The organism is Mycobacterium sp. (assembly GCF_047975165.1).
In the GTDB taxonomy this organism is placed as follows: Bacteria; Actinomycetota; Actinomycetes; order Mycobacteriales; family Mycobacteriaceae; genus Mycobacterium.
Map to the genome: position 1 here is coordinate 1 of NZ_JBKECZ010000031.1, position 51,681 is coordinate 51,681.

General features: G+C 66.4%; 41 protein-coding genes, 2 tRNA genes and 2 pseudogenes. 40 read left to right on the top strand and 5 right to left on the bottom strand.

What is annotated here, in order from left to right; all coding sequences use genetic code 11:
* The 6 genes and pseudogenes from ACK5M9_RS02390 to ACK5M9_RS02415 all read left to right on the top strand — a co-directional run.
* Positions 1-323 (top strand): annotated as a pseudogene (locus ACK5M9_RS02390) (HNH endonuclease signature motif containing protein); the annotation flags it as partial.
* A 513-nt stretch (positions 324-836) separates the two neighbouring features.
* Positions 837-1,352, top strand: coding sequence for a single-stranded DNA-binding protein (locus ACK5M9_RS02395; protein ID WP_416891608.1), 516 nt, complete (start codon positions 837-839; stop codon positions 1,350-1,352).
* A gap of 68 nt (positions 1,353-1,420) precedes the next feature.
* A complete protein-coding gene (ettA, locus tag ACK5M9_RS02400) occupies positions 1,421-3,097 on the top strand; it encodes an energy-dependent translational throttle protein EttA (RefSeq protein WP_416891609.1) in 1,677 nt (558 codons plus the stop codon).
* A gap of 92 nt (positions 3,098-3,189) precedes the next feature.
* Positions 3,190-8,067 (top strand): NAD-glutamate dehydrogenase, encoded by a 4,878-nt coding sequence (locus tag ACK5M9_RS02405; protein ID WP_416891610.1) that lies wholly within the window; start codon positions 3,190-3,192, stop codon positions 8,065-8,067.
* Positions 8,064-8,480, top strand: a complete 417-nt coding sequence (locus ACK5M9_RS02410) for an acyl-CoA thioesterase (protein ID WP_416891611.1) — start codon at positions 8,064-8,066, stop codon at positions 8,478-8,480. Before ACK5M9_RS02405 ends, ACK5M9_RS02410 begins: the two co-directional genes overlap by 4 nt.
* The gene (locus ACK5M9_RS02415) at positions 8,465-9,148 is read left to right on the top strand and encodes a hypothetical protein (protein ID WP_416891612.1); all 684 of its coding nucleotides are present in this window, start codon (positions 8,465-8,467) and stop codon (positions 9,146-9,148) included. The genes ACK5M9_RS02410 and ACK5M9_RS02415 overlap by 16 nt, the downstream gene beginning before the upstream one ends.
* A gap of 39 nt (positions 9,149-9,187) precedes the next feature.
* On the opposite strand, the gene ACK5M9_RS02420 is transcribed toward ACK5M9_RS02415, so the two are convergent.
* Positions 9,188-9,583 carry a globin gene (locus ACK5M9_RS02420; RefSeq protein ID WP_416891613.1) on the bottom strand — a complete coding sequence of 132 codons (396 nt, stop codon included), beginning with the start codon at positions 9,581-9,583 and terminating at the stop codon, positions 9,188-9,190.
* A 132-nt stretch (positions 9,584-9,715) separates the two neighbouring features.
* Between ACK5M9_RS02420 and ACK5M9_RS02425 the strand changes: the two genes are divergently transcribed.
* Positions 9,716-10,372, top strand: coding sequence for an HNH endonuclease (locus ACK5M9_RS02425; protein ID WP_416891614.1), 657 nt, complete (start codon positions 9,716-9,718; stop codon positions 10,370-10,372).
* Positions 10,373-10,548: 176 nt separating this feature from the next.
* Here ACK5M9_RS02425 and pepN read toward each other — a convergent pair whose 3' ends face one another.
* Positions 10,549-13,164: an aminopeptidase N gene (gene pepN / locus ACK5M9_RS02430; protein WP_416891615.1), complete on the bottom strand. Its 2,616-nt coding sequence runs from the start codon at positions 13,162-13,164 to the stop codon at positions 10,549-10,551.
* 202 nt (positions 13,165-13,366) lie between these two features.
* Here pepN and ACK5M9_RS02435 point away from each other — a divergent pair, with 202 nt between their 5' ends.
* From ACK5M9_RS02435 to ACK5M9_RS02445, 3 genes are read left to right on the top strand one after another with little or no spacing between them, the layout of a single operon-like run.
* Positions 13,367-14,008, top strand: a complete 642-nt coding sequence (locus ACK5M9_RS02435; RefSeq protein WP_416891644.1) for a DsbA family oxidoreductase — start codon at positions 13,367-13,369, stop codon at positions 14,006-14,008.
* A gap of 42 nt (positions 14,009-14,050) precedes the next feature.
* The gene (locus ACK5M9_RS02440) at positions 14,051-14,530 is read left to right on the top strand and encodes a ribose-5-phosphate isomerase (RefSeq protein ID WP_416891616.1); all 480 of its coding nucleotides are present in this window, start codon (positions 14,051-14,053) and stop codon (positions 14,528-14,530) included.
* A gap of 9 nt (positions 14,531-14,539) precedes the next feature.
* On the top strand, positions 14,540-15,370 hold the full coding sequence (locus ACK5M9_RS02445; RefSeq protein WP_416891617.1) for an Fpg/Nei family DNA glycosylase: 831 nt from the start codon (positions 14,540-14,542) through the stop codon (positions 15,368-15,370).
* Here ACK5M9_RS02445 and ACK5M9_RS02450 read toward each other — a convergent pair.
* Both ACK5M9_RS02450 and ACK5M9_RS02455 read right to left on the bottom strand, forming a co-directional pair.
* Positions 15,334-16,545 carry a serine hydrolase domain-containing protein gene (locus ACK5M9_RS02450; RefSeq protein ID WP_416891618.1) on the bottom strand — a complete coding sequence of 404 codons (1,212 nt, stop codon included), beginning with the start codon at positions 16,543-16,545 and terminating at the stop codon, positions 15,334-15,336. The two genes, ACK5M9_RS02445 and ACK5M9_RS02450, sit on opposite strands and share 37 nt — an antisense overlap.
* Before the next feature lie 34 nt (positions 16,546-16,579).
* Positions 16,580-16,650, bottom strand: a tRNA-Gly gene (locus tag ACK5M9_RS02455).
* Positions 16,651-16,808: 158 nt separating this feature from the next.
* On the opposite strand from ACK5M9_RS02455, the gene ACK5M9_RS02460 reads away from it, so the two are divergent.
* From ACK5M9_RS02460 to proB, 22 genes and pseudogenes are all read left to right on the top strand, one after another.
* A tRNA-Pro gene (locus ACK5M9_RS02460) sits at positions 16,809-16,882 on the top strand.
* Between the two features lie 54 nt (positions 16,883-16,936).
* The gene (gene tig, locus ACK5M9_RS02465; RefSeq protein ID WP_416891619.1) at positions 16,937-18,397 is read left to right on the top strand and encodes a trigger factor; all 1,461 of its coding nucleotides are present in this window, start codon (positions 16,937-16,939) and stop codon (positions 18,395-18,397) included.
* Between the two features lie 107 nt (positions 18,398-18,504).
* Positions 18,505-19,092 (top strand): ATP-dependent CLP protease proteolytic subunit ClpP1, encoded by a 588-nt coding sequence (clpP1, locus tag ACK5M9_RS02470; RefSeq protein ID WP_416891645.1) that lies wholly within the window; start codon positions 18,505-18,507, stop codon positions 19,090-19,092.
* Positions 19,089-19,733, top strand: coding sequence for an ATP-dependent CLP protease proteolytic subunit ClpP2 (gene clpP2 / locus ACK5M9_RS02475; RefSeq protein WP_416891620.1), 645 nt, complete (start codon positions 19,089-19,091; stop codon positions 19,731-19,733). Before clpP1 ends, clpP2 begins: the two co-directional genes overlap by 4 nt.
* 115 nt (positions 19,734-19,848) lie before the next feature.
* On the top strand, positions 19,849-20,670 hold the full coding sequence (locus ACK5M9_RS02480; RefSeq protein WP_416891621.1) for a phthiotriol/phenolphthiotriol dimycocerosates methyltransferase: 822 nt from the start codon (positions 19,849-19,851) through the stop codon (positions 20,668-20,670).
* Between the two features lie 223 nt (positions 20,671-20,893).
* Positions 20,894-22,174: pseudogene (clpX, locus tag ACK5M9_RS02485) on the top strand (ATP-dependent Clp protease ATP-binding subunit ClpX).
* Between the two features lie 364 nt (positions 22,175-22,538).
* Positions 22,539-24,485, top strand: a complete 1,947-nt coding sequence (locus ACK5M9_RS02490) for a 2-oxoacid:acceptor oxidoreductase subunit alpha (RefSeq protein WP_416891622.1) — start codon at positions 22,539-22,541, stop codon at positions 24,483-24,485.
* A gap of 49 nt (positions 24,486-24,534) precedes the next feature.
* Entirely contained in the window at positions 24,535-25,644 is a 1,110-nt protein-coding gene (locus ACK5M9_RS02495; protein ID WP_416891623.1) for a 2-oxoacid:ferredoxin oxidoreductase subunit beta, read from the top strand.
* A 9-nt stretch (positions 25,645-25,653) separates the two neighbouring features.
* Positions 25,654-26,256, top strand: a complete 603-nt coding sequence (gene mobA / locus ACK5M9_RS02500; RefSeq protein ID WP_416891624.1) for a molybdenum cofactor guanylyltransferase — start codon at positions 25,654-25,656, stop codon at positions 26,254-26,256.
* A gap of 382 nt (positions 26,257-26,638) precedes the next feature.
* A complete protein-coding gene (locus tag ACK5M9_RS02505; protein WP_416891625.1) occupies positions 26,639-27,340 on the top strand; it encodes a transglycosylase family protein in 702 nt (233 codons plus the stop codon).
* Between the two features lie 169 nt (positions 27,341-27,509).
* Positions 27,510-28,778, top strand: coding sequence for a saccharopine dehydrogenase family protein (locus tag ACK5M9_RS02510; protein ID WP_416891626.1), 1,269 nt, complete (start codon positions 27,510-27,512; stop codon positions 28,776-28,778).
* Between the two features lie 108 nt (positions 28,779-28,886).
* Positions 28,887-29,480 (top strand): DUF937 domain-containing protein, encoded by a 594-nt coding sequence (locus ACK5M9_RS02515; protein ID WP_416891627.1) that lies wholly within the window; start codon positions 28,887-28,889, stop codon positions 29,478-29,480.
* A gap of 81 nt (positions 29,481-29,561) precedes the next feature.
* Complete coding sequence (locus ACK5M9_RS02520; protein ID WP_416891628.1) at positions 29,562-30,143, top strand: LysM peptidoglycan-binding domain-containing protein; 582 nt, start codon at positions 29,562-29,564, stop codon at positions 30,141-30,143.
* Between the two features lie 152 nt (positions 30,144-30,295).
* Positions 30,296-32,899: a valine--tRNA ligase gene (locus ACK5M9_RS02525; RefSeq protein ID WP_416891646.1), complete on the top strand. Its 2,604-nt coding sequence runs from the start codon at positions 30,296-30,298 to the stop codon at positions 32,897-32,899.
* Positions 32,900-32,907: 8 nt separating this feature from the next.
* A complete protein-coding gene (gene folC / locus ACK5M9_RS02530) occupies positions 32,908-34,353 on the top strand; it encodes a bifunctional tetrahydrofolate synthase/dihydrofolate synthase (RefSeq protein ID WP_416891629.1) in 1,446 nt (481 codons plus the stop codon).
* Between the two features lie 50 nt (positions 34,354-34,403).
* Complete coding sequence (locus ACK5M9_RS02535; RefSeq protein ID WP_416891647.1) at positions 34,404-34,742, top strand: DUF4233 domain-containing protein; 339 nt, start codon at positions 34,404-34,406, stop codon at positions 34,740-34,742.
* Positions 34,739-35,149: a nucleoside-diphosphate kinase gene (gene ndk / locus ACK5M9_RS02540; protein ID WP_416891630.1), complete on the top strand. Its 411-nt coding sequence runs from the start codon at positions 34,739-34,741 to the stop codon at positions 35,147-35,149. Before ACK5M9_RS02535 ends, ndk begins: the two co-directional genes overlap by 4 nt.
* Positions 35,150-35,468: 319 nt before the next feature.
* Positions 35,469-38,528 (top strand): Rne/Rng family ribonuclease, encoded by a 3,060-nt coding sequence (locus ACK5M9_RS02545; protein WP_416891631.1) that lies wholly within the window; start codon positions 35,469-35,471, stop codon positions 38,526-38,528.
* Positions 38,529-38,737: 209 nt separating this feature from the next.
* Positions 38,738-39,049, top strand: a complete 312-nt coding sequence (gene rplU / locus ACK5M9_RS02550) for a 50S ribosomal protein L21 (protein ID WP_416891632.1) — start codon at positions 38,738-38,740, stop codon at positions 39,047-39,049.
* A gap of 15 nt (positions 39,050-39,064) precedes the next feature.
* A complete protein-coding gene (gene rpmA, locus ACK5M9_RS02555) occupies positions 39,065-39,331 on the top strand; it encodes a 50S ribosomal protein L27 (RefSeq protein WP_416891633.1) in 267 nt (88 codons plus the stop codon).
* Between the two features lie 57 nt (positions 39,332-39,388).
* Positions 39,389-40,843 (top strand): GTPase ObgE, encoded by a 1,455-nt coding sequence (gene obgE, locus ACK5M9_RS02560; protein WP_416891634.1) that lies wholly within the window; start codon positions 39,389-39,391, stop codon positions 40,841-40,843.
* Positions 40,840-41,946, top strand: a complete 1,107-nt coding sequence (gene proB, locus ACK5M9_RS02565; protein ID WP_416891635.1) for a glutamate 5-kinase — start codon at positions 40,840-40,842, stop codon at positions 41,944-41,946. Before obgE ends, proB begins: the two co-directional genes overlap by 4 nt.
* A 2-nt stretch (positions 41,947-41,948) precedes the next feature.
* Here proB and ACK5M9_RS02570 read toward each other — a convergent pair whose 3' ends face one another.
* A complete protein-coding gene (locus ACK5M9_RS02570) occupies positions 41,949-42,593 on the bottom strand; it encodes a TetR/AcrR family transcriptional regulator (protein WP_416891636.1) in 645 nt (214 codons plus the stop codon).
* 80 nt (positions 42,594-42,673) lie between these two features.
* Here ACK5M9_RS02570 and trxA point away from each other — a divergent pair, with 80 nt between their 5' ends.
* The 8 genes from trxA to ACK5M9_RS02610 all read left to right on the top strand — a co-directional run.
* Positions 42,674-43,045 carry a thioredoxin gene (gene trxA, locus ACK5M9_RS02575; protein ID WP_416891637.1) on the top strand — a complete coding sequence of 124 codons (372 nt, stop codon included), beginning with the start codon at positions 42,674-42,676 and terminating at the stop codon, positions 43,043-43,045.
* A gap of 72 nt (positions 43,046-43,117) precedes the next feature.
* Positions 43,118-43,348: a FitA-like ribbon-helix-helix domain-containing protein gene (locus ACK5M9_RS02580; RefSeq protein WP_416891638.1), complete on the top strand. Its 231-nt coding sequence runs from the start codon at positions 43,118-43,120 to the stop codon at positions 43,346-43,348.
* Between the two features lie 10 nt (positions 43,349-43,358).
* Positions 43,359-43,763, top strand: coding sequence for a type II toxin-antitoxin system VapC family toxin (locus tag ACK5M9_RS02585; protein WP_416891639.1), 405 nt, complete (start codon positions 43,359-43,361; stop codon positions 43,761-43,763).
* A gap of 185 nt (positions 43,764-43,948) precedes the next feature.
* A complete protein-coding gene (locus tag ACK5M9_RS02590; RefSeq protein WP_416891640.1) occupies positions 43,949-46,009 on the top strand; it encodes an NAD(+) synthase in 2,061 nt (686 codons plus the stop codon).
* 96 nt (positions 46,010-46,105) lie between these two features.
* Positions 46,106-48,301, top strand: a complete 2,196-nt coding sequence (locus ACK5M9_RS02595) for an adenylate/guanylate cyclase domain-containing protein (protein WP_416891648.1) — start codon at positions 46,106-46,108, stop codon at positions 48,299-48,301.
* Positions 48,298-49,716 (top strand): mechanosensitive ion channel domain-containing protein, encoded by a 1,419-nt coding sequence (locus tag ACK5M9_RS02600; protein WP_416891641.1) that lies wholly within the window; start codon positions 48,298-48,300, stop codon positions 49,714-49,716. The genes ACK5M9_RS02595 and ACK5M9_RS02600 overlap by 4 nt, the downstream gene beginning before the upstream one ends.
* A 31-nt stretch (positions 49,717-49,747) precedes the next feature.
* Positions 49,748-51,028, top strand: coding sequence for a glutamate-5-semialdehyde dehydrogenase (locus ACK5M9_RS02605; RefSeq protein WP_416891642.1), 1,281 nt, complete (start codon positions 49,748-49,750; stop codon positions 51,026-51,028).
* Positions 51,029-51,055: 27 nt separating this feature from the next.
* Positions 51,056-51,681: AAA family ATPase (locus tag ACK5M9_RS02610; protein ID WP_416891643.1), on the top strand; the 626-nt coding region annotated here is incomplete at its 3' end.

A 51,681-nucleotide genomic window follows, 5' to 3' on the forward strand; every position in this document is an offset into this window, starting at 1 on the left:
ACGAAAAACCCAAAGCGCTCTACCACACCAAACGCTTCGCCTCAGAATTCCAACGCCTGGTCCTGCACGCCGGCGAACGCGGCTGCACCAAACCCGGCTGCGACACCCCCGCCGCCCACTGCGAAGTCCACCACGTCACCGGCTGGACCAAAACCAGGCGCACCGACATCAACGACCTCACCCTGGCCTGCGGCCCCCACAACCGCCTGGCAGAAAACGGCTGGACCACCCGAAAAAACAGTCGCGGCCACACCGAATGGATCCCACCCCCACACCTCGACACCGACCAACCCAGAGTCAACAACTTCCACCACCCCGAACGACACTTCACCCGCCGGCAAGCCGAGGAAACAGGGGAAGACGAGGACGGGCCGACCGGGGCAGCCGAGGCCGAGCAGACCGGGCAGGCCAGGCAGACCAGGCAGACCGGGAACGCCGGGAACGGCGGGGAAGCAGGAGTGGCGGGGGCGGCTGCGGACGGCCGGGCCGATCAGGCGGACCGGGCAGACCGGACCGACTCGACCGACCGGCGCGATCGGGACCGGGACCGCTGAACAGTAGCCGTCGTAGCCGTCGAAGCAGGCCAAGCGGCCGACACGGGCCAAGCTAGACGTCTCGGGTGCGGCTTTGCCTGAATCCGGGCCCCATTTCCGAGGGGATATTTCGACGGTCCGCCGTTATCCACAGTTCCGACTTTCTGCAGAGCTTTGGGAAGGCGGCGCGTTCGGACGCTCGAACTGTCGGCACCAGCGTGCTGAATGGGCATTGCAAGCGGGCGTGACCTACCGGGCGTCGACGAAAGCGCCATCGCGTCCGCAAGAAGGGATGTCGAGCCAATGTTCGAAACACCGTTGACCATCGTCGGTCACGTCGTCAACCAGCCGGTGCGCCGGCGAGTCGGCAACGAGGAGGTCATCAACTTCCGGGTGGCCAGCAATTCACGCCGGCGGACCGAGGACGGCGGGTGGGAATCGGGAAACTCGTTGTTCATCACGGTGAACTGCTGGGGCAGGCTGGTCACCGGGGTGGGCGCCGCACTGGGGAAAGGGGCGCCGGTGATCGCGGTGGGCCACGTCTACACCAGCGAGTACGAAGACCGCGACGGCAATCGCCGATCATCCACCGAGATGCGTGCGACCTCGGTCGGGCCGGACCTGGCCCGCACTATCGTGCGCATCGAGAAGCCGAGCTACACCGGCCCGGCTGTGGTGGAAGCGGAGGTCGCGACCGCACAATCGGCCGGGCAAGCAGGTTGCGAGGTCGATCCGGCGGGCGTCGATCCGGCGGAGGTCGATCCCGAGCCCAAGGCCGACTCCGGCGCCGACAGCAGCGCACTACCACTGTCGGTCTAGCGCTATCGGCCGGTGCATAGGATGGGCCGCGGGAATTTTTCCGTAGACCAGAAGGGCAATACCGCGGCATGGCTGAGTTCATCTACACGATGAAGAAGGTCCGCAAGGCGCACGGCGACAAGGTCGTCCTTGACGACGTCACGCTGAGTTTCTTCCCCGGCGCGAAAATCGGCGTTGTCGGTCCGAACGGGGCCGGAAAGTCGAGCGTCTTGCGGATCATGGCCGGGTTGGACAAGCCGAACAATGGCGATGCTTTCCTGGCCAACAACGCGACGGTCGGCATCCTGCTGCAGGAGCCGCCGCTCAACGAGGACAAAACCGTTCGGGGCAACGTCGAAGAAGGGCTGGGCGAAATCAAGGTCAAGCTCGATCGCTTCAACGAAGTCGCCGAGCTGATGGCCACCGACTACTCCGACGAACTGATGGACGAAATGGGCCGGCTGCAAGAGGAATTGGACCACGCCGACGCGTGGGACCTCGACTCCCAGCTGGAGCAGGCGATGGACGCGCTGCGCTGCCCGCCGCCGGACGAACCGGTCACCAACCTGTCCGGTGGCGAGCGCCGCAGAGTCGCGTTGTGCAAGCTGCTGCTGTCCAAGCCTGACCTGTTGCTGCTCGACGAGCCCACCAACCATCTGGATGCCGAAAGTGTGCAGTGGCTGGAGCAGCACCTTGCCAGCTACGCCGGGGCAATCCTGGCGGTCACCCACGACCGCTATTTTCTGGACAACGTCGCCGAATGGATCCTCGAGCTCGACCGCGGCCGCGCGTACCCCTACGAAGGCAACTACTCGACCTACCTGGAGAAGAAGGCCGAACGTATTGCGGTGCAGGGTCGGAAGGACGCGAAGTTGCAGAAGCGGCTTCAGGACGAGTTGGCCTGGGTCCGCTCGGGCGCCAAAGCCCGCCAGGCCAAGAGCAAGGCGAGGTTGCAGCGTTACGAGGAGATGGCTGCCGAGGCGGAGAAGTCCCGCAAGCTGGATTTCGAAGAGATACAGATCCCGGTCGGACCCCGGCTGGGATCTGTCGTGGTCGAGGTTGAGCACCTCGACAAGGGCTTCGAGGGTCGGGTTCTGATCAAGGATCTGTCCTTCACATTGCCTCGCAACGGCATCGTCGGTGTCATCGGCCCGAACGGTGTCGGCAAGACCACCTTGTTCAAGACGATCGTCGGTCTCGAGGACCCGGACAGCGGCACTGTCAAGGTGGGCGAGACAGTCAAGTTGAGCTATGTCGACCAGACCCGGGCCGGGATCGACCCGAAGAAGACTGTGTGGCAAGTCGTATCCGACGGCTTGGACTACATCCAGGTTGGCCAGGCTGAAGTGCCGTCGCGGGCCTACGTTTCGGCGTTCGGCTTCAAGGGGCCCGACCAGCAGAAACCCTCGGGCGTGCTGTCCGGCGGTGAACGCAACCGGCTGAACCTTGCACTCACCCTCAAGCAGGGCGGCAACCTGATCCTGCTCGACGAACCGACCAACGACCTCGATGTCGAGACGCTGAGCTCGCTGGAAAACGCGCTGGTGAACTTCCCCGGATGCGCCGTGGTGATCTCCCACGACCGCTGGTTCCTCGACCGCACCTGCACACACATCCTCGCCTGGGAGGGGGACGCCGACAGCGAGGCCAATTGGTTCTGGTTCGAAGGCAACTTCGGCGCCTACGAGGAGAACAAGGTGGAACGGCTAGGCGCCGACGCGGCTCGTCCGCATCGGGTGACCCATCGCAAGCTGACACGGGACTAGTGTCAGTACCGCACCACGACGATGCGGCCGGTTCGGCCGAGGAGAAGTGGAGCCAGAGGAGCTAGTCCCGTCACGAGTTGGGAGCATTCGGTATGGCGATCGATCCCGGAGCCCGAGAAGTTGTCCCGGCATGGACCAGGTTCCGCGAGGGCGCGGCCGTTCCAGACTGGGTGATCAAAACCTACGAGGACAGTTTCCGAGCGTCGCAGGAAGACGGTTCACCGGCTGCGCCGGGCGTCGCGTTGGTGACGCCGGCGATGGTGGCCGCGCACTGTCGTCTTGGTGAGCATCTTCCGCCCGGGGAGAGTCGTGTCGAGGTCTACGAGGCGGACGACCCGGCGGGATTCGGGCCGGCGCTGCAGGTGGTCACCGAGCACGGCGGCATGCTGATGGATTCGGTGACGGTCCTGCTGCACAGGTTGGGGGTGTTCTACACCGCCACTATGACGCCGGTGTTCGAGGTGCACCGCACCCCGTCGGGTGACCTGCGCAGCGTTGCACACAAAGCGGACAAGGGTTCCCCGTTTGCCGGCGAGGCTTGGATACACGTCCAACTTTCCCCGTCGGCGAATCAAACAGCCCTTGCCGAGGTGGAACGGCTGCTGCCGAAGGTATTGGCTGATGTCCAGCGGGTCGGGGTCGACGCAACGGCGATGTTCACGGCCCTGGGTGATTTGGCGACCACGATCGACGATGATCCCGAGGGTAGGTTTTCCGCACCGGATCGCCGCGAGGTAGCCGCACTACTGCGCTGGCTTGGTGAGGGGAACTTCCTGCTGCTGGGTTACCAGCCGTGCCGGGTGCAGAACGGTTTGGTGCTCGGCGACGGAACGAGCGGCCTCGGTGTGCTTCGTGCTCGGGCGGGCTCCCGGCCCCGGCTCACCGACGATGACAAGATGCTTGTCCTGGCCCAGGCGGCGGTCGGCAGCTACCTGCGCTACGGCGCCTATCCCTATGCGATCGCCATCCGGGAAAACGTTGGCAACGAAGTGAGGGAACACCGTTTCGTCGGGCTGTTCACCGTTGCCGCGATGAACGCCGATGTCCTGGAGATCCCGATGATCTCACAGCGGGTTCGCGACGCATTGACCCTGGCCAGCAGCGACCCGAGCCACCCCGGCCAGCTACTGCTTGACGTCATCCAGACGGTTCCGCGGCCCGAACTGTTCACGTTGAGCCCCGACCGGCTGCTGAATATGGCCAAGGCCGTGGTCGACATGGGTTCGCAGCGACGCGCGTTGCTGTTCTTGCGTGCCGACCGCCTGCAGTTCTTCGTCTCATGCCTGGTCTACGTGCCCCGCGACCGCTACACCACGGCGGTGCGTCGCAAGATCGAAGACATCCTGGTCCGCGAATTCGGTGGCACGCGACTGGAGTTTACCGCCCGGGTCAGTGAATCACCGTGGGCATTAATGCATTTCATGGTTCGACTGCCCGGGGACAGCATGACACGCGAAGCCGGCTCGCAGTCGGATCCGGTCGACGTTTCCGAAGGCAACCGCCTTCGTATCCAGGCGCTACTCAGCGAGGCTGCGCGCACGTGGTCCGATCGGCTGACCACCGCTGCCGCGGCCACCTCTGCGGCTACCGCCGCGGCCACACCACCGGCAACTGTGGTGAATTCCACCGACGCCGAGCACTACGGGGCCGCGTTCCCCGAGGCCTACAAGCAGTCCGTCACTCCGGACGGCGCCATCGCCGACATCGCCGTCATCAACGAGTTGTCGGACGATTCGGTCAAATTGGTGTTCACTGACATCGACGATCAGGGGCTTGCGCAACTGACCTGGTTCCTGGGGGGCCGCAGCGCCTCGCTGAGCGAGTTGCTGCCGATGCTGCAGAGCATGGGTGTGGTGGTGCTCGAAGAGCGGCCGTTCACCGTCACCCGGCCCGACGGACTGCCGGTGTGGATTTACCAGTTCAAGATTTCCCGGCACCCCACCATTCCGCTGGCGGAGACGGAAGCCGAACGGGAGGCGGCCGCGCAGCGGTTTGCGGACTCGGTCACCGCGATCTGGCACGGCCATGTCGAGATCGACAGGTTCAACGAGCTGGTGATGCGTGCCGGGTTGACCTGGCAGCAGGTGGTGCTGGTGCGGGCCTACGCGAAATACCTTCGGCAGGCGAACTTTCCCTACAGCCAGCCCTACATTGAATCCGTGCTCAACGAGCACGCGTCGACCGTGGCGTCGCTGGTGGCCTTGTTCGAGGCGATGTTCGATCCGGCGGCAGTTCAGTCGGGGGGCAGCAGCCGTGCACAAGCCGCGGCCGCGTCCGTCGCCGCTGACATCGATGCTTTGGTGAGCCTTGACACCGACCGCATTCTGCGTGCGTTCGCCTCTCTGGTTCAGGCGACGTTGCGCACCAATTATTTTGTGACGCAGGCGAGTTCGGCCCGCAGTCGGGACGTGCTGGCCCTCAAGCTCGACGCGAATCTCATCGACGAGCTGCCGCTGCCGCGCCCCAAATTCGAGATCTTCGTCTACTCGCCCAGGGTCGAGGGCGTGCACTTGCGGTTCGGCCCGGTGGCTCGGGGCGGCCTGCGCTGGTCGGACCGCCGGGATGACTTCCGGACGGAAATCCTCGGCCTGGTCAAGGCGCAAGCGGTGAAGAACGCGGTCATCGTTCCGGTCGGGGCGAAAGGCGGGTTCGTCCTGAAGCGTCCCCCGCTGCCGACCGGGGATGCCGCCGCCGACCGCGACGCCAACCGGGCCGAGGGGGTCGCCTGCTATCAGCTCTTCGTATCCGGCCTGCTCGATGTCACCGACAACGTCGACCAACTCACCGGCGCGGTCATCCCGCCACGGGAGATGGTGCGGCGCGACGGCGACGACGCATACCTGGTGGTGGCAGCCGACAAGGGCACCGCCACCTTCTCCGACATCGCCAACGAGGTCGCGAAGTCCTACGGATTCTGGCTCGGTGACGCCTTCGCATCCGGCGGTTCGGTCGGCTACGACCACAAGGCCATGGGAATCACCGCCCGCGGCGCCTGGGAGGCGGTCAAACGACACTTCCGTGAAATGGGAGTGGACACCCAGAGCGAGGAGTTCACCGTCGTCGGCGTCGGTGACATGAGCGGCGACGTGTTCGGCAACGGCATGCTGCTCAGCAAGCACATCAGGCTGATCGCGGCTTTCGACCACCGTCACGTCTTCCTGGACCCGAGCCCGGATGCCGCCGCATCCTGGGCAGAGCGCCGCAGGATGTTCGACCTCCCCAGATCGAGCTGGGACGACTACGACAAGTCGCTGATCAGCGAAGGCGGCGGGGTATACAGCCGCGACCAGAAGACCATTCCGGTCAGCTCGCAGATCCGCGCGGCGCTGGGTATCGACGGCGACGTGACTGAACTGGCACCGCCCAACCTGATGCGGGCAATTCTGCAGGCGCCGGTGGATCTGCTGTTCAACGGCGGTATCGGAACCTATATCAAGGCGGAGTCGGAATCGGACGCCGACGTCGGCGACCGTACCAATGACGCGCTTCGGGTCAACGGAAATCAGGTGCGCGCCAAGGTGATCGGCGAAGGCGGCAACCTGGGCGTGACGGCATTGGGCCGGATCGAGTTCGACCTGTCCGGTGGCCGGATCAACACCGACGCGATGGATAACTCCGCCGGTGTGGACTGTTCCGACCACGAGGTGAACATCAAGATTCTGATCGACTCGCTGGTCACCGCGGGCAAGGTCAAGCCCGAGGAGCGCGCCGCGCTGCTCGAGTCGATGACCGACGAGGTTGCCCACTTGGTGCTGGCCGACAATGAGGACCAAAACGATCTGATGGGCACCAGCCGGGCCAACACGGCCAGTCTGCTCCCGGTGCACGCCGATCAGATCAGGTACCTGGCGGCCGAGCGCGGGGTCAACCGTGAGCTGGAGGCGCTGCCGTCGGAGAAGGAGATCGCCCGGCGAACCGAGGTCGGCATCGGTCTGACGTCCCCGGAACTGGCGACGCTGATGGCGCACGTCAAGCTGGCCCTCAAAGACGACGTGCTGGCCACGGACCTACCCGACCAGGACGTGTTCGCGACGCGGCTGCCCGAGTACTTCCCGAAACCGCTGCGGGATCGGTTCACCCCGGAGATCCGTGCTCATCAACTGCGGCGCGAGATCGTCACCACCATGCTGATCAACGATCTGGTCGACACCGCGGGAATCACCTATGTCTTCCGGATCACCGAAGATGCCGGCGTCACCGGTGTTGACGCGGTGCGCAGCTATGCGGCGATCGACGCCATTTTCGGGGTCGGGGACGTGTGGCGCCGCATCCGCTCCGGCAATCTCGCGGTGGCGGTGTCGGATCGCATGACGTTGGATACCCGTCGGCTGGTCGACCGCGCGGGCCGCTGGCTGCTCAATTACCGCCCCCAACCGCTGGCGGTCGGCGCCGAGATCAACCGGTTCGCGGAGAACGTCAAGGCGATGACCCCGCGTATGTCGGAATGGCTGCGTGGAGGCGACAAAGTCATCGTGGAAAAAGAAGCCGCAAAGCTCGTCGGGCTGGGGGTCGACCCCGAGTTGGCCTACCGGGTTGCGGTCGGTCTCTACCTCTACAGTCTGCTGGATGTCATCGACATCGCCGACATAACCGAGATGGACCCGGCCGAGGTCGCCGACACCTACTTCGCGTTGATGGACTATCTGGGTACCGATGCGCTGATGCGGGCGGTCTCGGAGTTGCCGCGGACCGACCGCTGGCAGTCGTTGGCGCGGTTGGCTATTCGCGACGACATTTACGCGTCGTTGCGTTCGCTGTGTTTCGATGTGCTGTCCGTCGGAGAACCCGATGAGAGCGGTGAGGAGAAGATCGCCGAGTGGGAGCAGCTCAGTGCGTCGCGGGTGGAGCGGGCGCACCGAACACTGTGTGAGATCCGGGAGAGCGACGCGAGCGACCTTGCGACATTGTCGGTGGCCGCACGGCAGATTCGCCGCATGACGCGGACCAGTGGGCGGGGAGCCTCGGGGTGAGCGTCGGGTACGTCGCGGCCGTACCGGTGCGGTGGTCGGACATCGACATGTATCAACATGTCAACCACGCCACCATGGTGACAATCCTGGAGGAGTCGCGAGTCCCATTCCTGCGGGAGCCGTTCGGCACGAACATTGCCACGATCGGCCTGCTGATCGCCGATGTCCGGGTCACCTACAAGGATCAGCTCCGCCTGGTCGATTCGCCGCTGCAGGTGACGATTTGGACCAAGCGACTGCGCGCGGTGGACTTCACGCTGGGCTATGAGGTGCGGTCGGTCGCCGCGGCGCCGGAGAGCAAGCCGGCTGTCATCGCCGAGTCGCAGCTCGCCGCGGTCCATATCGAGGAACAGCGGTTGGTGCGTCTGACACCCGATCACCGGGAGTACCTGCAGCAATGGCTTCGGGGTTAGCGCAGGAACCCGAGCGCGGGCTGTGGCTGGGCCCGCAGCGGTTGGACCTGCACCGCGCGGACCTGACCACATTCGTCGAGCATGCGTTGCGTCTCGACGATTCCGCGGTGATCCGGATTCGGGCCGGCTCGGCGGGGTTGGTGAGGGTTTGGGCGGCAACGGGTTTCGACGTGCTGGCCGGCCGTGTCGTGGCCGGCAGGGTACGGCCCGGGGATCTCTCGGTTGCCGCGGACGGTTTGGCGCGCGGTCTGGCAGTTGCGGATGACTCGGGCTATGTGGATCCCGGCTTTGCGATGGACTCGGCGTGGCGCGGTGGGCTGCCGCCCGAGTCCGGTTTCGAGCACCTGGACGACGTTCCCGCGCGGGTCATCCGTGAGCTGGCCCAGCGGGGCGCGCAACTGGTCAGGGAGCACAGCGGCTCGCACGGCCCACCCGCGTCGCTGCTCGACCAGGAGATCGTCGAAGTCCGCTCCGGAGACATCGCCGCCGGTCTGCCGATGCGTTGTGTGTTCGCGTTGACGGCGATGGGTTTCCTGCCCTCGGGGCGTGAACCGATCGACGACGGCGAATGCGTGCGGGTCCGCGTCTCGGCGGGCTGGCTGCGCCTGGATGCGCGATTCGGCTCGGTGTATCGGCATCGCGGGCACGCCGCACTGCTGCTGGGCTGAGGGTGTGCAGTGGGGGGCGGGGGACGAGCTGTGCGGTTCTCAGAGCGGCGAGTTGACCAGGGCGTTGGCCGCCATGTCGAGGTACTGGAGCAACTCGCGTCGGTGCTCGTCGTCGAGGGTTCGCGAATCGACCGAAGCGATTGCGGTGTGCATGCAGCGTAGCCAGGCGTCACGTTCGATCGGTGTAATCCGGAACGGTATGTGCCGCATGCGCAGGCGGGGATGTCCGCGGCGTTCGGAGTAGGTCCGCGGCCCGCCCCAGTACTGTTCCAGGAACATCCGCAGCCGGTCTTCGGCGCCGGTCAGATCCTCTTCGGGATACAGCGGTCGCAGGATCTCGTCGTCGGCAACCTGCTCGTAGAAGCGCGAGACGATTGCGTCGAAGGTCTGCGCGCCGCCGACAGCGTCGTAGAAAGACTCTGGTGTTTGATCCATCGCTATCTATTGTGGGCCACCGTCGAGTCGGGCCCGGAGGGTGTCGCGCGGCCGGCTTCACCGAAACGGCGCCACTGGGGCGATTCGCGTGCGTTCCGCAGCAGTTCATGGTGGACTGTCGGCGGAGGTTTCATGGCGCAGCGCAACCAACGCCGCGCCCACCGCAACGTGGGTGGTGGTGCGGCCGACCGGTCGGGGCAAACCGCTGCGGCCTGCCTGCGAAGTGTCAGTGGCGAAACCCCGCCGGCAAGTCGCGCCGAGAACGCGGGGATGTGGGCCAGGTGCCGGGTGCTGCTGTTGAATTCCACCTACGAACCGCTGACCGCCCTGCCAGTGCGGCGCGCCATCGTCATGGTGATTTGCGGCAAGGCCGACGTGGTACACGACGACCCGGCCGGCCCGGTCGTCCACTCCGCGACCCGGTCCGTCGCGGTGCCGTCGGTGATCCGGCTGCGGTCCTATGTCCGGGTGCCCTACCGGGCCCGGGTTCCGATGACACGGGCCGCGCTCATGCAGCGGGACCGGTTCCGTTGCGCCTATTGCGGTGCCGGGGCCGACACCGTCGACCACGTGGTGCCCCGTAGCCGCGGTGGCGGGCATTCCTGGGAGAACTGTGTCGCCTGCTGCTCGACGTGCAATCACCGCAAGGGAGACAAACTACTGTCGGAACTCGGGTGGTCGCTGCGGCGTGCGCCACTGCCGCCGACCGGCCGGCACTGGCGCTTGCTGTCGATGGTCAAAGAACCGCATCCGGCGTGGGTGCCATATCTCGACGAGGGTGCGGCCTGACGCGGGAAGGCTCAGGCGCCGCCGTGGGCCTGAACCTTCCCACGCCGAACGTGACTCCACAGTCCCGTTGGGCGGCGAGGGTGACTGTGGAGTCACGTTCGGCGGGGTGGCGTTGGGGTGGGGGGCGTGGTGGTGTGGCGGTGTGGTGGTGTGGTGGTGGGCGGCGCCGCACCCACCTACGAGCCGGCGTCGAAGTCGCGTGCCCGCAATGACCGCTTGATCCCGGCCTGGCCCTCCAGCACCAGGCGGCGCAGCGCCGGGGGGACGTCCGGGCCGGCGAGGAACTCGTCGGCGGCCGCGATGGCGTCCGCGGTGATGTCCCAGTAGGGATACAGGCCGATCACCACCGATTGTGCGACTTCGCTGGACCGCCGAGCCCACACTCCCGGGATCGCCTCGAAGTAGCGTGCGGTGAACGGCTTGAGCAATTCGGCCTGGCCCGCGGCGCCGATCCCGGCAATCATGGCCCTGCTCAGGGCATTGGCCAGGGTGTCGTCCTGGACGACGGTGGTGAACGCGGCCTGCTTGACCTCGATCTGCGGTCGCGCTGCGGACGCCTGCGCACCGTGCCGCTCGCCCGCTGCTGTGCGGTCGCGCCGCACCTCGGTGTCGATACGCGGTGTGCCCGGGCCGTCGGCATCGATTGCGCCGGCAGCGGCAAGGGCGATGACCACTCGCCAGCGCAGGTCGGTGTCGACTTGCAGCCCGTTCAGGCTCAACTCGGCAGGGTCACCGTCGAGCAGCGTCGACAGCGTATCGACGTGTCGCGGCGACAATACCGACGTGCAGAACGCGTTGATGAAGGCAAGCTGATGGTCGGACCCGGGCTCCGCGCCGCGGGCCAGTTCCAGCAGCCGGTCGGCAAGGTGCGGCCAGCCGTGCTCGTGTGCCCAGGCCGGCTCGGAATAGCTGCCCACCGCGGTCTGTGCCTGCAGCAGCAGCCGCTGCAACACCGTTACTTCGGTTTCGCCCCCGATACCACCGCACACCAGCGTGACGAAGTCGCGGGCGCGCAGCTCGGCCTCCCGGGTCATCTCCCACGCGGCCGACCACACCAGCGACCGGGGCAGCGGCTCGGCGATCTCGGCGATGCGACTCAACGCGGTCCGCAGCGACTCCTGATCCAGACGCAGTGAGCAGTAGGTCAGGTCGTCGTCGTTGACCAGCACCAGCTTTCCCCGGGGAACACCGACAAGGGCAGGAACATCGGTGCTCGGGCCTTCGATGTCGAGCTCCTCGCGGTGGACCCGGATCAGCTTTCCCGGGCCACCCGGATCATCGGGGTCGTCGTCGTAGACGCCGACAGCCACCCGGTGAACCCGGGTTTCACCCGCGCCGGGTGCGGCTCCGGTCTGCGTCACCGCGAACCGGGTGAACCGGCTGCGGCCCTCGGCATCCGCTTCGACGTCGAAGTCCGGACGCAGCGTGTTGAGCCCGGTGGTCTTGAGCCACTGCCGGCCCCAGTCCGAGAGGTCACGGCCGGATGCCTGCTCCAGCGCGCCCAGCAGGTCGTCGAAGGTGGCGTTGCCGAACGCGTGGGTGCGAAAGTAGTCCCGCAGCCCGGCCAGGAAGTGGTCCAGGCCCACGTAGGCGACGAGTTGCTTGAGCACCGAGGCGCCCTTGGCGTAGGTGATGCCGTCGAAGTTGACCTCGACCGCGTGCAGGTCCGGAATATCGGCGGCGATCGGGTGTGTCGAGGGCAGCTGGTCCTGGCGGTATGCCCACGACTTCTCCACGGTGGCAAAGGTTGTCCACGCTTGGGTGTATTCGGTCGACTCGCTTTGGCACAGTACGGAGGCGAAGGTGGCGAAGGATTCGTTGAGCCACAGATCGTCCCACCATTTCATGGTGACCAGGTCGCCGAACCACATGTGGGCCATTTCGTGCAGTACCGTCTCGGCCCGTCGTTCGTAGGAGGCCCGGGTGACCTTGCTGCGGAACACGTAGTCTTCGAGAAACGTCACCGCGCCGGCGTTCTCCATCGCGCCGGCGTTGAATTCGGGGACGAACAGCTGGTCGTACTTGCCGAATGCGTAGGATATGCCAAAGTTCTTGTGGTAGAAAGCGAATCCCTGTTTAGTCTCGGTGAACAGCCGTTCGGCATCCATGAACGCCCGCAGCGAGGACCGGCAATAGATACCGAGCGGGATGTCACCGTGCTCGTCGCTGTAGGTGTCGTTCCAGACGGCGTAGGGGCCGGCGACGAGCGCGACCAGATATGTGCTCATCCGTGGCGTGGTGGCGAACGTGTGCACACTGCCCGTTGCGGTGTCGTCGACGGAGGCGGTGGCGCCGTTGGAGACCACTTTCCACGACCCCGGCGCGGTCACCCGGATGTCGAAGGTGGCCTTGAGGTCGGGCTGGTCGAAACAGGCGAACATCCTTTTGGCGTCTGCGGTTTCGAACTGCGAGTAGAGGTAGGTTTCGTTGTCGGCCGGATCGACGAACCGGTGCAGGCCCTCCCCGGTGTTGGAGTAGCGGCAGAGTGCGTCGACAACGAGGACGTTGTGGCCGGTGAGTCCGCGCAGTGCGATCCCGGTGGATTCGTCGTAGCCGGAAACGTCCAGGGCCTGGCCGTTGAGGGTGGCGCTGTGCACGATGTCGGCGGCGATGTCGATGACGGTGTCGGCACCTGGCTCCGCGTCGAACGTCACCGTGGTGACGGAGCCGAAGGTGCGGTCGCCGGCCTTACCGTCACCGTCGGTGACGTCGAGGTTGACCTGGTAGCTGTGCACGGTGACCAGGGCGGCGCGTTCGATCGCCTGGTCCCGGGTGAGGTTGGGAAGGGCCACGGGTTCCAACATATCGGGCGGCTCGGCGACGAAGCGCAGTGTGCCTGGGGCGGTGGGCGCGCGTCGGCCTGCCCGGGCGGGATCCGATCGCCGGAAGTCGACGCTAGGGGAACAGGTGCGGCGTCGCTACGGTTGTGCTGGATGGTGCTTCGGCCGTACAGGTCAGCCGACCGCCCCGAGCAGCAAGGAGATGACCGCTCACATGTCCGAGAAGGCTCCGTCGTCGCATGAGACCCCGCCCAGAAGTAGGGCTGACTTCTGGTTCGATCCGTTGTGTCCCTGGTGCTGGATCACCTCCCGGTGGATTCTCGAGGTGCAGAAGGTCCGCGACATTGACGTCAACTTCCGCGTCATGAGCCTGGCCGTGCTCAACGAAAAGCGAGACGACACGTCGCCGGAGTACCGCGAAGCGATGGCCAGGGCCTGGGGGCCGGTGCGGGTGGCGATGGCCGCCGAACAGGCCCGTGGCGCCGAAGTTCTGGCGCCGCTGTACACCGCGATGGGAACTCGAATCCACAACGATGGCAACAAGAATCTCGACGAGGTGATCGGGCAGTCGCTGGCCGAGGCCGGGCTGCCCGCGGAGTTGGCTGCGGCGGCGACCAGCTCTGCCTACGACGAAGCGGTGCGCGAAAGCCACCATGCCGGGATGGACGCCGTCGGCGACGACGTCGGCACGCCGACCATCCATGTCAACGGGGTGGCGTTCTTCGGTCCGGTGCTGTCGCGGATTCCGCGCGGTGAGGAGGCCGGGAAGCTGTGGGACGCCTCGGTGACGTTTGCGGCTTACCCGCACTTTTTCGAGCTCAAGCGGACTCGTACCGAGCCTCCCGAGTTCGGCTAGCCGCCGAGAGCGCCGCGCACCCGGGCGTGCAGAATGTCGGGCATGCGCGTCTACCTGGGGGCCGACCATGCCGGCTTCGAACTCAAGCAGCGGATCATCGAGCATCTGAAGCACGCTGGCCACGACCCGGTCGACTGCGGCGCGTTCGGCTATGACGCCGAGGATGACTACCCGGCGTTCTGTATTGCCGCGGCGACCCGCACGGTGGCCGATCCGGGCAGTCTGGGGATCGTGCTGGGCGGTTCGGGCAACGGCGAACAGATCGCGGCCAACAAGGTGCCCGGCGCCCGCTGCGCGCTGGCCTGGAGCCCGCAGACCGCGGCATTGGCCCGCGAACACAACAACGCCCAGTTGATCGGCATCGGCGGCCGCATGCACACCGTCGAGGAGGCGCTGGCGATCGTCGACTCGTTCCTGTCCACACCGTGGTCCGATGCCGACCGTCACCAGCGGCGAATCGACATCCTGTCCGACTACGAACGCACCCGCCAGGCGCCGCCGGTGCCCGGATCACCCGGCTGAGAGGCGCCGGTGCCCGAAGGGCATGCGGTACACCGGCTGGCCCGCCTGCACCGGCGCCGGTTCGCCGGGGCGCCCGTAGGGGTGTCGAGCCCGCAGGGCCGCTTCAGCGACGCCGCCGCCGTCGACGGGCAGGTGTTGCGCAGCACCTCAGCCTGGGGCAAGCACTTGTTCCATCACTACGCCGGCGGCCTGGTGGTGCACATCCATCTGGGGATCTACGGCGCTTTCACCGAATGGCCGTTGCCCGCCGACGGGCTTATTCCGGCGCCCGTCGGGCAGGTGCGCATGCGGATGGTTGGCGGCGGATACGGCACCGACCTGCGCGGCCCGACGGTATGCGAACTGCTGAACCCGGCCCAGGTCGACGACGTGATTGCCCGGCTGGGTGCTGATCCTTTGCGTCCCGACGCAGACCCGGCCCGGTCGTGGTCGCGGATCGTCAAGTCGCGCAGAGCTATTGGCGGTTTGTTGATGGACCAGAGCGTCATTGCCGGGGTGGGCAACATCTACCGCAGCGAGCTGCTGTTCCGCCGCGGCATCGACCCGTACCGGCCCGGACGGACGATCTCCGAGCCCGAGTTCGCCGCCGCATGGGCCGATCTGGTCGCCCTGATGAAAGTCGGTGCGCGCCGCGGCACGATCGTCGTGGTCCGTCCCGAAGATGATCACGGCGCGCCGTCCTACCGGACCGGACGGCCGCGAACCTATGTGTACCGGCGCGCCGGCGAGCCATGCCGATTGTGCGGGACGGCTGTGCGCACCGCGGTGCTTGAAGGTCGCAATCTGTTCTGGTGCCCGCGCTGTCAGCCCTCGTCGGGGAGGACGCCCAGCACCCGGTAGACCTCGTTGCTCAACGCCACGCTGCGCGGGTCCGCGTTGGCCTCGCTGGCGTCGAACCGGTTGGACACATAGCTGTAGCCGATGCGGTGTTCCAGGTCGACGAATGCGAACGACCCGCCCAGCCCGCCGTGTCCGAATATCTTCGGGTTGGGTCCGTTGACGCGCCGCTGGTTGAGCATGTACCCCAAGCCCCAGCCGTGGTCGGCGACCCGAGGCCCCAGCACCAGGTCGGTGTCCAGGCCGCCCTGGCACTGACGGACCAGCTCCATGTGCCCCCGGCTGAGCAGTTTCTCCTGGGCCAGCGCGTTGTAGAACGTCGCCATGCCCAGTGCGGAAACCTGACCGTTGGTGCCGGGGAACTCCAGTGCGCGCCACAGGTGCAGGTTCTCGGTGTCCAGATCGTCGTCCGGCAGGAACCCCATGGCGATCGACATGCCGGCCTTGGGGTGCTCGTCGAGGCTGGTCGGGTAGCCGGGGGCTTGCAGCTCGGCCAGCAGCTGCCGGCCGGTCGGCTTGTCGATCCGGTCGGCGCAGCGACGCTGGTCGGCATCTGAGAGGCCGATGTGCACCTCGGCGCCGATCGGCTCGGCGATCTCGGTGCGCAGATACTGCCCGATGGTGCGGCCGGTGACGCGGCGGAACACCTCGCCCAGGATGAAGCCGAAGGTGGTCATGTGGTAGCCCTGCGCGGTGCCCGGTTCCCACCACGGCTCGGCGGTGGCCAGTTGAGCGCAGACGTAGTCCCAGTCGACGAGTTGTTCGGTGGTCAACCGGGTGCGGGGGCCGATAACGCCGGACCGGTGGCCCATCACCATGGCCAGGGTGATGTCTTGCTTGCCGGCCTGGCCGAACTCGGGCCAGTAGCGGGCTACCGGAGCTCCCAGGTCCAGCTCGCCCCGGTCGATGAGCTGGTGCACGCAGGTGGCCGACAGGCCCTTGGTGCCGGACAGCACCGTGGTCAGGGTGTCCTGCCGCCAGGGCCGGGTGCCGGCGGCGTCGGCCCAACCGCCCCAGAGGTTGACGGCCAGATTCCCGTCCACCCAGATCGCAACCGCCGCGCCGACCTCCCGATGCGCGGCGAAGTTGCGCTTGAATGCGTCGCGAACCCCGGAGAAGTCCGACGCGCATGAGCCATGGATGTCGACGGGGGCGTCGACCTCGTCTACGTCGCTCATGGTGCTCTTTCTACCGACCAATTATGTGCCGCTGAGCGGGCGACGGGAATCGAACCCGCGTAGCTAGTTTGGAAGACTAGGGCTCTACCATTGAGCTACGCCCGCATGTGCCAGTCGAGCGTGACTGTACGTGCGTGACTGTACGTGGTGGCGGAGATCAAATCTAATCCGTTATTGCCAGGTGAACGCGCGGCACGCTGCTGGCCTGCCCGGAGGTCGCCGAGGGGTGGGCATGACGGGGCCGTAGGATCGCGACGTCACCGCGGGGTGTAGCGCAGCTTGGTAGCGCATCCGCTTTGGGAGCGGAAGGCCGCAGGTTCAAATCCTGTCACCCCGACAAGACCGACACGCGCATCGCAGCGCACCCGACCGACACACCGAGGAGCATGCCGTGAAGAGCACCGTCGAGCAGTTGAGCCCCACCCGGGTTCGCATCAATGTGGAGGTGCCGTTCACCGAACTCGAACCGGACTTCCAGCGCGCCTACAAGGAGCTGGCCAAGCAGGTCAGGCTGCCCGGCTTCCGGCCCGGCAAGGCGCCGGTCCGGCTGCTCGAGGCCCGGTTCGGCCGAGAGACGATGCTCGCCCAGGTGATCGAGGACGTGGTGCCCAGCCGGTACGGCCAGGCACTCACCGAGTCGGACGTGCAGCCGATCGGCCAACCGAACATCCAGGTGACCAAAAAGGAATTCGGTGAGGATCTGCAATTCTTCGCCGAAGTCGACGTGCGGCCCAAGCTGGATCTCCCCGACTTGGACGCATTGAGCGTTTCGGTCGATCCGGTCGAGGTCGCCGACGAGGAGGTCGACGCCGAGTTGGACTCGTTGCGGGCCCGTTTCGGCACGTTGACCGGGGTGGACCGGCCGGTGCGCGGCGGCGACTTCGTCTCGATCGATCTTTCGGCGACCGCCGGCGGCGAGGATGTGCCGCAGGCCGCCGCCGAAGGCCTGTCCTACGAGGTCGGGTCCGGCAGGCTGATCGCCGGCCTCGACGACGCCCTGGAGGGTCTGTCCGCCGACGAGTCGCGGGTTTTCCGTGCGAAGCTGGCCACCGGCGAGCACGCCGGAGAAGAGGCCGACGTCACCGCCACCGTCAAATCGGTCAAGGAACGCGAACTGCCCGAGCCCGACGACGAGTTCGCGCAGCTGGCCAGCGAGTACGACACCATCGGCGAGTTGCGCGCGAGCCTGCGTGAGCAGGTTCGCAACCTCAAGCGGGCCAAGCAGGCCGACCAGATCCGCAATACGGTGCTCGACGCCGTGCTCGAGCAGGTCGACGTGCCGGTGCCGGATGCGGTCGTGCGGTCCCAGATCGACGAGTCCACGCGTGCCGCGATGGCAGGTGTCAACAATGACACGGGTGCTTTCGATCAGCTGCTCGCCCAGCGGGGCTCCTCGCGCGCGGAGTTCGACTCTGAAACGGCCGCGGCCGCGGAGGCCAACGTCAAACGACAACTACTGCTGGACGCGATCGCCGACGAACTCGACGTCACCGTCGGTCAGGACGACCTGACCGAGCGGTTGGTGACGACGGCGCGGCAGTACGGCATCGAACCGCAGCAGCTGTTTGCCTACCTGCAGGAGAACAACCAGCTGGCCGCCATGTTCGCCGACGTCCGGCGGGGGATGGCCGCGGAGGCCGTCGTCACCAAGGCGACGGTCACCGACACCGACGGCAACGCGATCGACACCAGCGAGTTCTTCGGCAAGCGCGGCGCCGATCACGACCATGATCACGCGGACGGCGCCGATGGCGCTGATGGCACCGATGACACCGCCGATAACGCCGCCGATGGCCCTGCCGATGACGCCCCGGCCAGCACCGCCGAAGAAGCCGAGCAGTCCGGCGCATGACGCTGTAAGCGAACGCGCCCCGCTGCGGTGGGCACAGTGGGGTGTCGGTTGGTTAATGTCGGTGCAACTAGCAACACGAGAAAGCAGGTAACCCGGTCGTGACTGACATGCGTTCGAATTCGTTGGGTCTCAACCTCACGGACTCCGTCTATGAGCGCTTACTCTCCGAGCGCATCATCTTCCTGGGCTCGGAGGTGAATGACGAAGTCGCCAACCGGTTGTGCGCACAGATACTGCTGCTCGCCGCCGAGGACGCCGACAAAGACATCCACCTCTACATCAACTCGCCGGGCGGATCGATCAGCGCCGGCATGGCGATCTACGACACCATGGTGCTGGCGCCCTGCGACATCGCCACCTATGCCATGGGCATGGCCGCCTCCATGGGCGAGTTCCTGCTGGCGGCGGGCACCAAGGGCAAGCGGTACGCGCTGCCGCACGCGCGCATCCTGATGCACCAGCCGCTGGGCGGGGTGACCGGTAGCGCGGCCGACATCGCCATCCAGGCCGAGCAGTTCGCGGTCATCAAGAAGGAGATGTTCCGGCTCAACGCCGAGTTCACCGGCCAGTCGATCGAACGCATCGAGGCGGACTCCGATCGCGACCGCTGGTTCACCGCCGCGGAAGCTCTCGAGTACGGCTTCGTCGACCACATCATCACCCGCGCCGCCCACATCAACGGAGAAGCCCAGTGAATCCCCTGAACCCGCAGCTACAGCCGCAGGCGCGCTACATCCTGCCGTCCTTCATCGAGCACTCCAGCTTCGGCGTCAAGGAGTCCAACCCATACAACAAGCTGTTCGAGGAACGGATCATCTTCCTCGGAGTGCAGGTCGATGACGCCTCCGCCAACGACATCATGGCGCAGTTGCTGGTGCTGGAGTCGCTGGATCCCGACCGCGACATCACCATGTACATCAATTCCCCGGGCGGCGGTTTCACCTCGTTGATGGCGATATACGACACCATGCAGTACGTGCGGGCCGACATTCAGACGGTGTGCCTGGGCCAGGCCGCCTCGGCCGCCGCGGTGCTGCTGGCCGCCGGTCCGCCGGGCAAGCGGATGGCGCTGCCCAACGCCCGGGTGCTCATTCATCAGCCGTCGCTGTCGGGTGTGATTCAGGGGCAGTTCTCCGACCTTGAGATCCAGGCCACCGAGATCGAGCGGATGCGCAGCCTGATGGAGAGCACACTGGCCCGCCACACCGGCAAGGACGCCGCCGTGATCCGCAAGGACACCGATCGGGACAAAATCCTGACCGCCGAAGCTGCCAAGGAATACGGGATCATCGACACAGTCCTGGAGTACCGGAAGCTCTCCGCGCAGAACGACTGAACGGCGTACGGCCCGACTTGAAGATCCAGCCGAAACGGCCGCCGGGAGGCTAGTCGGCGGTTACGATTGCGCGCAGGTTGCCGTTGCACTACGCGCGGCGGGGAGGGGCTGAGCTATGTCGATCCGTCGCACGCGCGCGGAGGACGCGGTCAATCGGCTGGCCCGCAACGCGCGGATACGGGCCGGCGTGCATTGGGCCACCACCAAGACCGGCTACCGGCTGCTCAGCCGGGCACTCGCCAAGGACGATGTGCTGTTCCTCAATCTCGGATACGAGGAGGACCCGCCGATGGCGCTGTCGCTGGGGGCGGCCGACGAGCCCGATCGCTATCCCATCCAGCTCTATCATCGCGTCGGAACCCAGGTGGACCTCAAGGGCAAGGATGTGCTGGAGGTCAGTTGCGGGCACGGCGGCGGCGCGTCCTACCTGACCCGGACCCTGCACCCGGCCCGCTACACGGGCTTGGACCTGAACAACCTCGGCGTGGAATTCTGCCGCAGGCGCCATACTCTGCCCGGACTGGATTTCGTGCAGGGGACCGCCGAGAGGCTGCCGTTCCCCGACGAGTCGTTCGACGCGCTGGTCAACGTAGAAGCGGGTCTGCACTACCTGGATTTTCCGCGTTTTGTCGACGAGGTGGTCCGGGTGCTGCGCCCGGGAGGGCACTTTCTCTATGCCGATCTGCGCGACGCCGATGCGGTCGCGGCCTGGGAGAACACATTGGCCGCGGCCGCCCTGACACAGGTGGACCAACGGGGGATCAATGCCGAGGTCCTGCGCGGCCTGGAGAAAAATCGCCTGGTCGGCCAGATCACTCGCCGGCTGCCCTTCGGGCGCCGGATAGCCACCGCGATTGCCGGCGGGCCCGGCTCGCTGGGATACCGGCGGTTGAGCGACAACGAGATCGTGTACCGGATGTACTGCTTTACCAAGTAGTGACTGGCAGACCGCGCGTCTCGATGGGCGCCGGACACCGTGGGCGATATGTTGCACTCGCAAGACGATTACCAGCCTGAGACGGATGTAACGATGAGTCCCAGGGGAGCTATTCGGTGTTAACGGTCGCGTCGGGCCGGAACAAACGGGTAGCGTCGTGGGATACTCGCGGCAACCAGGACGATGACGACACGGCGACACAGGAAGTAGGCTCTGGGGCATCATGGCACGCATCGGAGACGGGGGCGACCTGCTGAAGTGCTCCTTCTGCGGGAAGAGTCAGAAGCAGGTCAAGAAGCTCATCGCGGGTCCCGGTGTGTACATCTGCGACGAGTGCATCGACCTGTGCAACGAGATCATCGAAGAGGAACTTGCCGACGCCGACGATGTGAAACTCGACGAACTTCCCAAGCCCGTCGAGATCCGCGACTTCCTGGAGAGCTACGTCATCGGGCAGGACACCGCCAAGCGGACACTGTCGGTAGCAGTGTACAACCACTACAAGTGTATTCAGTCAGGTGAGAAGGGGCGCGACTCCCGCCACGAGCTGGTGGAGCTGACGAAATCGAACATCCTGATGCTCGGGCCGACGGGCTGCGGGAAGACCTACCTGGCTCAGACGCTGGCCAAGATGCTCAACGTACCGTTCGCCATCGCCGACGCCACCGCCCTGACCGAGGCCGGCTACGTCGGTGAAGACGTCGAGAACATCCTTCTCAAGCTCATTCAGGCGGCCGACTACGACGTGAAGCGCGCCGAGACCGGCATCATCTACATCGACGAGGTGGACAAGATCGCCCGCAAGAGCGAGAACCCGTCGATCACCCGCGACGTCTCCGGGGAGGGAGTTCAGCAGGCCCTGCTGTAGATCCTGGACGGCACCCAGGCGTCGGTTCCGCCGCAGGGCGGCCGCAAGCACCCGCACCAGGAGTTCATCCAGATCGACACCACGAATGTGTTGTTCATCGTTGCGGGGGCATTCGCCGGTCTGGAGAAGATCATCTACGAACGCGTGGGTAAGCGCGGCCTGGGTTTCGGCGCCGAGGTGCGGTCCAAAGCCGAGATCGACACCACCGACCACTTCGCCGACGTGATGCCCGAGGACCTGATCAAGTTCGGTCTGATCCCGGAGTTCATCGGCCGGCTCCCGGTGGTCGCCTCCGTGACCAACCTGGACAAGGAGTCGTTGGTCAAGATCCTCTCCGAGCCGAAGAACGCTCTGGTCAAGCAGTACACCCGGCTGTTCGAGATGGACAACGTGGAGTTGGAGTTCAGCGATAACGCGCTGGAGGCAATTGCCGACCAGGCGATTCACCGCGGCACCGGCGCCCGCGGGTTGCGCGCGATCATGGAGGAAGTCCTGCTGCCGGTGATGTACGACATCCCGAGCCGTGATGACGTAGCCAAGGTCGTGGTGACCAAGGAGACGGTGGAGGACAACGTGCTGCCGACGATCGTTCCGCGCAAACCGTCGCGCAGCGAGCGGCGCGACAAGTCCGCCTAGCGCGAGTCGCGCCCGATGAGGCGCCGGCGGCGGGTGGCGAAAAATAGAACGTGTTCCGGTGTGCCGGGGGATTCCCCGGGACGCGGCGGCGACCATCCGGACGGTGCGGGAGTGCGGGGGTGATCAAAACCACAGTGATGTGTGGCCACCGCCCGCGCTAGTCCGTTGACGTGGCTTTTTGGCGCCTGACCTGGCACGGGTGAGGAATTCGGGCAGAATCGGCGGACACCGCACGGTGCCATAATCGGAATCACCGATGATGTGCGAAGCGGCGATCAGCGGAAGGCACTCCGACTACGCACATTCCTTAACCGCGACGGAGTGCCTGCCCGATTACCGACGGAACGCGTAGAAAGGCGCAGAGGTGAATCCGACCGGCAACGGTGCTGGGGCAGAGTCTGGCGACGGGACCGCCCCGCAGCGTCTGGAAAACGTCGTTATCCGGTTCGCGGGCGACTCCGGCGACGGCATGCAGTTGACCGGCGACCGGTTCACCGCCGAGGCGGCGGTTTTCGGCAACGACCTGGCGACACAGCCGAATTACCCGGCCGAGATCCGGGCCCCGGCAGGCACCCTGCCCGGAGTGTCGTCGTTTCAGATCCAGATCGCCGACTACGATATTTTGACTGCGGGTGACCGGCCCGACGTGCTGGTCGCCATGAACCCCGCGGCGCTCAAGGCCAACCTCGGCGACCTGCCGCGCGGTGGCATGGTGATCGCGAACTCCGACGAGTTCACCAAGCGCAATGTGACCAAGGTCGGCTACGTCACCAACCCGCTGGAGTCCGACGAACTCGAGGAATACGTCGTGCACTCGGTGCCGATGACCTCGTTGACCCTCGGCGCCGTCGAATCGATCGGTGCGACGAAGAAGGACGGCCAGCGCGCCAAGAACATGTTCGCGCTGGGTCTGCTGTCCTGGATGTACGGCCGGCCGATACAGACCAGCGAGACCTTCATCCGGGAGAAGTTCGCGCGCAAGCCCGAAGTGGCCGAGGTCAACGTACTGGCCCTGAAAGCAGGCTGGAACTACGGCGAGACCACCGAGGCTTTCGGCGCCACCTACGAGGTGGCCAAGGCCTCGCTGCCGGCCGGCGAGTACCGGCAGATCTCCGGAAACACCGCGATGGCCTATGGGATCGTCGCGGCCGGCCGACTGGCCGACAAGCAGGTCGTACTCGGAAGCTATCCGATCACCCCGGCGTCGGACATTCTGCATGAGCTGTCCAAGCACAAGAACTTCAACGTCATCACCTTCCAGGCCGAGGACGAGATCGGCGGGATCTGTGCGGCCATCGGTGCCTCCTACGGCGGGGCGCTGGGTGTGACCAGCACGTCTGGCCCGGGTATTTCGCTGAAGTCCGAGGCGCTGGGGCTCGCGGTGATGACCGAGATGCCGCTGGTCGTCATCGACGTGCAGCGCGGGGGGCCCTCGACGGGGCTGCCCACCAAGACGGAGCAGGCCGACCTGCTGCAGGCGCTGTTCGGCCGGAACGGGGAATCCCCGGTGGCGATCGTCGCACCGCGTTCCCCGTCGGACTGCTTCGACACCGCGCTTGAGGCGGTGCGGATCGCGGTCACCTACCACACACCGGTGATCGTGTTGTCCGACGGCGCGATCGCCAATGGCTCGGAACCGTGGCAAATTCCCGACGTCAGCGCACTGAACCCCATCGAGCACGTCTTCGCCGAATCCGACGCTCCCTTCGAGCCGTACGCGCGCGACCCCGAGACCCTGGCCCGTCAATTCGCCGTTCCCGGTACGCCGGGGCTGGAGCACCGTATCGGAGGGCTGGAGTCGGCCAACGGCTCGGGCAACATCTCCTACGACCCGTTCAATCACGATCTCATGGTTCGGCTGCGCCACACCAAGATTCAGGAGATCAGTGTTCCCGACATCGAGGTGGACGACCCCACCGGCGATGCCGAGCTGCTGCTGATCGGTTGGGGCAGTTCCTACGGCCCCATCGGCGAGGCGTGCCGGCGGGCGCGACGACGCGGCACCAAAGTTGCGCACGCTCACTTGCGGTACCTCAACCCGTTCCCGGCGAACCTGGGCCAGGTGCTGGGCCGCTACCCGCGGGTGGTCTGCCCGGAGATGAACATGGGCCAACTGGCGTTGCTGCTGCGAGCCAAGTACCTCGTCGACGTGCAGTCGGTCACCAAGGTCCGGGGCCTGGCGTTCCTGGCAGACGAGGTCGGCCGCTTCATCCGGGCTGCGCTGGCCGGGCGGCTGAACGAGCTTGAACAGGACAAGATGATGGTCGCCAGATTGTCGGCGGCCAGGATCACCGCGCAGGCGAGTGCATGAGCGGCGTCATGATGATCCGGTGTGAGGCGACGAGTAAGGAGCAGGGCTCATGACTGATGTGATGAGCAATCTGGCGCACAGCGATCTTGGTTTGACCCCCGTGTCGGAGGAAGACGCTCGGCCGCACAAGCACGACGGGGTTCCCACCACCGACCAGCCGCAGAAGAGCAAGGACTTCGCCAGCGACCAGGAGGTGCGCTGGTGCCCCGGATGCGGTGACTACGTCATCCTCAACACGATTCGGACCTTCCTGCCCGAACTCGGCCTTCGCCGCGAGAACGTCGTGTTCATCAGCGGAATCGGGTGTTCCAGCCGGTTCCCCTACTATCTGGAGACCTACGGGTTCCATTCGATTCACGGTCGGGCACCGGCCATCGCGACCGGCCTGGCGCTTGCTCGCGAGGATCTGTCGGTTTGGGTGGTTACCGGTGACGGTGATGCCCTGTCGATCGGCGGCAATCACCTGATCCACGCGCTGCGTCGCAACATCAACATCACCATCCTGCTGTTCAACAACCGGATCTACGGGTTGACCAAGGGCCAGTATTCGCCAACCTCGGAAGTCGGCAAGATCACCAAATCGACTCCGATGGGTTCGCTCGACCACCCGTTCAACCCGGTGTCGCTGGCCCTGGGTTCCGAAGCGACGTTCGTCGGCCGTGCGCTGGATTCGGACCGGGCTGGGCTGTCGGAGGTGTTGCGGGCCGCTGCTGCGCACCGGGGTGCCGCACTGGTGGAGATCCTGCAGGACTGCCCGATCTTCAACGACGGCTCGTTCGACGTGTTGCGCAAGGAGGGCTCCGAAGAGCGGGTGATCAAGGTGAGCCACGGCGAACCGATCGTCTTCGGGACCGACGGTGAATATTGTGTGGTGAAGTCGGGCTTCGGCTTGGACGTGGCCAAGACCGCCGATGTAGCGGCCGACGAGATCGTCGTGCACGACGCCCACGATGCCGATGGCGCCTACGCGTTTGCCTTGTCGCGATTGTCCGATCAAACCCTGGAACACACGGTGCTGGGTATCTTCCGCGACATCAGCCGCCCCACCTATGACGATGCCGTCCGCGCGCAGGTCGAATCCGCCCGGAGCTCGGACGCCGCCGACCAGGCTGCACTCCAGGCGCTGCTGCGCGGACGCGACACCTGGACCGTGGACTGAGGCACGGGCGTGCCCGGCGACATTCCGGTGGCCGCGGTGGTGCTCACCGGTGGCCGATCGCGTCGCATGGGGCGGGACAAGGCCACCCTGATCCTTGACGGCGGGGCGTCCACGCTGGTCGAGCGGGTCGTCGGTGTCGTCGGCCGATGCTGTTCGCCGGTCTACGTGATGGCGGCTGCGGGGCAGCGGCTGCCTGAACTGCCGGGTGCCGAGATCCTGCGCGACCGGGTGCGGGGGCTCGGGCCGCTGCCGGCGGTGGGGGATGGATTGCGGGCCGCCGCCGCGGGGGGAGTGCGGCTGGCGTTCGTGTCTGCTGTCGATATGCCTGGGTTGACGGTCGATCTGATCGATGAACTGCTGGGCGTAGCGGTTGCGACCGGTGCCGAAGTGGTTGTCCCCTGGGACGGCCGCAGCCACTACCTGGCCGCGTTGTACCGGACGGATCTGGCCGACCGGATTGATGCGTTGGTGGCCGCGGGTGAGCGGCGTATGCGCACCCTGATCGACGCATCCGATTGCCGGCGCCTCGTCGTGGCGCAGACGCCGGTATTGGCCAACGTCAACACCGTCACCGATTTGCCGTCGCAGTCGCCTGTACCGCGTAGCCGTTGATTCTGCGCTCAGGGTGTAGTCCACTCGCACTATTGCGCCGTGGGCGCAGGGTAAACGGGGCCAATGCAGGGTGATTCGGCTCACGAACCCCTGGTGACCACGCCTTGCGGCCCAGGGCTTGAAACCGGTTGTTGAACTGCGAATATACCGCGAATTTGCGGTCATTATCGGTCTGTGATTGTATCGAGATACCCGCATATCGGGGGTGACGAAATCAGATCGTTATCGTACGGTTCCATTGGGCGGTCCGAATTGGGCCGCAATCAACGGATCACGAAATTGAATCCACGGCACCGCGCACTGCTGCGTCGTTGACGTACCAAGTACCACCCAACCCGCATCTGCTGGGTTGCCCGCAGCGCGCGAAACGAAAGGAAGAACGTTGGAGAACGTCCGCAACAAGCTCATGGTCGCCGCGATCACCGGCGCACTCTTGACCCTGCCGGGCACCGCCATTGCCTACGCAGATGGTCCGGAAGTCGACACGAACGCGGCTCCAGGCATTGACCCGAACGTTCCGGACGTGAACGCCGGGGATTCCGACGCGCAGGCTTCAGACGAGCCGATGGACTTCGACCTTCCCGCGGTCGACGAGGTTCCCGAGCCGGTGGCCTTCGACGAGGCGCTGGCCGACGAAGCTGTGGCCGACGAGGCGCTGGCCGACGAGGCTCTGGCTGACGAGGCCGCTGCTGCCGACGAAGCCGTGGCCGACGAAGCCGTGGCTGACGAGGCTCTGGCTGACGAGGCCGCTGCTGCCGACGAAGCCGTGGCCGACGAGGCTCTGGCCGATGAGGCGCTGGCCGACGAAGCCGTGGCCGACGAGGCTCCGGCGCCGGCCGCTCCGGTGCGGGCCTACAGCGTGAACTGGGACGCGATCGCGCAGTGCGAGTCCGGCGGCAACTGGGCGATCAACACCGGCAACGGGTACTACGGCGGCTTGCAGTTTACCCCCGGCACCTGGCACGCCAACGGCGGATCGGGTTCGGCCTCGGCCGCCAGCCGCGAGGAGCAGATCCGGGTGGCCGAGAACGTGCTGCGCACGCAGGGAATCGGCGCCTGGCCGGTCTGCGGCCGCCGCGGCTGACCGCCTCGGTAGCGCCACACCGCGCACATCAACGACGAAGCGTCGGGCTTGAGGCCCGGCGCTTCGTCGCGTCCGGGGGCTGGGGGGTGCCAAACAGGTCGTTTCACGATCGGTAGCGGTGAACTCTCGGCGCCTCGCTCACCGTGCTCGCCGGAGTAGCCTCGTTCGGGTGACCGAGACGCCGCGCGAATTCGACATCATCCTCTACGGTGCGACAAGCTTTGTGGGCAAGCTGACCGCCGAATACCTTGCCCGGGCCGCCGGGGATGCGCGGATCGCCCTGGCCGGCCGGTCGATGGATCGCCTGCACTCGGTGCGCCAAGCCCTGGGGGCTTCAGCGCAGTCCTGGCCGCTGGTGCTCGCCGACGCCAGCGACCGCGCGTCGCTCGATGAGATGGCCGCCCGCACCCGGGTCGTGGTCACCACCGTGGGCCCCTACACCCGATACGGGGAACCGCTGGTGGCCGCATGCGCGGCGGCAGGCACCGACTACGCCGACCTGACCGGTGAGGCGAACTTCGTCCGCGAAAGCATCGAGACCTACCACAAACAGGCCGTCGACACCGGAGCCCGCATCGTGCACGCCTGCGGTTTCGATTCGATTCCATCAGACCTGACCGTATTCGCACTGCATCGCGCCATCGAGCGCGACGGCGCCGGTGAGCTGGGAGCAACCGATCTGGTGGTGCGGTCGATGCGGGGTGGTGCTTCGGGCGGCACCATCGCCTCGGTGCTGGAAGTGCTGCGCACCGCGTCCTCCGATCCCGATGCCCGTCGTCACATGCTCGACCCGTACACACTCAGCGGGGACCGTGCCGCGGAGCCCGAACTGGGTTCGCAGCCCGACCTGCCATTGCGTCGCGGGCGGAAGATCGCGCCCGAGCTGGACGGCGTGTGGACCGCGGGATTCCTGATGGCGCCCTACAACACCCGCATTGTGCGCCGCAGCAACGCCCTGCTCGGCTGGGCCTACGGACGCCGCTTCCGCTACACCGAGTCGATGAGCGTGGGTTCGTCGCCGCTGGCCCCGTTGACATCGGCGGTCGTGACCGGCGTCGGCAGCGTGATTTTCGGACTGGGGAGCCGCTATTTCCATCGGATTCCGCAGGGGTTGGTGCAGCGGATTGTGCCCAAGCCGGGGTCCGGCCCGAGCGCCGCGGCTCGTGAGCGCGGCTACTACAAGATCGAGACCTACACCGCCGCGACGTCCGGTGTGCGCTATGTGGCCCGGATGGAGCAGCGGGGCGACCCCGGCTACCAGGCGACCTCGGTCCTGCTGGGGGAGTGTGGTCTCGCCTTGGCGAAAGACCGCGACACGCTCTCTGAGCTGCGCGGGGTGCTGACTCCCGCGGCGGCGATGGGCGATGCGCTGCTCGCGCGATTCCCGGCAGCCGGAGTCACCTTGACGGCGGAGCGGTTGACCCCACCGGGGCAATAAAGGGCCGATTTCCGGCGAAGGGTGTTGGTCGGAGCAGTTGGCGGCTACTGTCTGAAACTAGTCCCACGACCCGTTCAGTAGCATTTCATCGACGTAAGGTAGAAAGCAATGGCCGAGCTAGCAGACCTGTTCGCACAGATTCCGACGGCGGATATCGCGGCAAAACTGGGTGCAGACGAAGGCGAAGTCGGCCAGACGATCCAGACCCTGGTTCCGGTGCTGCTCAGCGGGTTGCAGGAGAATTCGCAAGATTCCGATTTTGCCAGCACAATCGCGACAGCCGCCGCCGGTCAGGCCGCCAAGGGCCTACTGGACGCCGGAGGCCTGGGAAACCTCGATGAGGCCTTTGGGCTCGAAGCCGTCTCGACCCTGTTCGGCGGCAAGGACACCGACCAGGTTGCCTCGGCGCTGGCCGGCGGAGGAGTCGGCAGTGCCGTTCTGGTCAAGCAATTGCTGCCGGTCGTGCTGCCCATAGTGTTGGCGTACGTCGGAAAGCACCTTGCAGGTAATGCGGCTCCAGCGGGGGCCGGTGTCTCGCAGCAGAGTGCTTCCGGCGGGGCCCTGGGTGAGGTTCTGGGCAGTATCCTCGGCGGTGGCGGCAACAACAACGCGCTCGGTGGGATCCTGGGCAGCGTGCTGGGCGGCAACAAGGGCGGTGCCCTGGGCAGCATCCTCGGTGGCCTGCTCGGAGGAAAGAAATAGTCGCATCGGCGCCGCGGAGTTCCGGCGCATCAGTTTCTACGGCCGATGTCGGCCGCCAATTTTGTGACCGAAAGGAAAATCATGTCAGACACGCTTGACGCAGGGCAGAAGCTGGTTCGGGGAGAGTCGCTGGTCTCCAACAACGGTGCTTACAGCCTGACCTTGCAGGACGACGGCAACCTGGTGCTCGCCTGCTGGGGCAAGCCACTGTGGTCCACCGCGACCAATGGTCAGGACGTGGTGCGCGCCGAAGTGCAGAAGGACGGCAACTTCGTGCTTTACACCGCCGACAAGCCGGTGTGGCACACCGACACCAAGGGTAAGAAGAATGTCCGGCTCGTGCTGCAGGATGACCGCAACCTGGTGCTCTATGCCGCCGGCGGTCCGGCCTGGTCCACCAAGACCGAGACCGACGGCCCGCCGCCGCCCAACCCCAACGCCGACGGCGACGCCAAGACCGGGGCTGGTTCCGTCGACAGCGCGGTCTCAGGCGACCCGTCCGAGCCCGCCGCGCAGACGTACACCGTCGTCTCCGGCGACACCCTGTTTGCCATCGCCGAACGCTTCTACGGTGACGGCAATAAGTACCAGGCGATCGCGGATGCCAGTGGCATCCCGAATCCCGACCTGATCGATCCGGGGCAGGTGCTGACGATTCCCTGATCCCGGGCGGAGGCCGGAGGCCGGAGGCCGTGGGCAGGCGTCACCGCAGACCACGGCCCTTGCGCAGCGGTGCGGCCGGCGGTTCCTAGAATTGTCTGGTGACCGCCAGCCGCGCCGACGATCAGCTCCCCAAATCGTGGGATCCATTCGCGATGGAGCCCGCGATCTATCAGCGGTGGCTGGACGCGGGCTACTTCACCGCGGACCCGCGCAGCGCCAAGCCGGGGTACTGCATCGTGCTGCCGCCGCCGAACGTCACCGGCACCCTGCACATGGGTCATGCGCTGGAACACACCATGATGGATGCGCTGACCAGACGCACACGCATGCAGGGCTACGAAGTTCTGTGGCAGCCGGGCATGGACCACGCCGGTATCGCCACCCAGAGCGTGGTGGAAAAGCAACTCGCTGCGAACGGGCAGGCCAAAGAGGATCTTGGCCGTGAGTCGTTCATCGAGAAAGTCTGGGACTGGAAACGGGAGTCCGGGGGTGCGATCGGCGCTCAGATGCGGCGCCTCGGTGACGGTGTCGACTGGGGCCGCGACCGATTCACCATGGACGAGGGCCTTTCCCGGGCGGTCCGGACCATCTTCAAACGTCTCTTCGATGCCGGGCTGATCTATCGGGCGGAGCGGCTGGTCAACTGGTCGCCGGTGCTGGGAACCGCGATCTCCGACCTCGAGGTCAACTACCGGGAAACCGAAGGCGAGCTGGTGTCGTTCCGCTACGGCGCCCTCGACGATTCGCAGCCGCACATCGTGGTTGCCACCACCCGGGTCGAGACGATGCTCGGCGACACTGCGATCGCGGTGCACCCCGACGACGAACGCTACCGCCGGCTTGTCGGAACCACCTTGCCGCACCCGTTCGTCGACCGCGACATGATCATCGTCGCCGACGAACACGTCGATCCCGAATTCGGCACCGGCGCAGTCAAAGTCACACCTGCGCATGACCCGAATGACTTCGAGATCGGTATTCGCCACCGGCTTCCGATGCCCTCGATCATGGACACCGCCGGGCGAATATCGCAGACCGGAACTCAATTCGACGGCATGGACCGGGTCGACGCGCGCGTCGCGGTCCGCGAGGCACTGGCGGCCCAGGGCCGGGTGGTCGAGGAGAAACGGCCCTACCTGCACAGTGTCGGGCACTCCGAACGCAGCGGCGAGCCCATCGAACCCCGGCTGTCTCTGCAGTGGTGGGTCCGGGTGGAATCGCTGGCCAAGGCTGCGGGCGACGCGGTTCGCAACGGGGACACCGTGATCCATCCGGGGAGCCTGGAACCCCGCTGGTTCGACTGGGTCGACGACATGCACGACTGGTGCATCTCGAGGCAGCTGTGGTGGGGGCATCGCATCCCGATCTGGTACGGGCCCGATGGCGAGACCGAGTGTGTCGGCCCGGACGAGACGCCCCCGGACGGCTGGCGCCAGGACCCCGATGTGCTGGACACCTGGTTTTCCTCGGCGCTGTGGCCGTTCTCCACGCTCGGCTGGCCGTCGAAGACCGCCGAGCTGGAAAAGTTCTATCCGACGAGCGTTCTGGTCACCGGCTACGACATTCTCTTCTTCTGGGTCGCCCGAATGATGATGTTCGGCGCCTTCGCCGGCGCCGACGACGCCATCACCCTCGATGGCCGTCGCGGCCCGCAGGTGCCGTTCACCGATGTGTTCCTGCACGGGCTGATTCGCGACGAGTCCGGCCGGAAGATGAGCAAATCCAAGGGCAACGTCGTCGACCCGCTGGACTGGATCGACACCTTTGGGGCCGACGCGCTGCGTTTTACCCTGGCCCGCGGCGCCAATCCCGGCGGCGACCTTGCCATCGGCGAGGATGCCGTGCGCGCCTCGCGCAACTTCGGCACCAAGCTGTTCAACGCGACCCGCTACGCATTGATCAACGGTGCCGAGTTGGCGCCACTTCCGCCGCTCGAGCAGTTGACCGATGCTGATCGCTGGATTCTGGGTAGGCTGGAACAGGTTCGGGCCGAAGTGGATTCGGCGCTCCAGGACTTCGAGTTCAGCCGAGCCTGTGAGGCGCTCTACCATTTCGCGTGGGATGAATTCTGCGACTGGTACCTTGAGCTCGCCAAAACACAGCTCGCGCAAGGTGATACCCATACCACCGTCGTGCTGGCGGCGGGGTTGGACACGCTATTGCGACTGCTGCACCCGGTGATGCCCTTCATCACCGAGGTATTGTGGCAGGCTCTCGGCGGCCCGAATGGTGATCCGGTGTCGCTGGTGATAGCCGAGTGGCCGGCGCCATCGGGAATCGGCATGGACCAACGTGCCACACAACGGATTACCGATATGCAGAAGCTGGTGACCGAAGTGCGTCGTTTCCGCAGCGACCAGGGCCTGGCCGACCGGCAGAAGGTGCCGGCCAGGTTGGCCGGGGCCGACGAGGCCGATCTGAATACTCACGTATCTGCTGCGAGGTCGCTGGCGTGGCTCACCGAGCCGGATGCGGATTTTCGTGCGTCGGCGTCACTGGAGGTGCGACTGAGCGCCGCAACGGTATTGGTGGAGTTGGACACCTCGGGCACCATCGACGTGTCCGCTGAACGGCGCCGTCTGGAAAAGGACCTGGCGGCCGCGGAGAAGGAACTGGCGTCGACAGCCGCGAAGTTGGCCAACGCCGACTTCCTGGCGAAGGCGCCGGATGCCGTCGTCGCCAAGATCCGGGACCGCCGGCAACTGGCGCAGGAGGAGTCCACCCGGATCGCGGCCCGGCTGGCCGCACTGCGATGAGCTTCGAAATGACCGCCGGTTCAGCCGATTTGCCCGAACATGTTGCCGACACGGCACCCACTCCCGACGAGATCGCGGCGCTGTGGCAGGTGGAACACCTGCTCGACCAGCGCTGGCCGGAGACCCGCATCGAGCCGAGCCTGACCCGTATTGCGGCGTTGATGGATCTGCTCGGTTCACCGCAGCTCAGCTACCCGTCGATCCACATCGCCGGCACCAACGGCAAGACGTCGGTGGCCCGGATGGTCGACGCCCTGCTCACCGCCTTGCAGATGCGGACCGGGCGGACAACCAGCCCGCACCTGCAGTCCGCGGTCGAGCGCATCTCGATCGACGGCACGCCGCTGAGCCCGGCGCGCTACGTGGAGGTCTACCACGAGATCGAGCCGTTCGTGCAGCTGGTCGACGCGCAGTCGCAGGACGCCGGTGGTCCGGCCATGAGCAAGTTCGAGGTCCTCACCGCGATGGCATTCGCGGCGTTCGCGGACGCACCTGTCGACGTCGCGGTGGTCGAGACGGGCATGGGGGGGCGTTGGGACGCCACCAATGTGCTCAATGCACCGGTCGCGGTGGTGACCCCGATCGGCGTCGATCATGTGGACTACCTCGGTGCGGACATCGCCGGGATCGCCGCGGAGAAGGCGGGCATCATCGCCGGCGCCCGCGACGGCGCACCCGACACCGTCGCCATCATCGGGCAGCAGGTTCCCGAGGCCATGGAGGTGCTGCTGACGCAGGTGGTGCGCGCCGATGCCGCTGTGGCCCGGGAAGATTCGGAGTTCGCGGTGCTGGACAGACGGGTGGCGGTCGGCGGGCAGGTGTTGGACCTGCAGGGCCTGGGCGGGGTGTACCCGGAGATCTACCTGCCGCTGCACGGCGGGCACCAGGCCCACAACGCGGCCCTGGCCCTGGCCGCGGTCGAAGCATTTTTCGGTGCGGGCGCCCAGCGGCAGCTCGACGTGGACGCTGTACGTGCCGGGTTCGCCGCCGTCACCAGCCCCGGACGTCTGGAACGCATGCGCAGTGCGCCCACGGTGTTCATCGATGCCGCCCACAATCCGGCCGGCGCGGCCGCGCTTGCGCAGACGCTGGCCGACGAGTTCGATTTCAGGACCCTGATCGGGGTGATCGGCGTGCTGACAGACAAGGACGTCGACGGCATCCTCGCGTCGCTGGAACCGGTGCTGGATGCGGTGGTGGTCACCCACAACGGGTCACCGCGGGCACTGGACGTCGAGACGCTGACGCTGGCAGCACAGCAACGGTTCGGGCCCGACCGGGTGATCGCCGCGGCAAACATGGGCGATGCCATCGACGCGGCGACCGCGCTCGCGGACACCGCCGCTCTGGAGGAAGGGGTGGAAGCCGACATGTCCGGTATCGGAATCGTGGTCACCGGCTCGGTGGTCACCGCCGGAGCCGCTCGCTCGCTGTTCGGTCGTGATCCGCAGTGAACGACGAACAGCCCGCCGGGTCCGACCCTTGGAAGAGCTTCGCCGGGGTGATGGCGGCGACGTTGATACTGGAGGCGATCGTCGTGTTGCTGGCCATACCGGTGGTGGGCGTGGTCGGTGGCGGCTGGGGCACGGCGTCCCTGGGTTATCTGGTGGGACTTGCCGTGCTGTTGGTGGCGTTGGCCGGGATCCAACGCAGGTCGTGGGCGATTTGGGCCAACCTGGGTGTGCAGCCGGCGCTGGTGGCGGGTTTCCTGGTTCACCCGGCTGTCGGGTTCATCGGGTTGCTGTTCACCGGGGTGTGGTTGCTGATCGCCTATCTGCGCGCCGAGGTGCGGCGGCGCCTCGGTTTGGGCATCGACCGCGGGCCATCTACTCTGGGCCGGTGACCGAACGGACCCTCGTATTGATCAAGCCCGACGGGGTACAACGCCGGTTGGTCGGCGAGATCCTGCGCCGCATCGAGCGCAAGGGCCTCACCCTCGCGGCGCTGGAACTGCGGACCGTCAGCGACGACTTGGCGCGCCGTCATTACGCCGAGCATGACGGTAAGCCATTCTTCGGGTCGCTGCTGGAATTCATCACCTCGGGCCCGGTTGTTGCGGTGGTCGTGGAGGGGGCGCGGGCCGTCACGGCGTTCCGGCAGCTCGCCGGGGGGACCGATCCGGTGGACAAGGCCACGCCGGGCACTATCCGGGGTGATTTCGGCCTGGAAACGCAGTCCAATCTGGTCCACGGCTCCGATTCCGCGGAATCGGCGCAGCGCGAGATAGCGCTCTGGTTTCCGAGCCTCTAACCGGCAACCGGAGTGCCCTTCCGGGCTGATTGACTCAGCGGTGGGTGACCTCGTTGAGCGATGTGGGATACTGACTGTCAGGTGAACGTCGTCGAACGGCGCCGGTCACCCGAATGAAGGCTTTGACAAGCGCGACCATCGGCAGTCCGTGATGCGACGCAGCATGTCAGGACCTCATTGAGCACGGCGCCGAGTGGGTCCGAGGTGGGCCGCTCGGGGCGAGACCATCACAAGTCCGGGAGAAGTGAGCCGGACCCATAGCGAAGCCCTCGCGCGGCCGCGTCGATAGTCGACGCGCCCGGGGGCTTAAGGAGAATACGTGGTAGACGATGTCCCAACTTCAGACCCGGCAAACGAGCCGACTCCGCCCGGCGAACTGCCGGAACGCCTGAGGGTTCATTCGCTCGCGCGAACACTCGGCACCACCAGCAAGAGGGTTCTTGACGCCCTGGCCGGGCTCGACGGCCGAACCCGCAGCGCTCACTCCAGCGTGGACCAGGCCGATGCCGTCCGCGTGCGGGATTTACTTGCGGCTCAGCCGGAGACCCCCGCAGACGATGCTGCCGCAGCCGGCCCCGGAAACGGTGGAGCCGCTTCGTCGCCCGAAGAACCCGAATCCCGGCTGATCCTTGAGACCGGGGCTGCGGGGGGAGCGGAAGGGGCGGACCGCCCGCATTACATGCCGCTGTTCGTGGCGCCGCAGCCGATGTCCGAGCGCGCTCCGATCGCCGGCACCGCCGACGATTCCGCCGAGGGTTCCGACGACGAGGACAGGCCGGGAGCGGACGACGACGAACAAGCAGACCCTCCGGCCAACAAGCGACGTCGCCGGGGCCGCCGCGGGCGTGGCCGTGGACGTGGTGACCAGGGAGGCGCCGAGGCCGGCTCAGACGATCAATCAGACGATCGGAACGGCGAATCCGCACCGGCAGGCGAACAGCGCACCGGCGACGCCGACGATTCCAGCCGGGGCTCGGCTTCCGGTAGCTCCGGCGACGGCGACGACAATGGCGAGGACGGCGCGGGCTCCGACGACGCCGGCACCCGTCGCCGGCGCCGGCGCAGACGACGCAAATCCGGGTCGGGGGAAGACGGGGACGACGCGCCCTCGCCCGACGACCCGCCCAACACCGTGGTGCACGAGCGCGCGCCACGCACTGGCGGGAAGCAACAGGCGCGGAACAAGGGAACCGATTCCGGCGAGATCAAGGGCATTGACGGCTCGACCCGGCTGGAAGCCAAGCGGCAGCGTCGGCGGGACGGACGCGATGCTGGCCGGCGCCGGCCGCCGGTGCTCAGCGAGGCGGAATTTCTCGCCCGTCGTGAGGCCGTCGAACGGGTGATGGTGGTGCGCGACCGCGTCCGCACCGAACCGCCGCACCCCGGCGCGCGCTACACCCAGATCGCGGTACTCGAAGACGGAATCATGGTCGAGCATTTCGTCACCTCCGCGGCATCGGCATCGCTCGTCGGCAACATCTACCTCGGCATCGTGCAGAACGTGTTGCCGTCGATGGAGGCAGCGTTCGTCGACATCGGCCGCGGGCGCAACGGCGTGCTCTATGCCGGCGAAGTGAACTGGCAGGCCGCCGGCCTGGGTGGGGCCGACCGCAAGATCGAGCAGGCCCTCAAACCCGGCGACTACGTCGTGGTGCAGGTGAGCAAAGACCCCGTCGGACACAAGGGCGCACGCCTGACCACCCAGGTTTCACTGGCCGGACGCTTCCTGGTCTACGTGCCCGGCGCGTCGTCCACCGGCATCAGCCGCAAGCTGCCCGACACCGAACGCCAGCGCCTCAAGGAGATCCTGCGTGAAGTGGTCCCGGCCGACGCCGGCGTCATCATCCGCACCGCGTCCGAAGGCGTCAAAGAGGACGATATCCGGGGTGACGTCGACCGGTTACGGCAACGGTGGAACGAGGTCGAGGCCGAGGCGGCGGAGACCAGGAAGAAGGCGGCCGGTACCCCGGTCGCGCTGTACGAAGAGCCCCATGTCCTGGTCAAGGTGATCCGGGACCTGTTCAACGAAGACTTCTCCGGGTTGATCGTCTCCGGCGACCAGGCCTGGGAGACGATCAACACTTACGTGAGTTCCGTTGCCCCAGAACTGGTTTCGAAGCTGAAGAAATACGAGCCCGCCGGTGAGAACGGTCCGGACGTGTTCGCCGTACACCGTATCGACGAACAACTGGCCAAGGCGATGGACCGCAAGGTCTGGCTACCCTCCGGCGGCACCCTGGTGATCGACCGGACCGAGGCGATGACGGTGATCGACGTCAACACCGGGAAGTTCACCGGGTCCGGCGGCAACCTCGAACAGACGGTCACCAAGAACAATCTGGAGGCGGCCGAGGAGCTGGTGCGCCAACTCCGGTTGCGTGACATCGGAGGCATCGTTGTCGTCGACTTCATCGACATGGTGCTCGAGTCCAACCGCGACCTGGTGCTGCGCCGGCTGACCGAGTGCCTGGGCCGCGACCGAACCCGGCACCAGGTGTCCGAGGTGACCTCGCTGGGACTGGTGCAGTTGACTCGGAAACGTCTGGGTACCGGGTTGATCGAGGCGTTCTCGACTTCGTGTCCCGATTGCGCGGGCCGGGGTCTGCTGCTGCACGGAGATCCGGTGGATTCGGCCCCTGCCGCCGGGCGCAAATCGGAGGGCGGCGGCCGGCGCAACAGGCGGTCGAGGAAGAACCGGTCCGAAGAATCCGCCGAGAAGGCTGTCGTGGCAAAGGTGCCGGTCCGTACCCCGGGCGAGCACCCCATGTTCAAGGCGATGGCCGCCGGTGGGTCTTCGCGCGACGACGAATCGGGCGACTCCGGCGAGGAACCCGGCGGCGAGGACGACGAGAATGCGGCGGCCGCACTCGCCGCCCAGGACGACGCACAGGTCACTGTTCGTCGGGAGTCCGGGGACGCAGGGAAGGGGTCCGGCCGCGACGAGCAGGACGACGACAACGATCTCGACGACGAGGACGACGAGGACGACGAGGACGACGAGGACCTCGACGACGACGTCCTTGCCGACGACGAGGACTTCGATGACGATGACTCCGATGACGAGGACTCCGATGACGAGGACTCCGATAGCGAGGACGATCTCGACGACGAGGACTCCGATGACGAGGACGATCTCGGCGACGAGGACTCCGATGACGAGGACGATCTCGGCGACGAGGACGATCTCGACGACGAGGACGATCTCGACGACGAGGACGACGAGGACGACGAGGACGACGAGGACGACGAGGACGCCGGCGATGGTGCCGACGAGGGCGCGGCGGCATCCGCGACGCGCGTCGGGCCGGTTTCTTTCGCCGGGTTCCGTCGCCGGCGCGCGGCGGGGCGGCCGGCGGGCCCGCCGATCCACCTGGACTAGGTTGTGCGGGGCATGTCGCAGGGACCCGGTTTGACCCTGTAGCCGCTGGCCACGTACCCTTGGACAGTTGTCGTCAGGCTGTGCAGACGCTGGCGGGCGACGGCGGGCCGCACCGGCCCGCACCAAGACCACCCACCGCGCACCGGGTTGGTACGCGCCCGAGTGCGACGGTAGACGGTAGACGGCCACGAGAAGGGGCAGGAGCAACGATGGCGACCTACGCAATCGTCAAGACCGGCGGTAAGCAGTACAAGGTTGCCGAAGGTGACGTCCTCAAGGTCGAGAAGCTGGAATCCGAACCCGGCTCCAAGGTGTCACTGCCGGTCGCGCTGGTCGTGGACGGCGCCAAAGTCACCACCGATGCCAAGGCGCTGGCCAAGGTCGCGGTCACCGGCGAGGTGCTCGAGCACACTAAGGGACCCAAGATCCGTATCCACAAGTTCAAGAACAAGACCGGCTACCACAAGCGTCAGGGGCACCGTCAGCAGTTGACGGTCCTGAAGGTCACCGGCATCAAGTAGTAGGGGCGAGAAGACATGGCACACAAGAAGGGCGCTTCCAGCTCACGCAACGGTCGTGACTCCAACGCTCAGCGGTTGGGTGTCAAGCGGTTCGGCGGTCAGGTCGTTCAAGCCGGGGAGATCCTGGTGCGCCAGCGCGGCACCAAGTTCCACCCGGGCGTCGACGTCGGTCGCGGCGGCGACGACACTCTCTTCGCCAAGGCGGCGGGTGCGGTCCGGTTCGGCGTCAAGGGCGGTCGCAAGACCGTCAACATCGTTGCCGCGGGGCAGAGCTCCGACTGACTGCCCCGGGCGTGCGCGGACCACTAGCGCATCCGTGATCGATTGAGGGGAAGCCCGATGCCTCGATTCGTCGATCGGGTTGTCATCCACGCTCGCGCGGGTTCCGGCGGCAACGGCTGCGCGTCGGTCCACCGGGAGAAATTCAAGCCGCTCGGCGGTCCCGACGGCGGTAACGGCGGTCGTGGCGGCAGCATCGTCTTCGTCGTCGACCCGCAGGTGCACACCCTGCTGGACTTTCATTTCCGTCCGCATGTCACCGCGCCGTCGGGCAAGCAGGGGATGGGGGGCAACCGCGACGGTGCCGCCGGGGCCGACCTGGAACTCAGGGTTCCCGACGGCACCGTGGTGCTGGACGGCAACGGCCGGATACTCGCCGACCTGGTCGGGATCGGCACCCGCTTCGAGGCCGCCGCAGGCGGGCGGGGCGGCCTGGGCAATGCCGCGCTGGCGTCGAGGGCCCGCAAAGCTCCCGGTTTCGCCCTGCTCGGTGAGCCGGGCCAAGCTTGTGACCTGACCCTGGAACTCAAAACCGTGGCCGACGTTGGACTGGTCGGCTTTCCTTCGGCGGGAAAGTCTTCGCTGGTCTCGGTGATCTCGGCGGCCAAGCCCAAGATCGCCGACTACCCGTTCACCACGCTGGTGCCTAACCTCGGTGTCGTTTCGGCCGGCGAATACTCCTTCACCGTCGCCGATGTGCCCGGCCTGATCCCGGGTGCGTCGCAGGGCCGTGGTCTGGGCTTGGACTTCCTGCGGCACATCGAGCGCTGCGCGGTGCTGGCCCATGTGGTGGATTGCGCCACCGCGGAGCCCGGACGCGACCCGATCTCCGACATCGATGCGCTGGAGGCGGAGCTGGCGGCCTACACACCCACCCTGCAGGGGGATCCCGTGCTGGGTGACCTGGCCGAACGGCCACGGGTGGTGGTGCTGAACAAGATTGATGTGACCGAGGCCCGAGAAATGGCAGAGTTCGTCTTCGATGAGGTCACGCGGCGCGGGTGGCCGGTGTTCATGGTGTCGACGGCAACCCGGGAGGGCTTGCAGCCGTTGGTCTTCGGGCTGTGGCAGATGGTTTCGGAGAGCAGGGAATCTCGCCCGCCGGCGGTGGCCCGGCGACCCGTCATCCGGCCGGTTCCGGTGGATGACAGCGGTTTCGCCGTGGAACCCGACGGACATGGCGGCTTTCTGGTCACCGGTGCCCGGCCCGAACGCTGGATCGGTCAGACCAATTTCGACAACGACGAGGCCGTCGGATACCTGGCCGACCGGCTGGCACGCCTGGGTGTCGAGGACGAACTGCTTCGTCAGGGGGCACACCCCGGTTGCGCGGTGACTATCGGCGACATGACCTTCGACTGGGAGCCGCAAACCCCGGCGGGCGTAGACGTGCTGCTGACCGGGCGGGGGACCGATGTCCGGCTGGAACGCAGCGACCGGGTCGGTGCCGCCGAACGCAAGGTCGCCCGCAAGCAACGACGCGAGCGGGATCCGTCGGTAGGTGAACGATCGTGACCGGTACCCACCGCGAAGCCATCCGGGTCGCACGCAGCGTCGTCGTCAAGGTCGGCACCACGGCGCTCACCACCGAGTCGGGCATGTTCGATGTCAGCCGGCTGGCCGCTCTCGCCGAGGCGATCGAGGCGCGCATGCGAATGGGCTCCGACGTGGTCATCGTGTCGTCGGGTGCCATCGCCGCCGGTATCGAACCGCTGGGGTTATCCCGTCGGCCAAAGGATCTGGCGACCAAGCAGGCCGCGGCCAGTGTCGGCCAGGTTGCGCTGGTCAACTCGTGGAGTACTGCGTTCGCGCGCTATGGCCGTACCGTCGGACAGGTGCTGCTGAGCGCACACGACATTTCGTTGCGTGTACAGCACAACAACGCCCAGCGGACGCTGGACAGGCTGCGGGCACTGCACGCGGTGGCTATCGTCAACGAGAACGACACGGTGGCCACCAATGAAATTCGGTTCGGTGACAACGACCGGCTGTCGGCTCTGGTTGCCCACCTCGTGGGTGCCGAAGCGCTGATCCTGCTGTCGGATATCGACGGCCTGTACGATGCCGACCCGCGAAAGGTACAGGGCGCAAGGTTTATTCGAGAGGTGACCGGGCCGCAGGACCTGGATGGCGTGGTGGCCGGTAGCAGTAGCCACCTGGGCACCGGCGGTATGGCCTCGAAGCTGTCGTCGGCACTGCTGGCAGCCGATGCCGGAGTGCCCGTATTGTTGGCCCCGGCCGCCGATGCCGCGACCGCCCTCACCGACGCCTCGGTCGGGACGGTGTTTGTGCCGGGTGCAGAGCGGATGTCGGCGCGCCGGTTCTGGATGCGCTATGCCGCCGAATCCTCCGGGTCATTGACCTTGGATGCCGGTGCCGTCAAAGCGGTTGTGCGGCAACGGCGTTCTCTGCTTTCCGCGGGAATCACCGCGGTGTCGGGGAAGTTCCTCGGCGGTGATGTCGTGGAGTTGTGCGGACCCGACGCTGTGGTCGTGGCCCGGGGGGTTGTCGCCTATGACGCGGCCGAGCTTGTCCGAATCATGGGGCGGTCAAGTTCGGAGTTGTCAGCGGAGTTTCGCCGCCCCGCGGTGCACGCCGACGACCTGGTGGCCGTGTAGTCCTACCGGACCGGCTTCAGATATAATGCGCCCCAAATGACTTCAACCAGCGTGCTGGCCAGCTCGGGGTCGAATTCGGGTGGCCGCGCCGGCAAGTTCTGCTGGCATGTGCGCTCCACCATCCAGGTCAGTGCGCTGGCGGTGGTGGCCGGGGGGAGTTCGCGGCGGATCGAGCCGTCTTCCTGTCCTTCCTGGATGACGCTGGTTACCCGGTCGATGATGGCGCCCAACAGATCGCGGTAGGCCTGTGCCGTTGCGGGGTCGTAGCCCGACGCCTCGTCGAGTGCGATGAGCACGGCCTGGTGGCGGCGGTAGCCCGCGATGATCCCGGACACCGCGGCGTGCACATCCGCGCGATCGTGGCGCCAGGCCACATCCCACCAACGTTTTCCGCCGGCAGCCAGATCGGCGAATGCCTCGTCTGCGAGCCGGCGCAGGAGGTGACCCTTGTCTTCGAAGTAGAGATAGAAGCTGGCCCGGGAGATGCCGGCCTCGGTCGCCAGGCGATCGACGCTGAGTTCGGTGAACCTGGTGCCGTCGTTCATCAGGTGCTCGGTGGCCTCCACCAGCCGGCGTTCCATCTGCTGTTGGCGGTGTTGGTCCGCGTTGCCGCGATGGTCCTGGGGCTTGCGAGTCGCGGCCGGCATCCGCCGAGCATATCGGGCCGCATTCGGGCCGGCCTGCCCGTCCCGGGAACAACCTGTGCGCGATCGTCGTTACCGGTGGCGTGACTACCCGTGATCTCACCGCAGCGCAGTTCAACGAGGCCATCGCCGAAAACGAGATGGTGTTGCTGGACTTCTGGGCGTCCTGGTGCGGCCCCTGCCGGGCGTTCGCGCCGACGTTCAAAGCAGCCTCCGAACAGCATCCCGACGTCGTGTTTGCCAAGGTCGATACGGAGGCCGAACAGGAACTGGCGGCCGCCGCCCAGATCCGATCCATTCCCACGCTGATGGCCTTCAAGAAGGGCAAACTGCTGTTCAACCAGGCCGGCGCGCTGCCCGCGGCGGCGCTGGAGGATCTGGTGCAGCAGCTCAAGGCCTACGACGTGGAAGCTGCGGAGGCCGAAGCCGCCGACGCGGACGTCACCGAGGTCTAGGTGACCGGCGTCTGAGTTGCCGACGAGCAAGTGGCACATGCGCATGCCATGCGCATGTGCTGCTTTGTGGTCGTGGCCGTTGCGATTCAGATCAAAGATGTCCCCGAAGAAGTTCGCGACGCACTGGCGGACCGCGCCGAGGCGCGCGGTCAGTCCACCCAAACGTACCTGCGATCACTGCTGGAACGGGAGTATCAGGCGGGGCGTAATCGGCAGGTCTTGGAGGCGTTGGCCGGCCATCGCAGCCTCACCATGACAGCCGAGGAGGTAGCGACCGTCATCCGCGCCGACCGCGACGGGTGAGTTCCCTCCGGTGATCGTGGTGGACGCAGGCGTGCTGGTCTTGGCGCTCACGAGCGGTACTCCGGAAGGCGACGCGGCGCGCGCAGCCCTGAATGGCGACGACGGCTGGCTCGCCCCGGCCCATATGCCGGGCGAGGTGCTACGCAACCTGCACAAGGCCGTACTGCGCAAGCAATTGGAACCTGACGACGCCGAGGCCGCTGCGGACGCCGTCACCGCACTCGCCATTGAATACCTGCTTCCTGATGCACTGCTCCTGCGCACCGTCTGGGCCTGGCGGCACCGCATCTCGATCTACGACGGACTGTATGTCGCTGTCGCCGTCGAACACTCTGCCGCGGTGGTTACCGTCGACAGGCGCTTGGCCAGTGCAACTGATCAGCTCGGTATACCGGTCTCGATCACTCTGCTCTAGGTCCGCCGGAGATACCGGCGTACACGACTCGCGAGCGGGGAGATTCCCGCCTTGCATCAAGCCTGGCCTGCCGGTGCCGCAAACGTCACCTGCTCAAGACCCCCCACCATTTTCAGTCGAGCTCGGCCGGCCGGGGAGACCCACCGATGCGAATCCTGGGCCATACGGGTGAGAATAGATGCACGATGCGCCAGCACAGGGACTTCTACAACGCCTACCGGCACGGGTTGGTGCGCGTCGCGGCATGTACCCACCACACCACCCTCGGGGACCCGGCGACCAATGCCACCTCGGTTCTGAGCCTGGCGCGCCAATGTCACAACGACGGTGTGGCGCTGGCGGTATTTCCCGAGCTGACGCTCTCGGGTTACTCGATCGAGGACATCCTGCTGCAGGACACCCTGCTCGACGCTGTCGAGAACACGCTTGCGGAGCTGGTGGGCGCCTCGGCGGACCTGCTGCCGGTACTGGTGGTGGGGGCGCCCCTGCGGCATCGGCACCGCGTCTACAACTGCGCGGTCGTCGTGCACCGGGGCACTGTGCTCGGTGTGGTCCCCAAGTCGTATCTGCCGACGTACCGGGAATTCTATGAGAATCGCCAGCTGGCGCCCGGAGACGCCGAACGCGGAGTTATCCGGATAGCCGGTGCCCCCGGGATCGAAGCCCCCTTCGGCCCGGACCTGCTGTTCGCTGCTTTGGACGTGCCCGGCTTCGTGCTGCACGTGGAGATCTGCGAGGACATGTTCGTACCGCTGCCGCCCAGCGCCGAGGCGGCACTGGCCGGCGCGACGGTGCTGGCAAACCTGTCGGGCAGCCCCATCACCGTGGGCCGCGCGGAGGATCGAGCGCTGCTGGCCCGCTCAGCGTCGGCGCGATGCATCGCGGCCTATGTCTACGCGGCCGCCGGGGAAGGCGAGTCGACTACCGACCTGGCCTGGGACGGCCAGACGATGATCTGGGACAACGGTGCGCTGCTCGCGGAATCCGAGCGCTTCCCGAAAGGGCACCGACGATCCGTCGCCGATGTCGACGTCGAGATGCTTCGCTCCGAACGGCGGCAACGGGGGACGTTCGACGACAACCGGCGCCATCACCGGTCCGTGACGGATGCGTTCCGGCACATCGAATTCCGGCTGGACCCGCCCGATGGCGATATCGGACTGCGCCGCACAGTCGAGCGCTTTCCCTTCGTGCCGGCCGACCCGCAACGGCTGCGACAGGATTGCTACGAGGCCTACAACATCCAGGTGTCCGGCTTGGAGCAGCGGCTGCGCGCGCTGAACTATCCCAAGGTCGTCATCGGCGTGTCCGGCGGATTGGACTCGACGCACGCCCTGATCGTCGCCGCGCGCGCGATGGACCGCGAAGGCCGGCCGCGCAGCGATATCCTGGCTTTCACGCTGCCGGGTTTCGCGACGGGTGACCGCACCAAGAACAATGCGATCACCTTGTCGCGGGCGTTGGGCGTGACGTTGGAAGAGATCGACATCCGCCCGACGGCCACATTGATGCTCGACGAAATGGGGCATCCGTTCTCCCGTGGCGAGCAGGTCTACGACGTCACGTTCGAGAACGTCCAGGCCGGCCTGCGCACCGACTACCTTTTCCGGTTGGCCAATCAGCGCGACGGGATCGTGCTGGGCACCGGCGATCTATCCGAATTGGGGCTCGGCTGGTCGACTTATGGTGTGGGCGACCAGATGTCGCACTACAACGTCAATGCCGGGGTGCCCAAGACGCTGATTCAGCACTTGATTCGTTGGGTCATGTCCTCCGGAGAGTTCGACGAACAGGTCGGGGAAGTGCTGCGGTCGGTGCTGGACACCGAGATAACGCCCGAACTGGTGCCTACCGGAGACGAGGAACTGCAGAGCAGCGAGGCGAAGGTGGGTCCGTTTGCGCTGCAGGATTTCTCACTGTTCTACGTACTTCGCTACGGATTCCGGCCCTCCAAGATCGCATTCCTGGCCTTCCATGCGTTCAGCGACGCCGGCCGCGGCAACTGGCCTCCCGGCTTCCCCGCGGACAAGCGTCCGGCCTATTCGCTGGGGCAGATCCGGCACTGGCTGCAGGAGTTCGTGCAACGGTTCTATGCCTTCAGTCAGTTCAAACGCTCTGCCTTGCCCAACGGTCCCAAGGTTTCCCACGGTGGGGCACTGTCGCCCCGGGGCGATTGGCGCGCACCCTCGGACATGTCGGCGCGAATCTGGCTCGACGAGATCGAGCACGAGGTGCCCGACGGGTAGTCCGTGTCACCGTCGGGTGGAGTCCCGAATACGGGATGGCGTCGGTTTTCCAGCGTGGCCGATAGCCGCGGCTTTCGCGAGTTAGGGTGCAGCGTGTTGACATCGGACGAGGCACCAGCGCCGGCATCAGCGCCGGTACCGGAGGCGCACGGCGCTCCGGCCCACAAGCGCGCCCGTCGGCGGCTGCCCAGGTCGCGTTTCCGCATCAGCATCCAGTCCAAGATCCTGATAGCGCTGTTGCTTTCCAGCATTCTGTCGGTGGCGGTGATCGCCTACATCTGCGCGGTTACCGGTCGCAACACTCTGCGTGAGGTCGAGTCGGAGAGGCTGATCGAGCTGCGTCAAACCCAGACGCGGCAGATCGAGTCCCTGTTCCGACGCTTGACGAATTCCCTGATTGTCTACAGCGCGGACACCACACTCGACGAAGCCGTGGTGGCGTTCAGCGTGGGCTTCGACCGACTCGCCGACGCGAGCATCACACCCGTCCAGCAGAACTCGATCGTCGACTACTACCGGAACCAGATGATCGACCCGATCGAACGGCTGACCGGGGAAAAAATCGATCTCAACGCCGTTCTGCCGAAAGGCAATGCGCAAAGGTACCTTCAGGCGCACTACACAGCGCCTCGGGCAGCCGATGCGGACCCGGTCGCCGATGCCGGCGATGGCAGCGTGTGGTCATCGGCCGATGCCCGGGTCGGCCGCTATCTGCACCAAATCGTCAAGTATTTCGACTATCAGGATGTGCTGCTGCTGGATACCGATGGCAATGTCGTCTACTCGGTGGACAAGGGCCCGGACCTCGGCACCAACATCCTGACCGGGCCCTACCGCGAATCCAATCTGCATGACGCGTACCAGAAGGCGCTGCGGTCCAACGACCTCTCCTTCGTGTGGATCACCGACTTCCAGTCGTACCAGCCGCAACTCGCCGCACCGACGGCGTGGGCGGTGTCGCCCATCGGCGTCGACGGCAAGATCACCGGGGTGATGGCGCTTCCGGTGCCGATCTCCAAGATCAACAACATCATGACGGCCAGGAAGCACTGGGAATCGGCCGGCATGGGGAAGGCCACCGAGACCTATCTGGTGGGGCCCGATCACCTGATGCGCTCGGACTCGCGGCTCTTCCTGGAGGACCCCCAGCGCTACCGGACCGAGGTGATCGCCGCGGGAACGGCGCCCTCGGTCGCGGATCGGGCCATCAGGCTGGGCGGAACCATTCTGGTGCAGCCGGTCGAGAACGCCGGGGTGCGGGCCGCCCAGCGCGGCGAGCTCGGGGTGTCGAGCTCCACCGACTACACCGGATCCAGGGAACTGGAAGCCTATGGTCCGCTGGACATTCCGAATTCGGACCTGCACTGGTCGGTGCTGGCAACCCGCGACGATTCCGCCGCATTCGAGCGGATCGGGAAGTTCAGCAAGACGCTGACCATCGCCGTGGCGGTGATCGTCTTCCTCATCTGCCTCGCGTCGATGCTGATCTCGCAGGCCGCGATGCGACCTCTGCGCCGGCTCGAAAAGGGTGTGCACCGGGTCGGTTCGGGTGACTATGACGTCGATATCCCGGTCCGGTCGCGAGACGAAATCGGCGATCTGACACATGCGTTCAACGAGATGAGCAGGAGTCTGGCGATCAACCGGGAGCTGCTCGACGAGCAGCGCAAAGAGAACGATCGGATGCTGCTGGCGCTGATGCCGGAATCGGTCGTGCAGCGCTATCGCGGGGGCGAGTCCACTATCGCACAGAAGCATCAGGATGTCGCGGTAGTCTTCGCCGATATTGTTGGGCTGGACGAGGTTTCCGCCGACATGTCCGGAGACGAACTGGTCGGAGTCATCGATGAGTTGTTTTCTCAATTCGATTCGGCAGCCACGGCCTGTGGGGTGGAGCGGATTCGCACCTTTCACAACGGATACCTCGCCAGCTGCGGAGTTGTCACACCCCGACTGGACAGCATTCATCGAAGCGTCGAGTTCGCCCTCGATATCAGCCGCGTCATCGAACGCCTCAACAGCCGCGGCCGCCACCGATTGGGGCTGCGGGTCGGCATCACCACCGGAAACGTCGTCAGCGGGCTGGCGGGGCAATCCGGCCTAGCCTTCGATATGTGGGGCTCCGCGGTAAGCCTGGCATACCAGATGCACAGCAGTGCAACACAGCCCGGAATATTCGTCTCACCCGGGGTATACGAGGCGATGCGTGACTCACGTCAATTCACCGCTGCCGGCACGGTTTCCGTCGACGGCGCCGAACAGACGATCTACCGGCTGTCGGAGCGCCGATGACCGTCGTCCACTCCTCCTGGTTCCACTGGGCTGTCGTTGTGATGATCGGATTTCCGCTTGCGCTGATCCTGCTGACCGAGCTGCACCACCACCTGCTGCGTCGCGACAAACGGCTGGCCCGCGAAGTGGGCCTACTGCGCAACTACCTGGTGCCGCTCGGCGTGCTCCTGCTGCTGCTGGTCAAGGCGTCACAGATTTCGGCCGGCACCACCGGGGTGCGGATCCTGACCACTCTGTTCGGCTTCGGTGTGCTGATGCTGCTGCTGTCCGGGCTGAACACCACGGTGTTCCAAGGAGCCCCGGAAAACAGTTGGCGCAAGCGAATCCCGACGATCTTCGTCGATGTCGGCCGCTTCGGGCTGATCGGGGCGGGTCTGGCCGTGATCCTGTCCATGGTCTGGGGGGTGCGGGTCGGCGGGGTCTTCACCGCGCTGGGCGTGACCTCGGTCGTCATCGGGCTGATGCTGCAGAACTCGGTCGGCCAGATCGTCTCGGGGCTGTTCATGCTTTTCGAGCAGCCCTTCCGGATCAACGACTGGCTGGACACCCAGACGGCGCGCGGACGAGTCACCGAGGTGAACTGGCGGGCCGTGCACATCCAGACCGGCGGCGGACTGCGGATCATGCCGAACTCGGTGCTGGCGACCACGGCGTTCACCAACCTCAGCCGCCCCGCCGGGCCGCACAAATGCTCGGTCACCACCACATTCGCCAAAGAGGACTCCCCGGACCAGGTGTGCGCGATGCTGTCGCGCGTCGCGGAGTCGTTGCCGCTGATCCGGCCCGGCAGCACCTCCACCTCGGTTGCGTTGGGCGGCGGTGAGTACCGCACCACCGTTTCGGTGGACTCGCCCGCTGACGAGGGAGCAACCCAGGCAACGTTCCTGCGCTGGGTTTGGTACGCCGCTCGCCGCCACGATCTCCACCTGGACGGCGCAGACGATTCGTTCTCAACGCCCGAACGGGTCTACCGAGCCCTGCGAACGGTGGTTGCGACCGGACTGCGTCTGACCCTTGCCGACCAGGAGCTGCTGGCCCCCTATGCCAGGCTTGCAAGGTTCGGCAGCGGTGAAATCGTGCAGTATGCGGCGGTGGTGCCCGCGGTGGTGACGTTCATCGTCTCGGGCACGCTGCAGCTGACCGTGACCGACGACGCCGGCAGCGTGGTGCCGGTCGGCACCCTCCGCGGGGGTTCATTCATCGGTATCACCGCGCTGACGCGCCAGCCCAACCTGGCGGGCGCCTACGCCCTGGAGGAAGTGACGGTGCTGGAGATCGACCGCGAACATATCGAGAAGATCGTGATGGAACGCCCGGCGCTCCTCAAAGACCTCGGCAGGCTCATCGAGGAGCGGCAGAGCAAGGCGCAACGGGCGATTCACCGGGAACGCTCGGCTGACCCGGTGCGGGCGTAGCCAATCCGGGCAGGCCCGATACCCTGGGGCAATGAGTCTGCACGCGCCATCCCGCAGCGGGGCGAGCCACCGCCAGCAGCCCGACCTGCGCCAAGAGGTGCACGACGCCGCCCGGCGCGCCCGGGTGGCCGCCCGCGTGCTGGCCATCACCCCCACCGCGGTCAAGGACCGCGCGCTGCACGCAGCCGCCGACGAGATCCTGGCCGGTGCCGACACGATTCTGGCTGCCAACGCCGCCGACGTCGATGCCGCGCGGGCAGCCGGCACCCCCGCCGCCATGCTCGACCGGCTGGCGCTCAACCCGCAGCGCATCGACGGTATTGCCGCGGGGCTGCGACAGGTCGCCGGCCTGCCCGACCCGGTGGGTGAGGTGCTGCGCGGGTACACCCTGCCCAACGGTCTGCAACTGCGCCAGCAGCGGGTGCCGCTGGGTGTGGTCGGCATGATCTACGAGGGCCGCCCGAACGTCACCGTGGACGCCTTCGGGCTTACCCTCAAATCCGGCAACGCCGCTCTGCTGCGCGGCAGCTCCTCGGCCGCCAACTCCAATCGAGCCCTGGTTTCGGTGCTGCGCAGCGCCCTGGTCGGCCAGGAGTTGCCGGCAGACGCGGTTTCGCTGTTGTCCTCTGCCGACCGGGTCACCGTCACCCACCTGATCCAGGCGCGCGGCCTGGTCGACGTCGCGATTCCGCGTGGCGGAGCGGGGCTGATCGACGCGGTGGTGCGCGACGCCCAGATACCCACCATCGAGACCGGTGTCGGCAACTGCCACGTCTACGTGCACGGGGCCGCGGACCTCGACGTCGCCGAGCGCGTCCTGCTCAACTCCAAGACCCGCCGGCCCAGCGTGTGCAACGCCGCGGAGACCCTACTGGTAGACACCGCCATCGCGGGCACGGCGATGCCGCGGCTGCTGGACGCGCTGCACGCCGCGGGCGTCACCGTGCACCTGGACGCGGGCGAAGACGACCTGCGCCGGGAGTATCTGGGGATGGACATCGCCGTCGCGGTGGTCGACGGCGTCGACGGCGCCATCGAGCACATCAACGAATTCGGCACCGGCCACACCGAAGCCATCGTCACCACCGATCTGGCGGCGGCCCAGCGGTTCACCGAACAGGTCGACGCCGCCGCGGTGATGGTCAACGCCTCCACGGCGTTCACCGACGGCGAGCAATTCGGCTTCGGCGCCGAGATCGGCATATCCACCCAGAAGCTGCATGCCCGCGGGCCGATGGGGCTGCCGGAACTGACGTCGAGCAAATGGATCGTGTGGGGATCGTCCGAGACCGGCCACACCCGCCCGGTCTGACCGGGCAAGTACCAGGAGAATCCGATCGTGAGCCTGCCCGCCCGCCCCGCACCACTGTTCGCCGACATCCCCGACGTTTCACGAAGGCTGGCCGAGACCGGCTACCTGCCCGACACCGCGACCGCAACGGCGGTGTTCCTGGCCGACCGACTGGAAAAGCCGCTGTTGGTGGAGGGTCCGGCCGGCGTCGGCAAGACCGAGCTGGCCCGGGCAGTCGCGCAGGCGACGGGTTCTGGCCTGGTCCGGCTGCAGTGCTACGAGGGCGTCGACGAGGCCCGCGCGTGGTATGAGTGGAACCACGCCAAGCAGATCCTGCGCATCCAGGCCGGCTCGGGCGACTGGCAGGCGACCAAGGACGACGTGTTCAGCGAGGAGTTCCTGCTGCAGCGCCCCCTGCTGACGGCGATCCGGCGCACCGAGCCGACCGTGTTGCTGATCGACGAGACCGACAAGGCCGATATCGAGATCGAGGGCCTGCTGCTGGAGGTGCTGTCCGACTTCGCGGTGACCGTGCCCGAACTCGGCACCATCGCCGCGACCCGCAAGCCGCTGGTGGTGTTGACCTCCAACGCCACCCGCGAGCTGTCCGAGGCCCTGAAGCGGCGGTGTCTGTTCCTGCACATCGACTTCCCGACACCGGAGCTGGAGCGCCG

Excerpts from the sequence above, each read along its gene's own strand:
- ACK5M9_RS02395 (WP_416891608.1), top strand. The coding sequence starts at position 837 with ATGTTCGAAACACCGTTGACCATCGTCGGTCACGTCGTCAACCAGCCG.
- ettA (WP_416891609.1), top strand. The coding sequence starts at position 1,421 with ATGGCTGAGTTCATCTACACGATGAAGAAGGTCCGCAAGGCGCACGGC.
- ACK5M9_RS02405 (WP_416891610.1), top strand. The coding sequence starts at position 3,190 with ATGGCGATCGATCCCGGAGCCCGAGAAGTTGTCCCGGCATGGACCAGG.
- ACK5M9_RS02415 (WP_416891612.1), top strand. The coding sequence starts at position 8,465 with ATGGCTTCGGGGTTAGCGCAGGAACCCGAGCGCGGGCTGTGGCTGGGC.
- ACK5M9_RS02420 (WP_416891613.1), bottom strand. The coding sequence starts at position 9,583 with ATGGATCAAACACCAGAGTCTTTCTACGACGCTGTCGGCGGCGCGCAG.
- ACK5M9_RS02425 (WP_416891614.1), top strand. The coding sequence starts at position 9,716 with ATGGCGCAGCGCAACCAACGCCGCGCCCACCGCAACGTGGGTGGTGGT.
- ACK5M9_RS02435 (WP_416891644.1), top strand. The coding sequence starts at position 13,367 with ATGTCCGAGAAGGCTCCGTCGTCGCATGAGACCCCGCCCAGAAGTAGG.
- ACK5M9_RS02440 (WP_416891616.1), top strand. The coding sequence starts at position 14,051 with ATGCGCGTCTACCTGGGGGCCGACCATGCCGGCTTCGAACTCAAGCAG.
- ACK5M9_RS02450 (WP_416891618.1), bottom strand. The coding sequence starts at position 16,545 with ATGAGCGACGTAGACGAGGTCGACGCCCCCGTCGACATCCATGGCTCA.
- clpP1 (WP_416891645.1), top strand. The coding sequence starts at position 18,505 with ATGCGTTCGAATTCGTTGGGTCTCAACCTCACGGACTCCGTCTATGAG.
- ACK5M9_RS02480 (WP_416891621.1), top strand. The coding sequence starts at position 19,849 with ATGTCGATCCGTCGCACGCGCGCGGAGGACGCGGTCAATCGGCTGGCC.
- ACK5M9_RS02495 (WP_416891623.1), top strand. The coding sequence starts at position 24,535 with ATGACTGATGTGATGAGCAATCTGGCGCACAGCGATCTTGGTTTGACC.
- ACK5M9_RS02515 (WP_416891627.1), top strand. The coding sequence starts at position 28,887 with ATGGCCGAGCTAGCAGACCTGTTCGCACAGATTCCGACGGCGGATATC.
- ACK5M9_RS02520 (WP_416891628.1), top strand. The coding sequence starts at position 29,562 with ATGTCAGACACGCTTGACGCAGGGCAGAAGCTGGTTCGGGGAGAGTCG.
- ACK5M9_RS02525 (WP_416891646.1), top strand. The coding sequence starts at position 30,296 with ATGGAGCCCGCGATCTATCAGCGGTGGCTGGACGCGGGCTACTTCACC.
- folC (WP_416891629.1), top strand. The coding sequence starts at position 32,908 with ATGACCGCCGGTTCAGCCGATTTGCCCGAACATGTTGCCGACACGGCA.
- ACK5M9_RS02535 (WP_416891647.1), top strand. The coding sequence starts at position 34,404 with ATGGCGGCGACGTTGATACTGGAGGCGATCGTCGTGTTGCTGGCCATA.
- rplU (WP_416891632.1), top strand. The coding sequence starts at position 38,738 with ATGGCGACCTACGCAATCGTCAAGACCGGCGGTAAGCAGTACAAGGTT.
- rpmA (WP_416891633.1), top strand. The coding sequence starts at position 39,065 with ATGGCACACAAGAAGGGCGCTTCCAGCTCACGCAACGGTCGTGACTCC.
- obgE (WP_416891634.1), top strand. The coding sequence starts at position 39,389 with ATGCCTCGATTCGTCGATCGGGTTGTCATCCACGCTCGCGCGGGTTCC.
- ACK5M9_RS02570 (WP_416891636.1), bottom strand. The coding sequence starts at position 42,593 with ATGCCGGCCGCGACTCGCAAGCCCCAGGACCATCGCGGCAACGCGGAC.
- ACK5M9_RS02590 (WP_416891640.1), top strand. The coding sequence starts at position 43,949 with ATGCGCCAGCACAGGGACTTCTACAACGCCTACCGGCACGGGTTGGTG.
- ACK5M9_RS02600 (WP_416891641.1), top strand. The coding sequence starts at position 48,298 with ATGACCGTCGTCCACTCCTCCTGGTTCCACTGGGCTGTCGTTGTGATG.
- ACK5M9_RS02605 (WP_416891642.1), top strand. The coding sequence starts at position 49,748 with ATGAGTCTGCACGCGCCATCCCGCAGCGGGGCGAGCCACCGCCAGCAG.